Below are 47,882 nucleotides of genomic sequence, written 5' to 3'. Positions count from 1 at the left end.
CTGAAGGCGCTCGTCTTCCAGTTTGCAACGCTGACCGATGTCGGCTGGCAGATGTCGGGTGAAGTCATCTTGATGACACTGCTTGGCGGGATCGGCACGCTGATCGGGCCCATCGTCGGCGCTGCCTTCGTCGTCGCGCTGCAAAACTATCTCGCAACGTCCGACTTCCCCGTCACAATCGTTACCGGCGTCATCTTCATGGCATGCGTCATCCTCTTCCGTAAAGGTATCGTCGGAGAGTTCTATGCCTCGCGTTTGGGAAAGAAACTGTTCGGGTAAACACTACTCAATGAGTCGCTGTATCCGCTGATCGCGGCTCCACATTTTACTGGATATACAATCATGACCGACACCTACGATTACATCGTGGTTGGCGCGGGCACGGCAGGCTGTGCGCTGGCGAACCGACTATCCGAGAACCCGGACCGTTCCGTCCTACTGCTAGAGGCGGGCGGCAAGGACAATTATGCGTGGATTCACATCCCCGTCGGCTATCTCTATTGCATCGGCAATCCGCGCACCGACTGGTGCTTCACCACGGAAGCCGAACCCGGCCTGAACGGTCGCGCGCTCGGCTATCCGCGCGGCAAGGTGCTGGGCGGCTGCTCGTCGATCAACGGCATGATCTATATGCGCGGTCAGGCCCGCGATTACGATCTGTGGCGGCAAGCCGGTTGCGAAGGCTGGGGCTGGGACGACGTGCTGCCTCTCTTCAAGAAATCCGAAGACTATTACGCCGGTGCCAGCGCGTTGCACGGCGCGGGCGGCGAATGGCGCGTCGAAAATGCCCGCCTGCATTGGGATATTCTCGACGCTTTTCGCGATGCCGCCGTTGCGGCGGGCATTCCCGCCACCGACGACTTCAATCGCGGTGACAATGAAGGCGTGTCCTATTTCAAGGTCAACCAGAAGCGTGGCATTCGCTGGAATTCCGCCAAGGCCTTTCTGCGCCCGGCACTGAACCGCAAAAACCTGCGCGTCGAAACCGGCGCGCATGTGCGCCGCATCGAGATTGCGGAAATGCGCGCCAATGGCGTGACCTTCGACCAGAACGGCGCGACCCGTACCGTCAAGGCAAGGCGCGAAGTGATACTGGCCGCCGGTGCCGTCGGCTCGCCGCATGTACTCGAACTGTCGGGCATCGGGCGCGGCGACGTGCTGCAACAGGCAGGCATTCCGGTTGCGCTGGAGCGCAAACAGGTCGGCGAAAACCTGCAGGATCACCTGCAATTGCGCTGCGCCTATAAGGTCACGGGCATTCCGACCCTCAATGAAAAGGCCAACAAGCTTTCTGGCAAGGCGATGATCGGGCTGGAATATCTGCTGCGCCAGTCCGGCCCCATGTCGATGGCGCCGAGTCAGCTTGGCGTGTTCACCCGGTCGGACCCGTCTTATGAAACCGCCAATCTGCAATATCATGTGCAGCCACTCAGCCTCGAAAAATTCGGCGAAAACGTTCACCCCTTCCCCGCCTTCACGGCCAGCGTGTGCAATCTGCGCCCCGACAGTCGCGGCTCGATCCACGTCAAGTCACCGGATCACCGTGCGCAACCCGCCATCCGGCCGAACTATCTGGCGGCGGAAAGCGACCGTCGCGTCGCCGCCGATGCAATCCGCCTCACCCGCCATATCGTAGCGCAGGCACCCTTGCAGCAATATCGCCCGGAGGAGTTCAAGCCCGGCCCTGCTTACGAAACGCAAGAACAGCTGGAAAAGGCCGCAGGAGACATCGGCACCACCATTTTCCACCCCGTCGGCACCTGCCGCATGGGACAGGACGCGGAAGCGATCGTCGATCCGCGCCTGCGGGTCAATGGCATTGCGGGTCTCCGCATTGCCGATGCGTCCATCATGCCGACCATCACCTCCGGCAATACCAATTCACCGACGCTGATGATCGCCGAGAAGGCCGCGCAGATGATTATCGCAGACAACCGTTAGCCATCTCATCTTCCGACAGACAATGATTCATCCGGTGGCGGAAATGGCAATCCGCTACCCTTGAGAGGAATAAAATTCCAGACTTGCCACCATCGGATTTTCAGAAAAAATTTTCCTTGTTTATTCCCATGCAAACGGGAATTATCGGCATCAGGGAGGGCTGGGGAGAAAGATCATCTAATGATCGCAATCCGGGACCGGCTTTCCAAAATGTTCAGCTAAGGAAAACAAAGATGTCGTCAGCCCTTTCCCGTTATGCCTTCAGCCGCCGCGCCGGTCTGAAAGCCCTTCTTTTCACCGCAGCCGCGCTGACCGTTGGCTTCGCCTCGGCTCCGAGCCATGCAGAAGACAAGACCATCAAGGTCGGCATCATGGGCGGCGAAGACGAAGACGTCTGGAAAGTCGTTGCCGAAGAAGGCAAGAAGCACGGCCTCAATATTGAGCGCGTGACCTTCAACGACTATAACCAGCCGAATGAAGCTCTGGAGCGCAAGGAAATCGACGCCAACGCCTTCCAGCACAAGCCTTATCTCGATGAGCAGATCAAGCAGCACGGCTACAAGATCAGCGTTGCTGGCTACACTGCCGTCTGGCCAATCGGCATCTATTCGCGCAAGCACAAGAGCCTCGACGAACTGAAGGAAGGCGCCGTCGTCGGCGTGCCGAACGATCCGTCGAACGAAGGCCGTGCGCTTCGCGTTCTCGAAGAAAAGGGCCTGATCAAGCTGAAGCCGGATGCAGGCATTCTGGCCACCCCGATCGACATTGTCGAAAACCCGAAGAAGCTTGAGATCAAGGAACTCGACGCCGGTGTGGTCGGTCGTTCCATCGACGATCTCGACGCTGCCATCGTCAACAATGACTGGGCTGCCAAGGCGGATCTGAAGAAGGAAGAAGCCATCGGCTGGGAGTCGAAGGAAAACAATCCTTACAACAACTTCATCGCTGTTCGCACTGAAGACGAAAACGCCGAATGGGTGAAGAACCTGGTCGCTTCGTTCCAGAACGACGCCGTGAAGGCCGAACTCGACCGCGCCTATAAGGGCACCGGCATCCCGGCCTGGAACTAAGCTTTTCATTTTCAATACACCGCGCCGGAACATGTTTCCGGCGCGGCTTTTATTGACGTATGGAAAAAAATTGCCCAAAAGCATCGGCAACAGGCCAAGCTTGGCCAGAACAGGCCTTAGCCTGAACAGGCATCATCCGTCATTGACGCCTTATCCGATTGCAGTTTGCCGCTGTTCGCAGCAGCGCATCAAACTATAGAAGAAACGAATGTGACCCCCGTGACCCCCGCCGTGACCATTGAACCGCCCTCCACCGCATCAGCGCCCATCGTCGATATGAAAGACGTGCGCCGAATGTTCGGTAACACGGCAGCCATCAATGGCGTGTCGCTCTCCGTCGCGCGCGGCGAAATCCTTGGCATTATCGGTCGCAGCGGCGCGGGCAAGTCCACGCTGATCCGCTGCGTCAACGGCCTCGAAAAGCCCGACTCCGGTTCGATCCGCATCGAGGGCCGCGAAATCACCGGCCTCGGCGAAACCGAACTGCGCCCGCTGCGCCGTCGCATCGGCATGGTGTTCCAGCATTTCAACTTGCTCTCGGCCAAGACTGTTGCCCAAAACATTGCACTGCCGCTGAAGATCGCAGGTAAGCCCAAAGCCGAGCGCGGCCGCCGCGTCGCCGAACTGCTCGAACTCGTCGGCCTCTCCGACAAAGCGAACCATTATCCGGCGCAGCTTTCCGGCGGCCAGAAGCAGCGCGTCGGCATTGCGCGCGCGCTTGCCGCAGAGCCTGCCGTTCTGCTCTCCGATGAAGCGACCTCGGCGCTCGACCCGGAAACTACCCAGTCCATTCTTGCGCTGCTGAAGGACATCAATACCGAGCTTGGCCTGACCATCCTGCTCATCACCCACGAGATGGAGGTCATCCGCCGCATCGCCGACCGCGTCATCGTGCTCGATCACGGCGCCATTGCCGAAGAGGGTCCGGTCTGGAAAGTTTTCGCCAATCCGCAGTCGCCCGTCACGCAGAGCATGTTGCAGGTGCTGACGCCGGAACTGCCTGCCTCGTGGCGCGCACGCCTGACCGACAAGGCGGGCGATCGGGCCATCCTTCGCGTCAAGCTTTCAGGCGAAGCTGCGCGCGGCGCTTTCTTCAACGATGTGGCAGCGGCCACCGGCCTTGTGCCGCAGCTGATCCATGGCGGCATGGATACGATCCAGGGTGAGCCGGTCGGCACGCTCTTCATCAGCCTGCCCGCTCAGGACAAAGCGAAATTCGAAGCCGCTATCGGCTATCTCAACACCCATGCAGACGCCACGGAGGTACTCGGCTATGTCTCAGGCAATGCTTGATCTTCTCTGGCGCTCCTTCTGGGAGACCATCATCATGACCGGCTTTTCGAGCCTGATTTCGCTCGTCGTCGGTCTGCCGCTTGCCCTCATCATGATCCTGACCGAGCGCGGCGGCCTTGCCCAGAACCTGACGGTCAACACCGTGTTGGGCGCGATCATCAACGGCTTCCGCTCGGTTCCGTTCATCATTCTTCTGGTGGCGCTTATCCCGGTGACCCGCTTCATCGTCGGCACGTCTATCGGCACATGGGCCTCCATCGTGCCGCTGTCGATTGCGGCCATCCCCTATTATGCGCGCATTGCGGAAGTATCGCTGCGCGAGGTGGACAATGGTCTGGTCGAAGCTGCGCGCTCTATGGGCGCAAGTCGCTGGACAATCGTGCGCGAAGTGCTGGTGCCGGAAGCCCTGCCCGGCATCATTGCGGGTTTCACCGTGACGATCATCACGCTGGTGGGCGCTTCGGCCATGGCTGGCGCCATCGGCGCGGGCGGTCTGGGCGATCTTGCCATCCGGTACGGATATCAGCGGTTTGAAACGCAGATCATGATCGCCGTGGTGATCATCCTGATCATCATGGTCTGCGGCATCCAGTGGATCGGCGACCGTCTGGTCGGCCGCCTCGACAAGCGCAACCTGCGCGCCTGATCAAATCAATCTCGCTTATCGCTTCCTCTCACGGAAACCCGCTTCGAGCGTGTTTCCGTCGGGGTCGAAAACCAAAGCGGCAAAATAGCCCATCTCTTCTGGCCCCTGATAAGCGGGGCCGCCGCTGTCGCTGCCACCAGCGTTCAACGCCACGCGATGAAACGCCTCCACCGCATCGCGACTTCCAGCCGTGAACATGAGGTGCAGACGGTCGCCCGGCTTCGTGTCGGCAGCGTCCGTAGCCGCACCGGCTTCCGCGCCATGTATCCAGAGGAAGGGCACGGGCGCCCTCTCCCCCCCGCTGACGAAGAAGCCACTGCCCGAACGCGCAATAACTTCCAGCCCAAGCTCTGGCATGCAGCTTTCATAGAATGAAAGGCTACGGCGAATATCTTTGGCTTTGAAGCCTATGTGATCGAAGAGCGACATAAGCAGTAATATATCGCGGGCTTGTATAAAGAAAAGCGGCGCACCCCATTTTGGGACGCACCGCCTTTCATTTGGAAATGTTTTTGCGAATTATCCGCGTGTGCGTGACAAACCGTCCTTCGCCGGCTGGTATTTCGGATCGAGCTGCACAGCCTTTGCATAGGAGCTGGCAGCCTTCGCCTTCTCGCCGCGATGCTCATAAACGAGCGCCTGATTGGCCCAGCTTTCGGCAACGCCCTGATCCAGCGTAATCGCGGTGTTGAAATCATCGAAAGCATTGTCGAAGTCGTTCAACGCCACATAAGAAAGGCCGCGGCCATTATATGGCTCCGGGGCCGTGGAGTTGAGCGAAATCGCCTTGGAGAAATCCTCGATGGCCTGCTTGTGCTGGCCCTTGGCCTGATAAATCAGGCCGCGATTGTGATAGGCGCGACCGTCGGTCGTCTGCAAGGCGATGGCCTGGTTGAAATCGCTCAGCGCCTGATCGAGACGGCCCGCCTGACGGTAGACATTGCCGCGACCGATATAGGCGGCGTCATATTGTCCATTGAGCTGGATCGCCTTGCTGTAATCCTGCGCAGCCTTGTTGGTATCGCCCATATAGCGATAGACCAGCGCGCGGTTGGAATAGGCCTGATAGAAATTCGGATTGAGCGCAATCGCCTGATCGAAATCGCGGATCGCTTCCTTGTAGCGCCCGGCCTTGCCATAGGCGGAGCCGCGAACATTGTAGCCTTCGGGATCACGCGGATTGGACTGGATCACACTCGTAAGCGAGCTGATATTCTCGCTCGAACCCTGTGCCCGATCAACTGTGCTCAGCGCCGTTGTGGTCGAGCTTTGGCAACCGGCCACAGCCAGAGCCAACAGCGTGGCGGCAATCAAAAAACCGTGACGACCGATTCCAGCCGCGGGGTTTCCACCCAATGTCTCGAAACCCGAAACCTTTGTCCCGGACGATTGCATCACCTTGAAGCGTGTTGGCAACGACAGTGTTCCTTTTAGTTCCATCGAACCGGGCATTGACGTCCCGTTTCTCTCCATCCCGCCCCGGCTCCGGTTTCGGCGCATGAGCGCTTCAACTGTCAGATAAAGACAGCGAAAAGGCGGCAGCAAAAAGTCTGTATCGCCTTTCGATACCCGGCCCGAAAGCTGAATATCCTAATTATATGTTTTTACACATAACTGGCCCGGCAAAGTCTAGAAACTTTTTTGGGGCCGACGCTAAACTTTAATAAAAGGATGAAACCGAGTTGTTTCAGCAACAAAAACTTTGAAATCAAGACGCGCAAAATCCGGCGCAGCCTTAAGCCACACCGGAAAACAAAAAGGCGCCACAAAAGCGGCGCCTGTTTTGAGGTCGATCAGCGAGCGCCGCGGGCGCCGCCAACGAGGCCTTCACGCTGCGCACGCTTGCGAGCGAGCTTGCGAGCGCGACGAACGGCTTCTGCCTTTTCGCGAGCGCGCTTTTCAGATGGCTTTTCGTAGTGGCCGCGCATCTTCATTTCGCGGAAGATACCTTCGCGCTGCATCTTTTTCTTGAGAGCGCGGAGAGCCTGATCAACATTATTATCGCGGACGAGTACCTGCACGTGTATTCCCGTATCGGTTAGAATTTCGGTTAAGCCTGAGGCCGTTCGGGGGTCTTTTAACGATTTCAGCCGGTCTGACCGGCCGAGCAACGCCCTAAGGCTCCCAAGCTTCGCAACGGAAACGCTGCAAATTGGTGCTGGCTAATACCAGAAAGAGCCCCGGCTGTCCACCTCAACATGCAACTTTGCCCACCGCTGTTAGGAAATACCGTCCTTACACCAATTCACTATGGTTCGCGCGGGCCGAATGCGCTAATGGACCCGCTGTTTCCCGCGTAATTCGGCCTCATTAGTCGTCCAGAAGGAGACATTGTACGGCGCTGCCGATCTTTCGGCGGCGTTTCCCTTTTCTGATTCCATTTGTTTGTTTCATGTCCCTCCGCAAGCGACTCGTTATCCAGTTCACAGGCTATGAAGGCCTGCACCCCAAAGCCGTCCGTGTGCGCCACGCGCAAGTGTTGAAAGATTTCGACCGGCTGTGGAACGCCAAGACGAAGCTGCCGCCCATGACGGACGAACCAAACGATAGCGGCACGACAATGGCCGTGACACAAGGCAATGGCTGGCGTACGGAGACCGAGTTCTGCCAGTTCGGCACCGCGGATATTTTCGATGATTATGCCGCGCGCTCGACACCGAAGAGAATGCTGACCGGCTTCTTCGCCTTCATGAACATCCTGTTTACGGGCACGCTCTGGCGCTACCTGACAACGAGCTGGCGCTTCGTGCTGTTCTTCCTGTGGCCCTTCCTGCTGTCGCTTGCCATTTTGGCTGTTGCAGCCCTTATCGCCACTGCGCCGGTGGTGGCTGGCTTTTCGGTACCGCATCTTCTCTGGTCTGCCCCGCTCGCCGCCTTCCTTGCAACGCTTCTGGTGCGCAAGCCCGGCGACAAGTTCTTCATGTCCTATCTGCTCGACGACTGGTCGGCAGCCTATGACCGCATTCACGACCGCAATGCGAAGCTGAACCAGCGTCGGACGGCCTTCGCTGACGCGCTGATGCGCAAGATCGAAGAAAGTCAGGCCGACGAGGTCATCATCGTCGCGCATAGTCTCGGCACCGTGCCAGCTGTCGAGGCGCTTGCCGCCGTTCAGCGCCAGCGTCCCGAGCTTCTGATAAGGCAGCCGGTATCGCTTCTGGCCGTCGGCTCCTGCCTGATGATGATCGCGCTGCATCCACGGGCGAAAGCGCTGCGCGAGGATGTGCGCGTCGTGCTTCAAGATAGCCCGGTCCTGTGGTCGGAATTTCAGGTACTGACGGATATCATCCATTTCTACGGTTCAGACCCGGCCAGCGCCCTGAAGATCAAGACGGCAAACCCGCCGCTCATTCATCGCATCCGCTTCAAGAATGTGCACAGCGAAAACCGCTACAAGCGCTCCAAGGGCAACTTCTTCCTGATGCACCTTCTCTATGTGCGCGGCGCCGAGAAGAAGAATTTTTACGACCTAGGCATGTTCCTGCATGGCCCGTTTTTCTTTCGCGAGCTGATGACCACGCATAAAGGAAAAGCCGCCCCTCTCGATGAAGAAGGACGGCTGCCGGTGCAATATCGCGAAGCGGCCTGATGCTCAGTCTTGCGGCGGCTCCACGACGGCTATCGTCAGCCAGGTGGCCGTCAACGCAGGCTTGAGCGAGTTTTCGATTTCAAGCGTCACGTCGTAATAATTCACGACGCGGCCCGATGGGCGAATATCCGCATCGGCCAGCTTGAAGCGCGCGCGCACCCGTGCGCCGGTCTTGACCGGCGACTGGAAGCGCAGCTTGTCGAAGCCGTAATTGATGCCCATGGTCGCGCCTTCCAGCATCGGCAGCGCTTCATAAGCCAGCGTCGACAAAAGCGACAGCGTCAGAAAGCCATGCGCAATGGTGCCGCCAAAAGGCGTTTCCTTGGCCGCGCGTTCCGGATCGACATGGATGAACTGATGATCGTCGGTCGCATCGGCGAACTGGTTGATCATTTCCTGCGTGACTTCGCGCCACTCGGAACATCCGATTTCCGTGCCGATTGCTTCGCGCAACTGGTCGAGCGTGATTGCGTCTTTCATTGGCTGGCTATTCCTGCTGAACTGATTTGCCCTTTGTTTACCTCATAAACTTCAGGCAGCAACCAGAATTTCCCGGGCGATATCATCCCAATGCGTGAAAACCTGATGCGCACCCTTGGACGACAGACGCTCGGCATGACCGTCATAGGTATGCGCGCCGCCGGTGTAACCAAAGGCGGTCATGCCCGCTGCAATCGCGCCTTCGACACCGAAGGGCGAATCCTCGATCACCACGCAGCGCGCCGGATCGACGCCCATCTTGTCGGCGGCAAACAGGAACAGGTCGGGCGCAGGCTTGCCGCGCTTCACCATGCTGGACGAATAAACCGCATCGCCGAAATAATGGCTGATGCCGGTCTTCTCCAGACTGAACGCAATACGCTCCGGGTGCGATGACGATGCCACGCAACGCTTCTGCGGCAGTTCGCGCAGGAAATTGGCGATACCCACGGTCGGCTCCAGCGATTCCGCAAAAAGTGTGCGCGTTGCTGGCCAGAACTCGCCATCGACGCCATCTGGCAGGCGATGGCCGGTCATATCCTCGATCATCTTCATGATATCCGCCTGTTTCATGCCGATGCCCTTGGCCACCGTACCCTGCGGCAGCTCCATGCCATGGTTGGCATAGACCCGCTCGAAAGCGAGGCAGGACAGAACTTCGCTATCGACGAGAACGCCGTCGCAATCGAAGATCACAAGATCAAAGGGGGATACACTGCTCATTTTGGCTCCAGTGGCCCTATAAAGGGATGCATATTTTGTCGCGCTGATTGGGGGTGCGCGCCTGTCGGTGTTGATATAGAGACTGTTCGTCTATTACGCACCTATATCAACACAAGCGTGACAAATTTATCTCGCCTGTGTGGCTTTGACATTTTGCGGAGAGTTTCATGACGACAAATGTGGCACTGGTTGGACTGGCACGCGATCTTGCAGCGCGGGCTGAAACCGGCAAGCCGATCCGCATCGGTCTGATTGGCGCTGGCGAAATGGGCACCGATATCGTCACGCAGGTGGCGCGGATGCAGGGCATCGAAGTCGGCGCACTTTCCGCCCGCAGGCTGCCCAACACATTCAAGGCCGTGCGCACCGCCTATGGCGATGAAGACAATGCGCAGGAAGCCAACAGCGAAGCCGCGATGACCCGCGCCATTGAGAGCGGCAAGATTGCCGTCACCGGCGACAATGACCTGATCCTCTCCAACCCGCTGATTGATGTCGTCATCGACGCCACCGGCATTCCGGAAGTGGGCGCTGAAACCGGCATCAAGGCCATTCGCAACGGCAAGCATCTCGTGATGATGAATGTCGAGGCCGATGTCACCATCGGCCCCTATCTCAAGGCCGAGGCCGACAAGCAGGGCGTGATTTATTCGCTGGGCGCCGGCGACGAACCCTCTTCCTGCATGGAACTGATCGAATTCGTTTCCGCCATGGGGCACAAGGTTGTCGCGGCTGGCAAGGGCAAGAACAATCCGCTTAATTTCGATGCGATCCCCGACGATTATCAGGAAGAAGCAGACCGCCGGAACATGAATGTCCGCCTGCTGGTCGAATTCGTCGACGGTTCCAAGACCATGGTTGAAATGGCGGCCATCGCCAACGCCACCGGGCTTGTGCCGGACATCGCGGGCATGCACGGCCCCAAGGCCGCAATCGACGAGTTGAATCGCACCCTGATCCCGAAGGAAGACGGCGGCGTTCTCAACAAATCCGGCGTGGTCGATTATTCCATCGGACGCGGCGTGTCGCCCGGCGTCTTCGTCATTGCCAAGATGGAGCATCCGCGCCTTGTCGAGCGTCTGGAAGATTTGAAAATGGGCAAAGGCCCCTATTTCACCTTCCACCGCCCCTTCCACCTCACCTCGCTGGAAGTGCCTCTGACCGTGGCGCGCGTGGTGTTGCACGGCAAAACCGACATGGTGCCGCTGCCGAAGCCGGTGGCGGAAGTCTGCGCGGTTGCCAAGAAGGATTTGCGGCCCGGCGACCGTCTCGATGCCATTGGCCAATATTGCTATCGCTCGTGGATCATGACAACGCCGGAAGCGCGTGCGGCAAAGGCCATTCCCTGCGGCCTGCTCCAGAACGGCTCGGTCATCGCGCCGATCAAGAAGGGCGAACTGATCACCTATGCCAACGCCGCGCCGCAGCCCGGATCGAAGATCGCCGAACTGCGCGCTTTGCAGGATGCGATGTTAAGGGAGTAAGGGAGTAAGGGAGTAAGGGAGTAAGGGAGTAAGGGAGTAAGGGAGTAAGGGAGTAAGGCAATACGGTCCGTATATTTGCAAGTCAAACATACTCCCCTATTCCCCTACTCCCCTATTCCCTTCTTAATGATCCAACGCCTTCACAATACTCTCCACCATCTTCTTCGCATCGGCGAAGAGCATCATGGTGTTGTCGCGGAAGAACAGTTCGTTTTCCACGCCCGCATAGCCGGAGCCCATGCCGCGCTTGATGAACAGAACCGTGCCTGCCTTGTCGACATCGAGGATCGGCATGCCGAAGATCGGTGACTTCGGATCGGTCTTCGCCGCCGGATTGGTGACGTCATTGGCGCCAATCACGAAAGCCACATCGGCCTGCGCGAATTCCGAATTGATGTCTTCCAGCTCGAACACTTCATCGTAAGGCACGTTGGCCTCGGCCAGAAGCACGTTCATATGGCCCGGCATACGACCAGCCACGGGATGGATGGCGTATTTGACTTCCACGCCTTCCGCCTTGAGCTTGTCAGCCATTTCACGCAGCGCGTGCTGGGCCTGCGCCACCGCCATGCCATAGCCCGGCACGATAATGACCTTGGAAGCGTTCTTCATGATGAAGGCCGCATCGTCGGCAGAACCCTGCTTGACCGGACGCTGTTCAACCTCGCCAGCCGGGCCGCCAGACGTATCGCCGCCAAAGCCGCCGAGAATGACCGAGATGAACGAACGGTTCATGCCCTTGCACATGATGTAGGACAGGATCGCGCCCGAAGAGCCGACCAGCGCGCCGGTGATGATCAGCGCCAAGTTGCCAAGCGTGAAACCAATGCCTGCCGCTGCCCAGCCCGAATAGGAATTGAGCATGGAGACCACGACCGGCATATCCGCGCCACCGATTGGCACGATGATCAGCACGCCGAACACCAGCGACAGAAGCACGATCAGCCAGAACACGAAATGGCTTTCGGTATTCACCAGCACAACAACCAGCAGCACGATGGCTGCGGCAAGAGCCGCGTTGATGACATGGCGTCCCGGCAGCATGATCGGCTTGCCCGACATGCGACCGTCAAGCTTGAGGAAGGCGATGATCGAGCCGGTGAAGGTGATCGCGCCAATGGCGACACCCAGCGACATTTCGATCAGCGCCTGACCGTGGATCTGGCCCACTTCGCCGATACCGAAGGAATGCGGCGAGTAAAGTGCGGCAGCGGCCACCAGAACGGCGGCAAGACCGATCAGCGAGTGGAACGCGGCAACAAGCTGCGGCATGGCCGTCATGGCGATACGGCGCGCGATGACCGCACCGATACCGCCGCCAATGGCGATGCCGACGACGATCAGTGCCAGACCGCCGAAGCTTGGACGCGCCAGCAGAAGCGTGGTGACGATGGAAATCGCCATACCGATCATGCCGTACATATTGCCCTGACGGCTGGTCGTCGGATGCGACAGGCCGCGCAGCGCCAGAATGAACAGCACGCCGGAGACGAGATAAAGGAAGGCTGCGAGATTAACGCTCATAATGGTTCAGCCTCACTTTTCTTTTTTCTTGTACATGGCGAGCATGCGCTGGGTGACCAGAAAGCCGCCAAAAATGTTGACGCTCGCCAGAATGAGCGCAATGAAACCGAAGCCGGTTGCCCAGCCCGAAAGAGAAAGGCCAACCGCCAGAAGCGCACCCACCACGATCACCGATGAGATGGCGTTGGTCACGGCCATCAGCGGCGTATGCAGCGCAGGCGTAACCGACCAGACCACGTAATAGCCGACGAAAATCGACAGGATGAAAATCGCAAAGCGGAACACGAACGGATCGATCGCGCCGCCCGATGCGGCATGCGCGGCAGCCGCCGCAGCGTCACCCAGACCACCGGCATTTTCCGCAGCCTGACGGACGGCATCCGCGGCCTGGTTCAAGCTCTCAAGAGCTTTATCGAGACTAGTTTCGGCCATTATGCCTCTCCTCCATCAACTGGAGACTTGGGGGAAGACGAAGACTTTGCAGCAGCCTTCGGTGCTTTTGCAGGCGCTTTTTTCGCCGCTTTCGGTGCAGCAGGTTTCGCTGCATCGCCAACGACTTCTGCCTTTGCGACCTTCGGCTTTGGTGCGGCTTTCGGCTTTGCAGCCGGTTTTTCAGCGACAGCAGCAGGCGCGGCATCGGCCTTGGCGAAGGCCGGGTGCAGGATCTTGCCCTGATGGGTCAGAAGCGTCGCCTTGACCAGTTCTTCTTCCGGATCGATCTTGAGAAGCTTGGTTTCCTTGTCGACCAGCGTTTCCACGAAAGCGATCAGGTTGCGTGCATAAAGCTGCGAGGCACTCGCGGCAATGCGGCCCGAAACGTTGAGATGACCAACAATCCGGACGCCATTGACCTCGGCGATCTGACCGGCGACAGCTCCTTCGACATTGCCGCCGCGCTCGACCGCGAGATCGACCAGCACGGAACCCGGACGCATGGAAGCAACCATTTCCTTGGACACCAGACGCGGGGCCGGACGACCCGGAATGAGCGCCGTGGTGATGACGATATCCTGCTTGGCGATATGGTCGGCGACGAGTGCGGCCTGCTTCGCCTGATATTCCTTCGACATTTCCTTGGCATAACCGCCAGAGGTTTCGGCAGCCTTGAACTCATCATCCTCGACCGCGATGAATTTCGCGCCGAGCGAGGCGACCTGTTCCTTGGCGGCCGGGCGAACGTCAGTTGCCGTCACGACCGCACCGAGACGTCGTGCCGTTGCGATGGCCTGAAGACCCGCAACGCCTGCCCCCATCACGAACACCTTGGCGGCTGGAACCGTACCCGCTGCCGTCATCATCATCGGCATGGCGCGGTCATAGACTTCCGCCGCGTCGATCACCGCCTGATAACCGGCAAGGTTCGCTTGGCTCGATAGCACGTCCATCACCTGCGCACGGGTGATGCGCGGCATGAATTCCATCGTGAAAGCCGAAACGCCAGCCTTGGCAAGTGCTGCCACCGCGTCTTCATGACCATAAGGGTCCAGCATGGCAAAAAGCGCCGCGCCCGATTTATACCCTTTGAGTTCCGTATCCGTAGGACGGCGCACTTTGAGGACAACATCTGCCGTTTTGGCATCCGCCGCCGTGCCGATGCGGGCGCCCGCTGCCGTAAACTCGGCATCGGGGATGCGCGATTTCTCACCGGCGCCTTTTTCCACAACGACATCGAAGCCGAGCGCGATGAATTTCTTCACCGTCTCCGCCGATGCCGCAACGCGTGTCTCGTTGGGGTCACTCTCTAGCGGGATAAATAACGTCTGGGCCAAGCTGGTTTCCCTTTCATGGTCTTGATCCGGGCTTGATCCGGCCTTGCGGTCGGGCAGAATTGCGAGCCTCTCAAATGAGACTCTTTCATAAGAACTGATATTGACACGACAGTTGCAAATTCGTCAGGCCGTGGCGAAACGAGTGATTTTCGAGCATCGGAGCGGAGCGTACTTTTGGGTACGCGAGCACCGGTGCGCAGGAAATTGCGGGTTGCAGCCCGGCATGGCGAAGAATGCGACTGTAGTGCTAAGACATGCATAAAACCTCGGCATGGTAACCCACGCCAAGGCATTCGATCAAATCATGCGGGGTTAATCCCGGTTCGCTCTTAGATCTTGCTGCATTTTCGCAAGGCCGGATGTCGTCATCCAGCCCGCGTCAATGCGCTAGAGGATGAACCAGGCGGCGACGCAGACTAGGACAAATAGAATGGTCGCGGAAAAGAAACCACCAGCGAAAAAGCCGAACGCCATGGCAATCATAAGGGCGACAAGCGCCACCGTGCCCCATTTAACCAGGCCCGTGAAACCGGCATAAGTTTTCTCATGCTCAGCATAGTCCATCGGTGCGCCAAGTTCAGCCGGAGCCGTCGTATGATGTTCTGCCATTTTCGTTCCACCCATTCAGATTTTCCACCCAACATCCATGATGTTAAGCGAAAACACCTGCAATCTTCAACGTGTCCGCAACAAAAGCCCGGCCTATACGGCAAGTCTTTTCGTCGCAGCCAACCCTCTCTCCGCATGAAGCGGTTCCGCAGTGTTGGTAAATCGAATTCGCGCGATGCGCTACATTTAAATGTTTAGAACAGTTTATGCGCCGAGGCCGGTATATTTCGCGGTCGCCATGATGGTCAGCGGCACGGAGCCGCCCCGCATATCGGCAAACATCGCCTGCCGCTCGCGCGGTAATGACTTGAAGAACGGGAAGCGCACCGCAACCGCATCGCGAATATTGCGGATCGGCGCTGCACCCAGCCCGACCTTGATGCCATAGCCCGCATGTTCGCGCGCATCGGCCATCATCGTCGTGCCGAAGATGCGCTTGTAAAAGGCCATATGCTCAGGTTTCACCGAGGCAAGGCATTGATCTGCCACGAAGAATTCTGACGCCATTGCCGCAATGCGCAGTGTGATATAGGGGATGGCCGGATATTCGCTCAGCAATTCGGGATCGGCGGCAAAGCGGGTCGGATCGACAAAATGCATGCCGCTATTGAGCAGCGGATCGAGAATATCGGGAAACAGAGCATAGCTCGTTCCCTTGCGATGATCGGGCGTGATGTGATGAATGCGCAATGTGCTGACAAGCTGCCCGTCGACATGCACGCCATAGACGAAAGCGTGGCTGTCCCGGTCGATATCATCGATGATGGACGGTACTTCGGCCTCGTCCATCACATTGCGGGTACGATAGGAACGATAACGAAGCCGACCGATCTCTTCCAGATCTTCCGCATGGACGATCCGTCGATATTCAACACGATCCAGAAAATGCAGCAGCTGTCGCGCAAAATTGGATAGCGGCGGCTTCTCCCCCGAAACAGCTGAATCAGTCATATAAGCGATTTCCGCACCACCAAATCATGCAAATCATGCACTTCAATTCAGCGCGCAGAATAAGCAGCTTTCCCTTCATGTAAAGGTATAAGTTCAACTGTTTATTGCTTCGGCTCCTCCCCCTTTTGGTGTCATCCACCTCACTGCAAGCCGAGGTGCTGAATTTCCTCCACAGATTGAAAGGAAGTCATCCGAATACCCTTTAAAAGAAACAGGCTGAAACGCGTTTCGATCTGATCTCCGGATCGAAACGCGTCCTATGTTCTGAAAGCACCGTTTGGCGAAACCTTCGCCGCAAGCCGCCTATAATGCGTTGGCGAGAGCTTGGAATGCGTGCATGGACTCGTTCTCTAACTCTTGCCCGTCAATATTATAATTATAGTAAGCCGAAGTCTTTGCGATCACGACTTTCTTGGCCGGGTTCACGTAAATGAACTGACCATATATCCCGATCGCAGCGTAATCGCCCTGATAATCGACCGGCAACCACCACTGATAGCCATAGCCAAACGGGACATCGCGTAACGCTCCGGGACGCCCGGGCAAAAGGTAAGGTGCATCCGGAGTTACCGAATCATGCACCCATTGCGCAGGGACCAGCTCTTCACTGCGAAAGTTCTTCCCTTCATTCAGATAGAGGAGACCAAAACGGGCATAATCACGCAATACCCCATTGAACCCGCCTGCGGCCGCGACTTCGCCGGTTAGGTCCGTCAGCCAATACGCATCAGCCTCTGCGCCAAGCCTAGTCCAGAGCTTGTCAGCAAAGTATTTTTGAAAAGGTACGCCGGTTGCGCCTTCCAGCACCATCGCCAACACCTGCGTATCGGAAGATATATAGTGGTTGACCGTTCCCTGCGGACGCTCACTCACCAGTCCGGCTGTAAACCGGTTAATCGATCCGCGTTTCAGTTCCGTAATGTAACGGACAATATCGGATTTCAGATCGCCATAGTCTTCGCTGAACTTGATGCCCGAAGCCATCTGCAACACATTCTTGACCGTGACCCCCTTATAACCGCCGCTTGCGAGAATTGGTGCGTAGTAATCAACTGATTGATTCAAACTGATCTGGCCATCGCGCACCGCATTTCCAACAAGGAATGAAACAAACGACTTGGACACCGAGAACGCTATGGCCTGCGTCTTTTCCGAATTGCCGCGCCTGTATTCCTCATGAACGATGACACCGTCTTTCAAAACGATGAAACCCGTAGTTTTACTTCGTTCCAGCCATTCAGATAGCTCGCGCATCGCGCCTTTATAAAAGAAACGGTTCGGCAATGGACGCTCCGCCTTCAACAGCGGACTGATTTCGCCTTCACGTGCAACGCGAACCGACGGATACTGCATGTAAAGACTACGGAAATTCGCGTCTATATTCTCGGGCTTGAAGGTCTGGACGTATTGATGAACAATCCAAGCCGTTTGAATTCGTCCCCAGAAAACAGCAACAATGGCACAAATAAATAATAATAAAGCAATAGAAATAAATAGCTTATTGCGAGACGAAATCCTCATCAAAGCCCCCAATAATACAATAATATTATTATAATTAAAATATAATGGAAATAATTATCAGTATAGCAGGCGACGCTGCTTCAGGCAACCGTACGGCCGCCCTCGCGCCATGTGACGGATTTCGTCGTCATCGAGCCGATCGTGTCGGCTGGCAGCGGCATGCCGAGAAGATAACCCTGCACCAGATCTGCACCGGCGGCAACGCGGATCAGCGCCAGCTGTTCTTCGGTCTCCACGCCTTCGACGGTCACGCCGAGACCAAGCTCGTGCGAAAGCTGCGTCACACCGCGCAACAGCATCAGCGACCGGCGGTCGGTGGTGATGTCGCGCACAAAGGAACGGTCCACCTTCACCTTAGTCAGCGGCAGCGTGTTGAGATAGCTCAGGCTGGAATAGCCCGTGCCGAAATCGTCGAGCGCAATGTTGATGCCTGCATTCTTCAGCCGCTGCAAAACCATCGACGTCTTGTTGCGGTCCGCAATGATCGCGCTTTCCGTCACCTCGACTTCCAGCCGATGCGCAGGCAACCCGGATTTCTGCAAGGCTGCGGCGATATCACGAGCAATCTCGCTGCTTTTCAAGTCGATGGCCGACAGATTGACGGAAACACCGATGCGGTCCCCCCAGGTCAGGCAATCCATGCAGGCCTGTTCCAGCATGAAGCGGGTGATATCGGTGATAATCCCCATTTCCTCAGCCAGCGGGATGAATTCCGCAGGCGGCACATTGCCCAGCTCCGGATGCTCCCAGCGCGCCAGTGCTTCACAAGCAACAATGCGCAGAGACTGCGCACTGACGATGGGCTGATAGACGACCTTGATTTCATTATTGCCGATGGCTTGCCGGAGATCGGCCTTGAGCTTCTGGCGGCTGCGATATTTGGTATCCATCGCGCCGACGAAAACTGCCCATTGCCGGTCTTCATGACCTTTTGCTTCGTAAAGCGCCAGATCGGCATTGATATGCATATTTCCGACATCGCAGCTTGCGATATTCTCAATCGCGATACCGGCGCTGATCTCGATATGCACATGATCGCCATCAAGATCATAAACGCCGGACACGACCGAGGTGATATGATCCATCACGCCGGTAATTTCGGCTTGCGTCTGAAGATTGAACACAAACACCACGAACTCGTCGCCGCCGAATCGTGACACCACAAAGCGCTGCTGGTCGAGCGAATAAAGCCGCTCCGCAAACAGCCGCAACAACACATCGCCCGTGTGATGGCCAAGCGTATCGTTGACATGCTTGAAGTGGTTGATGTCGATGACGACCAGAGCGGCAAAACTGTCCGACGGCTGGTGGGCGCGCAGCGTGCGCACCATGGTCTCGAAATAATTACGGTTCGGAAGGCCGGTCAGACCATCGAACCGCGCCATATGCTGAATGCGGGCTTCTGCCTCGACACGCTGCGTCACGTCCTCGAACATGAGAACCGCGCCGTCGCCAACAGTCTGGTTGCCGATACATTCTATATAGCGCTCGCCGGAAAGTTGAAAAATGTCGCGTGTCTTGCGCCCGGCAACGAGATCGGTCATGCGGGCGCGCACATTGGTCATGTCGTTGTGCGGAAACAGCCCTTCCCGCGCGCAATAGCGCAGCAGCACTTCCAGCCTGCGCCCGTGCAGCTTGGTGTGTTCGGCGATCCGCAGCATCGCCTTGGCCTTGTTGTTGATGACCGCAATGCGGCTCTGGCCGTCGAGCATGAGAAGGCCCTGCGGCATATTGTTGAGCGCGGCATCGAACCGACCGGCCACAATCGACAGGCGCCGCTTGCCCATGACGGCAGCGAAGAGAAATTCGCGCAGGCCGTTCGCCATCTCGATATTGGACAGGAAATACGGGATCAGCAGCAGGCCGATAATGATGTGAAAGGGAGTCCCCGCAAGCACGAGCCCGGCCAGAACCGGAATGAGCGTGCAGATCGACATCAGAACGACCGCCTTCGCCGAGGCATAATTGCGCCCGACGATGGAAACGACGGAAGCCAGCAAAATGGTCAGGCTCGCCAGTTCGGCAAAGGGATCGCGCAGCACGAAGATCGAGAAGAAGCACAACATGCCGAGCGTTGCGCAGACCAGCGAAGCGCCTATGAGATAGCGCAATTCCCAGCGGTCGAGATCGGCGGATGTGAGTTGGGTGAGCCTGGCGCGATCGAACTGCCGCATGTCGTAGAGACGACCGAGAGCGACCACAGCAAAAAGCCCGGCAAAGCCGATGAAATGCCAGTCGAGTGTTTTTACATAAATGACGACACAGGCCACCACATGGGCCAGCAAGCCAAACCAGAGCGTAGTGCGATTACCATAAAGTGATCGCATGAAAGAAAGCCGCACGTCTGCAGGTATGTCAGGTTTACGGCTTCGCCACATGTCCTTGCTTGTGTCCCTATCGTGAGGGCGATTATTGCACTAATGACTTAAAAATATCTTTCGCGAAATGAAACCACAAGCTGTTACCACCGCCACCATAAGATGTATCCCAACTATTTTTACGGGAACAACTTATCTGCAAGCTGGAGAACAGCAATACAACCATAAGCTTTTAAAGCGAAGCACCTCAAACAATTTGACCGCGAAAGCAGAGCGCGAAAACGGGCTGTATTTCGCCTTCCCCGGCATCAGCTCTTCACGGGTGATCTACAGCAAAACTAGAGAATATCGCCGGGATTTCACAACCACTGGAGGAAACCCGGATGAAAGCCTGCCAGAGCCGGATAAATCGCTAGCTCGGATGGACACATTCAAAGGCTGTGCCCACCATCCACATTGACGATTGTGCCGGTCATATAGCGGCTGGCATCCGAGGCCAGCATCAGCACCACGCCGTCAAGATCCTGCGGTTCGCCAAGGCGGCGCAGTGGATTACGCCCTTTGAAGTAGCCTGCGGCGGGTCCGCTGAGCTGTTCCTCGTTGATTCGGGTCGGAAACCAGCCCGGAGAGATCGCATTGACGCGGATATCGTGCCCGGCCCATTCAAGCGCGAGCGCGCGCGTCATCTGGGTAATGCAGGCTTTGGACATGGAATAAGCCGCCGCACCCTTCTGCGGCCTGTCGCCCAGAATGCTGGTCGTATTGATAATGCAACCGCCTGCGCCATGAGCGATCATGCGGCGCGCGGCTTCCTGCGCCACGAAGAAAGCGCCAGCCACATTGACCTCGAAAATATGCTCCAGCATATCGCGTGTCGTATCAAGCGCCCGCGCCATATGGGCCACACCGGCATTATTGAACAGGGTCGTAATCGGCCCGAAACGCTGCTCGGCTTCATCGAAGGCGCGTATGATTTCGTCAGGATGGGTTACATCAGCCATGATTTCCAAAACTTCGCCGCCCGACGGACACAGGCTTTCACCGGCATGCGTGCGCGAAATGGAGATCACTTTTGCTCCATGGCCCGCCAGCACATGCACCATGCGCAGGCCCAGACCCGAGGAACCTCCCGTCACGGCAATGACCTTGCCCCGGACGGAAAAAAGCTGATCGTCAGTCATGCATCCCCTCAACTGCCAATCCATTTTCACCCCTATTAGAGCATTTCCAGCAAAAGTGCGTAGCGTCTGCGCGGGGAAATCAATTCGCTGGACTGATTTCTTATCCCGCTTCGATGCGTAGGATAATGCTCAAAAACAAATAGATAGAGCGGTTCCACAAATCGTCTTAACCGGAACCGCTCCAGGACATTCATAACGGCATTTAACCCGTGCATAGAGGCAAAAAACGCTTCAGATCAAGACAATACACAAAAGCCGCGCGAGCGTGATGAAAAGACGACACTTCCTGCCAATTGCAGAAGCCTTCATTCACGCACATCTTATCCGAAAACTGTTTCACAGTTTTGAGGATGTGCTCTATTGCAGAAGGCTGAGAGCCAAATTCATGGATTTGAGTGCTATGTCGAAGTCCCGCCCCCTCATTGCCGTACCGACTGACGTCAAACCTTTCGAGAATTACACCTGGCATGCAGCGCCGGATCAATATCTGGCTGCGGCCATCGATGTCGCGCAAGTGACGCCGCTTCTGGTGCCAAGCTTCGGCGACAAGATGGATCTCGACGCCATTCTCGACGCGGTGGATGGCGTGCTGATCACCGGCTCGAAATCCAACGTCAACCCTGCCCTCTACGGTGTCGAGCCGAGTGCGGCCTTCGAACCCTATGACGATGCGCGTGACGCGACCTCGCTGCCACTGATCCGCGCGGCCATTGAAAAAGGCGTGCCGGTACTGGCGATCTGCCGCGGCATTCAGGAATTGAATGTGGCGCTGGGTGGCACGCTGGCCACCGAAATTCAGGAATTGCAGGGCCGGATGGACCATCGTGCGCCGCAATCCGAAAGTCAGGCCGAGCGTTTCGCGATCCAGCACCCGATCCGGATCAAGCCGGATTCATGCCTTGGCGCAATTTTGAAAGAAGACAGCGTAAAGGTGAACTCAGTGCACCGTCAGGCCATCGACCGGCTTGCGCCGCGCCTTGAAGTGGAAGCCGTGGCCGAAGACGGCACCGTGGAAGCCGTCTCCGTCAAGGACGCCAAGGGTTTTGTCGTCGGCGTCCAATGGCACCCGGAATATTGGGTCCAGTCCGATGCCCCCTCGCGGAAGATATTCGAGGCGTTTGGCGAGGCGGTGCGGGAGCATAGGGGAATAGGGGAATAGGGGAATAGGGGAATAGGGGAATAGGGGAATAGGGGAATAGGGGAATAGGGGAATAGGGTGATTGACGCGGTGGCGTCGATCAAGCTCCTTCTTCACTTACTCCCCTACTACCTTCCCTTGGTCATTTTCTCGTATTGCAATCGATTTTCTTATAGACGTTCGGCGCAACGATAGGGTCTTTTCCTAGCTTTGCAGCCGAATTATTAAACTTCTCAACTTTAAACCCTCCCGCATACCAAGCCTGCTGCATTAAAGGGGATACAACAAGGTATTTAAACTCTTGCCCATCTTCATCAATCGTCTCGTAGGGGACGGTGATTTCGTCTTCTTTGTTACCGACTTCTTCTGCCTTTTTGGGATCGATAGGGAACACCATGTAGCTTGTTGATACACCGTTCGAAAATGTTCGGTCTACCGAAACTCGCCAGGTAATCCCCCCGTCATCCCACCTTTCCAGATAGAGCTTACCTCCCTGATCCTCGTCAGAAGGTTTTCCCCAATCAAGGCCATGCGGTCCATAGATATAATAATCGGTACCTTCATCGTCCGCGGCATGCCATGCCGGTTGTCCAGCGGGACACTGAAAATCAGCATGAGATACTGATACAGACGCGAACAGCGCCAGAGCACTAAAAATAATCGTACGCATAATACACTCCAAATATATAAAATTTACAATTATAATATATTCAATATAGCAGATTTCAGGTAAATTACACCCCATATTTTAGATACATGAGTTCCAAATTGAAAACAATTCTTTTCTTATTTAAATATACATATATTAATTACAGATAACCCATCTAATCCCAAGATATTAATGAAATAAAATTGGAATATATAATTATTATTTGAGCAGAGAATTACCGCAACGTTGCGAGAAATATTCTCGCAACCCGGCAATATTTGGTCGCAAGGCGCGTCGGGAAATCGATCCAGCGCAGAGTACAATCGACACGGAAGTAAAACAGGTTCGAAACACCTATTAAACTGCCATTTCACTTGCTCCCTACCCCCATAACATGCTCCGTCTCCGGCACCGGCGTGATCGCCTTGCCGGTATCGAACCACGCAATGAGATTATCGATCACCAGATCGGCCATGGCCTGACGGGTCTTGTGCGATGCGGATGCGATATGCGGCAGCAAAACCGTGTTGGGCGCATCGAGCAGGCCCTGCGGCACGGATGGTTCGTTGGAGAAAACATCCAGTCCCGCAGCCGCAATCGTGCCGTCATTCAAAGCCTTGGCCAGCGCGTCTTCATCGACCAGCGAGCCGCGACCGACATTGATCAGAACGCCATCGGAACCGAGTGCTTGCAGCACGTCAGCATTGACCGCCTTGGCCGTTTCCGCACCACCCGGCGCAACCAGAATAAGCGTGTCGACCGCCTTGGCCAGCTCAAGCAGGCTTGGATAATAATCGTAAGCGACACCTTCCGCCTTGCGGCGGTTATGGTAGGAAACCGGCAGGCCAAACGCTTCCACACGATGGGCGACCGCCTTGCCGATACGGCCAAGGCCGAAAATGCCGACCTTGCGTCCGCGCAGCGAAAGCTTCGACAGCGGATAGCGGCCTTCCTTTTCCCAGCGGCCCGCACGCAGGAATTCCTGCGACTTCGACAATTCGCGCACCGTATCGATCAAAAGGCCGAGCGCCGTGTCGGCCACTTCGTCGGTCAGTACGTCCGGCGTGTTGGTGACCATCACGTTGCGGGTGGCGGCATGTTTGGCATCGACGGCATCATAACCGACGCCGAAATTGCCGATGATCTTCAGATTGGGCAAAGCGTCGATGAGCGCGGCATCCACGGTGGACATGCTGGCAATGCCCTGCACATCGCCAGCCCAGGCCGCATCAACGAGCGCCGCGTCGCCGCGCGGGATGCGGCGTACCGAAAACTCACCCGACAGGCGTTCGACGGCATAATCGTTGAAGTTACCGAGCACCAGAACGGTTGCGTCGCGCTTGGTCATGACAATATTCCTCTGGGCATTTCGCAGTTCGTGGGAGACCGGTAGCCGGTCAGCTTGAACCGGACCCGGAGCGTGGAAATCAGGGCTGTTTAGGCTTGGACGTCGATTGCCTTATATGCAGTTCCGGCTTGATGAGTTCCTGCGTCGAGGCAACCTCGACACCGTTCAGCTGATCGAGCAAAGCGCGGGCGGCGCGGCGTCCGACCTCGCGCTGGCCGTTCCAGACGGTCGTAAGCGCAGGCGTTGCAATCGCCGCCTCTTCCAGATCGTCATAGCCGGTGACGGATATGTCGTCGCCCGGCACAAGCCCGGCGCGCGCGATGCCATTCATCAGGCCGATTGCGGTCAGGTCGTTCCAGCACACGGCAGCCGTCGGCTTGTCCTTCAAGGCGAGGAACTGCGGCGCGACTTCAAACCCGCCCTGTTTGGTGCGCGGACCCGCGATGCGCCAGTCGTCGCGCACTTCAAGCCCGGCCTTCTCCATCGCCTGAACATAACCGCGATAACGGTCGCGACCGGTCGAGGTCTGGTCAGTGCCGCCGATCATTGCGATGCGCTTGTGACCAAGCGAAATCAGGTGATTGGTGGCAAGGCCGACGCCATAAGCATCGTCGCCCCGAAACACGGGCGCATGCACGCCCTCGACACTGCGCGCGATGAAAACGACCGGCAGGCCGTTATCCTCGGCGATCTGGATATCTTCCGGCGGCGTACCGATGGCGGGCGACATGATCACCCCGTCGGCGCCAAGCTGCAAAAGCGTGTCCATGAAGGTGCGCTGCTTTTCCAGCTGGTCGTAATGGTTGGACAGAATGAAGGTCTGGCGGGACCGGTCGAGTTCCGATTCGATGGATTTCAGAATTTCCGCGAAAAACGGGTTCATGATGTCGTGCACCACGACACCGACAATCCCCGACCGCGACGTGCGCAGGCTCGCTGCCCTGCGGTTGTAGATATAACCGATGGCGCGGGCATGTTCCTTGATCTTCTCACGGGTCTGGTCGGCAACAAGCGGACTGTCGCGCAGCGCAAGCGAAACGGTAGCCGTCGAAACACCCAGCGCATCAGCGATGGTCGAAAGCTTGATTTTCTGGGCCAAGTCGCCTCCCCCAACGGTCCATGCTACGAAAGCCCCGCGTCACATGTCACAAGGGCGTCATCATTAAAACGGTTATGCCATTGCAATTATTGAATTGAAAGTATTTTTGGCATCAAGCTGAAACCGCCGCCGCTTATTCAGCTTCGTCGTCGTCAATGGCATCGGCGGACGGTTCTTCCGCCACACGCGACAGACCGCGCAGCGCCAGATTGCCTTCCATACGACCCAGCATTTTCAGGAACGTCTTGCGCTCTTTCTTGTCGAGGCCCTTCAGCATGTCCTTGTCGGTCTTGCGAATGGATTTCTCGATGGCCTTGATCGTCTCAAGTCCCGCCTGCGTCAGATAAACATGCGACTGGCGCTGGTCGGTATCGGATGCACGCTTGGCGACAAAACCCTGCCCTTGCAGGCGGGCAATCGTCTTGGTGATGGTTGGCGGGCGCACGCCAAGCCGCTGCGCAAGCACGCCGGGTGTGAGACCGTCTTCAGCGGCCAGTTGCAGCATGACCGCATCCTGTCCGGCATAAAGTCCCTGTTCCAGAAGCCGTGTGGCCAGAACTGTTCTTGAAAGACGCGCCACGGATTGCAGCCGATAAAGTACAACCGCTTTATTGTCCTTGTTCATCGCCACCTCACCCTTTGTTGCGACTTCATTCTGTCGCTCGATCGACATTGCCGGAGATGTTTATAGCGTAAAATATTGTCCGACTTATGAAACAACAAGGTTAAAAACATTTCGCTGAAGTGAGGGGCGGTGTTTTTACCGCTTGGGTTGCCCCCCCGGCGAACCGACGTTAGGTTCGACCACCAGAAAAAAACAGTGAGGAAAATATGACGGAACTGCGCGATCAGAACAGCGATATGATTGTCGTCCTGCCCCTTGGCGCACACGAACAGCATGGCCCTCACCTGCCGTTCGAGACGGACACGATCATCGCGGAAGGCATTGCCGCGCGGGTTGGCGAGGCGATACCGGCTGGTCTAAACGTCAATTTCCTGCCGGTGCAGCCAGTCGGCTATTCCATCGAACACATGGATACCGAAGGCACACAGAGCCTTGCCTTTTCGGAAGCGGTCAACCAGTGGATCGGCATCGGCGAAAACCTGCATGCGGGCGGCATCCGCAAGCTGGTCATGCTGAACGCCCATGGCGGCAACTCGCCATTGATGACCATCGTGGCGACCGAATTGCGCGTCCGGCTCGGCATGCTCGCAGTCGCGACGAGCTGGACCCGCTTCGGCCTGCCGGACGGCCTGATCAGGCCGGAAGAAAAGGCGCTCGATATTCATGGCGGCTTTATCGAAACCTCGGTGATGCTGGCGCTGCGGCCCGATCTGGTGGATATGTCGAAAGCACGCAATTTCAGCAACGCCCAGTCACGCTACGCCGAGGAATTCAAGTTCCTGCGCGCCTATGGTCCGCACGCATTTGGCTGGAAGATGCACGATCTCAACCCGGAAGGCGTTGCAGGCAACGCTGCCGCAGCAACGGCGGAAGCAGGCGAAAAGCTGATCGCCAATGCCGTATCCGGCTTTGTCGAACTGCTGCGCGATGTCCATCGCTTCGATCTGGTGCGGTTCAAATCCTAGGGTTCATACCGATGGCGCGAATGTGAAGGGGCATATGTAATAATATAGCATTGCATATGGCATTACTGTCGTCGTTCCCTTATATGAAATGTCCGATCCGAAGTCCCGGCATGCGCCTTTGCGCACCGACCGATCCGGGGCCGCAACGTCTAGAGGCATGATCATGAGCCAGGCTGAAGCCCAAACCACAGCAGAGGCGACCACTGAAGCTGGCCGCATTCCCGTTACCGTTCTGACCGGCTATCTGGGCTCGGGCAAAACCACCCTTCTCAACCGCATTCTGACCGAGAATCACGGCAAGCGTTATGCCGTTATCGTCAATGAATTCGGCGAGATCGGCATCGACAACGACCTGATCGTCGAGTCGGATGAAGAAATCTACGAAATGAACAATGGCTGCATCTGCTGCACCGTGCGCGGCGACCTGATCCGCGTGGTGGAAGGTCTGATGCGCCGTCCGGGCCGTTTCGACGCCATCGTCGTGGAAACCACCGGCCTTGCCGATCCGGTTCCGGTCGCGCAGACCTTCTTCATGGATGACGACGTGCGCGCCAAGACCGGCCTCGACGCCGTTGTCGCCCTCGTGGATGCCAAGCATCTGCCGCTGCGCCTCAAGGACAGCCGCGAAGCCGAAGACCAGATTGCCTTTGCTGATGTCGTGCTGATCAACAAGACCGATCTGGTGACGCCGCAGGAACTGGCCACGATCGAAGCAACGGTCCGCGCCATCAACCCGCATGCCATCATCCATCGCACCGAGCGCGCCTCGATCCCGCTTGAGCGCGTTTTGGACCGTGGCGCCTTCGACCTGAAGCGCGTGCTGGAAAACGATCCGCATTTCCTCGACCATGATCATCCCGATCATGTCTGTGGCCCGGATTGCGACCACGATCACGGGCATGACCACCATCATCATGACCACCACGGGCACCACCACCATGCGCATGATCACGACCATGATCATCATCACCATGACCACGATCATGTCTGCGGCCCGGACTGTGACCACGATCATCACCACCACGATCATGCCTCGCCAATCCACGATGTGACGGTTAAGTCTGTTTCGTTGCGGGCCGGTGATATCGATCCGGCGAAATTCTTCCCGTGGATTCAGAACATCACCCAGACGCAGGGGCCGAACATTCTGCGCCTCAAGGGCATTATCGCTTTCAAGGACGATCCGGACCGCTATGTGGTTCAGGGCGTTCACATGATCATCGAAGGCGATCACCAGCGCGCATGGAAGCCGGAAGAAAAGCGGGAAAGCCGACTTGTCTTCATCGGACGCGAACTCGACCCGGCAGAATTGAAAGCCGGTTTCGAAAACTGCCAAGTCAAATAAGAAATACTGGACACTGATGCCTACAGTTGCCCCGTTTGACCTCGAAGGTCATTGTCTTCATGCGCGCTTCATCGGCGGCGTTCCCTTCTTTGCCATGGCCGATGGGACGATCCATCGGCTGGATAACGGCAACCAGAGTTCGACGGCCCATGACGGACTGTTGAGCGCTGTGGTTGCCGTTGACGGCAAGTCGCTCATCACCGGCGGCGAAGACGGTCGCGTCTGCCGCACCGATGCCAGCGGCACGGTGACCGAACTCGCCAAGGTCCCGCGCAAATGGATGACGGCTGTTGCAGCCGGTCCCGGCGGTACGGTCGGCTTTGCATCGGGCCGTTCGGCATGGGTGCGCAGCTCTGACGGCAAAGTGCAGGAATACACGCAGGAACGCAGCGTTGAAGGCATTGCCTTTGCGCCGAAGGGCCAGCGGCTTGCGATTGCCCGCTACAACGGGGCGACGCTGATTTGGACCGGCACCGCCGCCAAGCCCGTCGAACTGGAATGGAAAGGCGCGCATATCGGCGTCATTTTCTCGCCCGATGGCCGCTTTCTCATCACCTCGATGCAGGAAAATGCCTTGCATGGCTGGCGTCTGGAAGACGCCAAGCACATGCGCATGACCGGCTATCCGGCAAAGGTGAAGGACTGGTCGTGGAGCGTGAAGGCCAAGTGGCTTGCAACATCCGGCGCGCCTGCGGCCATCGTCTGGCCTTTTGCGGGCAAGGACGGCCCGATGGGTAAGGCCCCGCTTGAGCTTGGCCTGCGCGGCGACAGCATGGTAACGGCGGTTGCCTGCCATCCGGTCGAGGATATCGTCGCCATTGGTTATAATGACGGCATGATCATGCTGGTTCGTTTTGCCGATCAAAAGGAAGTTCTGCTGCGCCGCCCCGGCAAGGGCGCCATCTCCAGCATGGGCTGGGACGATCAGGGCCACCGCCTCGCTTTCGGTTCGGAAGTGGGGGATTGTGGCGTCGTCTCTTTAAGGGATTAGGGGAATAAGGGAGTAAGGCAGTAGGGGAATAGGGGAATAGGTTTTAAAAGAGTGTCAGGCGCTTCTCGCCCAACATACTCCCCTATTCCCTTATTCCCCTACTCCCCTAACTCACGGTCTCCTCATTGACACCGCAGGCGCACCGTCTGGTCCAAGCGACGCGACCCACTGGCTGATCGCGGCGGCATCCTTGTCGCCGAGCATGTGATCGGCATCAATCGTGCGCGCATCGACGCGCGCGCCGCTGGAGCGCAGAAGCGCGGAAAGCGCGGGCGCAAAGGGTGAGTAGAGCTTGTCTTCCTCGCCGGTGATCGTCAGCACGCGCGTCTTGCTCAGATTGGCAACCGGCGCATTGTCCAGCACCGGCATCGAGCGCATCAGCACGGCACGCTTCACCAGATCAGGATGCAGCATCATGGTTGCCGCCAGGAGATTGGCGCCGTTCGAATAGCCCACGAAAGTCGCGTGCGTAAGGTCGAGGTCCTTGTCGTCGGCAAGCCGCGTCAGGAACGTCACGAAGGCATTGGCTTCGAGCTTGATATCCTTCTGGTCGAACTTGACAGGCGTGATGCGCTTGTACCAGCGCGTGCCGCCGTCCTGCATGACACGACCACGAATGCCGAGCAGCGTGGCGCGCGGCCAGATTTTCGACGCCAGCGGGACAAGGCTGGTTTCATTGCCGCCCGAACCGTGCAGCAGGATAACCAGTTCGTTGGACGCTTTTTCCGGCGTATAGAAGCGGTGGATGAACTGCCTGCTGCGGGAGAAATTCTGTTCCGGCGTAATTTCCGTATCCATCTTCTTCTCGCGCATGGTGACGCCTTCGCCGAGCTTCGGGGCGCCTTCTTCTTCTTTCATTGAAGCGGCAATACCGCTCAGTGCCTTGCCCTGACCTTTCGTGGAAACAGCCACAGGCTGCCCCTCAGCAAAAGCCGAGCCGGTCGATACCATAAGCGCAGCCGCCAAAGCGGCAATAAACATCTTCTTTACCATGATCTCTACATAGCCAACGAGACGTTAACGAAGGTTTGAAAGCGGCCCCTCAACAAGGCGATTGAGCACGGCCTTCGCGGCGAATGGAACTCTCTTAACAGCAGAGATTTAGCAGGAATGTGGCGAAATGCACGAAAAATTACGACCTGTTACAATTCTGTTACATCTCCATTGCGAGACTTATTCGCCATCACTAAAGCGTGAGCCACACCGAAGCGATGAAAACTCCTTGCTTTTGACGTGTTTGGCGAGAAAATCAGCTATTATGCGGGAGAAAGAGATCGACGCCCATGAGCAGCTTTAAATTCAGCCGTCTTTCGCATGCCCGTCTCACTTATGATGCGGTGACACCGAAGAACCTCTATCTGCACCGCCGGCAGTTTATGGCGGGCCTCGGCGCACTCGCTACCGCAGGTTTTGCGTCGTCGGCATTTGCAGACCCGCTCAAGGCTGTCGCATCCGCCTATAAGGTCGATGAAAAGCTGACCCCGAAGGCCGATGTCACCAGCTACAATAATTTCTATGAATTCGGCACAGACAAGAGCGACCCAGCCGCCAATTCCAGCGATTACAAGCCGCTGCCCTGGAAGCTGACCATCGATGGGCTGGTTAAGCAGCCGAAAGAATTCGACATGCGCGAGTTGATCGACAAGATGCCACTGGAAGAGCGCATCTATCGTATGCGCTGTGTCGAGGCGTGGTCGATGGTAATCCCGTGGATCGGCTTTCCGCTGGCAAGCCTGCTGTCACAGGTGGAGCCACTTGGCTCTGCCAAATATATCGCCTTCACCGGTGTCGTGCGCCCGGAGGAAATGCCCGGCCAGAAGGGACTGTTTCAGGTGCTGGACTGGCCCTATGTCGAAGGGTTACGACTGGACGAAGCCCGGCATCCGCTGACCATCCTGGCGGTCGGCCTTTACGGCGAGACGCTTCCCAACGCCAATGGCGCGCCGATCCGGCTCGTGGTGCCGTGGAAATATGGTTTCAAAGGCATCAAGGCCATTACCCGTATCTCCTTTGTCGAGAAGCAGCCGCCCACCTCGTGGCAGCAGCAGGCCGCCAATGAATATGGCTTCTATGCCAATGTGAACCCGGCGGTCGATCATCCCCGCTGGAGCCAGGCGACAGAACGGCGCATCGGCGAGGACAGTTTCTTCGCTTCCAGCCGCCGCCCGACCCTGCCTTTCAACGGCTATGCGGACGAAGTCGCGTCGCTTTATACCGGCATGGACCTGAAGGCGAATTACTGACATGGCAGCCGAGAGAATGGGTGCAACCGAAGGGGGCGCGAAAAAGCCGACGCGTCGCAAGACTGATGGCTGGAAGGTCTGGCTGCTCTATGCGGCGGGGTTTGTTCCGGCTGTCTGGACCTTCTATCTCGGCGCGACCGGCGGCCTTGGCGCCGATCCGGTCAAGACGTTCGAACATACGCTCGGTCTCTGGGCGCTGCGCTTGCTGATCCTGACATTGCTCGTCACCCCGATCCGCGACCTGACCGGCATCAGCCTGCTGCGCTATCGCCGGGCGCTCGGTCTTCTCGCCTTCTATTATGCGCTTATGCATTTCGCGACCTATATGGTGCTCGATCAGGCGCTGAATTTTCCGGTTATCGTCGCCGATATTCTCCGCCGCCCTTTCATCACCATCGGCATGATCAGTCTCGTGCTGCTTGTGCCTTTGGCGCTGACCTCCAACAACTGGTCGATCCGTCGGCTCGGACGCCGCTGGACCAGCCTGCACAAGCTCGTCTATGTCGCCATTGCAGGCGGTGCGATCCATTTCATCCTATCCGTGAAAAGCTGGCCCGCAGAGCCGATCATCTATGCCGCTATCGTCGCAGCGCTGCTGCTGTGGCGGCTGGTGCGTCCCTACAGGCGCAATCGAAAGACATCCGCGCCGCGCCCGCGTGGAGAGGCTGTCGCCTTAAAGAAGTAACGGCTAATAGAAGAGCTTCTTTTTACAGATTCCAATGTACTGAACTAAATTTATCCATTTTTTGGATAAGCAATGACATTGCGCCGCAAATCATGTCAGTATCGCCGCCAATTCCACATTGATTACCACAACTGGCGAGCACTGAGGCCCATGACGTCTATTTTGAAATCGGCGCCCGTTCGCATCGCAGGCAAGTTTATCTTCATCCTTTTCGCTCTTATCTTTGCGATCTGGGCGAGTTTGGCGATGTGGTATCAGTTGCCCTTCGGCAGCGTTGTTCGCCAGGCGATCATCGCGCTGTGGTTGCTCTTCACCCTCTGGACCATAGCCGGGGAAAGGCGCTTCTCCTGCTGGCGCAAACGGCTGTTCTTCTGCCTCCTCGCGCTCATCATCCTCGGCTGGTGGACGACCATCCGCCCTTCCCTCGACCGCATGTGGGCGCCGGACGTCGCGCGCATCGTTACCGGCAAGGTGGATGGCGATATCGTCACGCTCACCAATGTTCGCGATTTCGAATGGCGCACGACGGAAGACTTTACCGAAAATTGGAAAGACGAAACCTACGATCTCAGCAAGATTACTTCGGTTGATATCTACCTGTCCTACTGGTCGAGCCCGGCCATCGCTCACACGCTGCTTTCATTCGGCTTTGCGGATGGGCGTCATGTGGTCTTCTCCGGCGAAATCCGCCGCGAGCATCATGAGGTCTTCTCGTCTATTGGCGGCTTTTTCCGGGAATTCGAGCTGGCGATGATCGCCGCCGAGGAACGGGACATCATCTATCTGCGCACCAATATCCGCAAGGAAGACGTCTACCGCTATCAGGTCAAACTGCCGCCCGGCCCGGCCAGACAATTGTTCCTGTCCTATGTCGAGCGCGGCAACCAGCTGGCCGCAAAGGCGGAATTCTACAACACGCTGACCACCAACTGCACGACAATGATCTTCGACATGGCGCGGCTGCTCGATCCAACATTCCCGTTCGACTATCGCATTCTGCTGTCAGGCTTTCTGCCCGGCTATCTTTTCGACAATGGCTGGATCGAGAATGGCGGCTCACTGGAAGACGTACGCCAGCGCGCATCCATCGACGCAAAAGCGCAGGCAGGCGGACGCGACGGCTTCTCGCAACGCATCCGCGAATAAAAAACCCCGCTTCGCAGCGGGGCTTTCTCAAGCATTCGCGCTGGGATCAGATCGCAGCGGTGATGATGATTTCGACCTTGTAGTCCGGCGTTGCAAGGGCTGCTTCACCGGTTGCACGAGCTGGCGTGTTGGCCGGATCGACCCAGGCATCCCAGACAGCGTTCATTTCGGCGAAATCCTTCATGTCGGCGAGCCAGATGATCGCCTGAAGAATCTTCGACTTGTCCGAACCGGCTTCCTTGAGCAGGCGGTCCACTTCGGCCAGAACGGCCTTGGTCTGATCGGTCACGCTGGCGCCGGGCTCACCCACTTGACCGGCGAGATAAACGGTGTTGCCGTGGACCACGGCCTGGCTCATGCGTGGACCAACTCCGATGCGACGGATGCTCATGGTGAACTCCTCTGAATGCTGCTGCGGAAAGTGTTCCGCATTGGAAAAAATGTGCGCTCTCTTATGGAAGCCCAAGTGCCGTTTGGCAATGGCGTTGCCATGCGTGATCGCTTAAATTCGAAAACAGGAGGACCGACCATGGAGAAGCCGCTTGCCGACATCTACCGCGATTACATCGCCTGCCTGAACGGACAGGACTGGGAAAATCTCGGCCACTTTGTCCATCAGGCGGTCTCGCATAATGGCAGAGCTTTCGGACTGGCGGGCTATCGCGCCATGTTGGAGCAGGATTTCAAGGCGATCCCCGATCTCCAATTCAGTATAGACCTGCTGGTCTGCGAACCACCGACAGTTGCAGTCCGTCTGGCTTTCGATTGCACGCCCGTTGGCGTCTTTCTCGGCTTGCCGGTCAATGGCCGCAGGATCAGCTTCGCCGAAAACGTCTTTTACACCTTCGAGAAGGGACTGATCAAAGGGGTCTGGTCGATCATCGACAAAGCTTCTATCGAAGCACAGCTTTGATCGCATCTGCGGATTGACTCTTGAGGCCCCTCCCCCTATAAGCCGCGTCACGTTCGCCCGCGCGGGTCTACGGATGGTTTATGCTGTCCGCCGCAGGGAAAAGAACCAGCTCCTGTTCAATAGAGCATGATCCCGAATAAGGGTAACCGGTCTCGGACCAGATCATGTTCCACTGAAAAACAGAATTAAGAAGGGCCGCACACCGCGGTATTAAAAAAATGAAGCGCACTTATCAGCCATCCAAGATCGTCCGCAAGCGTCGTCACGGTTTCCGTGCACGCATGGCTACCACCGGCGGCCGCAAGGTTCTCGCCGCTCGCCGTTCGCGCGGCCGTAAGCGGCTTTCCGCTTAGTCTTTTCCCGCGCAGCTGCGCGGTGAATAAAGATATGAAAAAGCCGAAACAAATACTCCGCCTTCGTAAGAGAGCGGAGTTTTTGGCTTTAAGGAACGGTGAAAAGCGGCGTGGCCCGCTGTTTCTCCTCGAAGTCCGCGAGCGGACGGAAGAGGAATCGGCAGCCGCCAAAATTGGCGACAAGCCCCGCGCCGGCTTCACCGTCACCAAGAAGAACGGCAACGCCGTGATACGAAATCGCATCCGCCGCAGGCTGAGAGAAGCGGTACGTTGTCACGCAGGGCGTGACATGGCGCCTTCGACCGACTATGTGATCGTAGCGCGCGAGCAAGCTCTCACTGCGCCCTTTTCGCGACTGACCGATGAACTCACCCGCCGCATCAAGGCGAAGGGCGAGCGGAAAGGCGAAGGGAAACGCCGAACGGAAAGACCGGAATCAGGACCCGTCAATGGAAAATAAACGCAATTTCTTCATCACCATTGCCCTGTCCATCCTCATACTGACGCTGTGGCAAGTGTTTTATCTGGGTCCGAAAACGGAAGCCCAGCGGGAGCAGGCACGCATTGAGGAGCAGCAGCGGCAGGCCCAGCAGGCAGCCCAGGGTGGCCAGGCAGGCAACGGTGCGGGCGATACGCCACAGGCGCCAGCCGCTTCGGGCACAATTCCCGGCCATGGTGATGTGGCAGCCGCAGGCGGCACGCTGACCCGCGAAGCCGCAATCGCTCAGACTGAGCGCGTTCAGATCGACACGCCTTCGCTGCGCGGTTCGATCAACCTAACCGGCGCGCGTCTCGACGATCTCTTCCTCAAGAATTATCACGAAACCGTCGACAACAATTCTCCGAATATCGAACTGCTCGCGCCATCGGCGCTGAAGCAGGGCTATTTCGTTGAGCTCGGCTTCACCGGCAATGACACGACCGGCCCGGTTCCGGGTCCGAACACGGTCTGGTCCGTGGAAGGCAACAACAAGCTGACTCCATCCACGCCGGTCACGCTGACCTATACCAACGAGAAGAACATCACCTTCAAGCGCGTCATCTCGGTTGACGACGCCTATATGTTCTCCGTTGACGACACGATCACCAACAATACCGGCGCACCGATTTCGCTGGCCTCTTATGGCCGCGTAACCCGCTTCAACCAGCCGGAACATGCCAGCGCTACCTATGTTCTGCATGAAGGCCTGATCGGCGTCATGGGTCAGGACGGCCTGCAGGAAATCAAATATTCCAAGGTCGAAGACGACAAGGACATCTCGTTCAAGGACGTCATGGGCGGCTGGCTCGGCATCACCGACAAGTATTGGGCTGCAACGCTCGTACCGCCGCAAGACGAAAAGTTCACCGGCCGCTTCTCGCACTTCACCAATGATCGCCCGCGCTACCAGACCGATTTCCTCGGCGCGCCGATGACCATTGAGGCCGGCCAGTCGCATTCGCTGAAGAACCAGGTCTTCGCCGGTGCAAAGGTCGTCACCCAGATTCAGGCTTACGAAAAGCAGCTCGGCATCAAGCAGTTCGAACTGCTGATCGACTGGGGCTGGTTCTACTTCATCACCAAGCCGATGTTCTACCTCATCGACTGGATCTACAAGTTCTCGGGCAATTTCGGCGTCGCCATTCTGGTTGTCACCGTTCTGCTCAAGGGCCTGTTCTTCCCGCTCGCCAACAAGTCGTACAAGTCGATGGCGCGCATGAAGCTGGTTCAGCCGAAGATGACGGAAATCCGCGAGAAATACGCGGACGACAAGATGAAGCAGCAGCAGGAAATGATGCGGCTCTACAAGGAAGAGAAGATCAATCCGCTCGCAGGCTGCTGGCCGGTGCTGGTGCAGATTCCGGTGTTCTTCGCCTTGTATAAGGTTCTCTACGTCACCATCGAAATGCGCCATGCGCCGTTCTTTGGCTGGATTCAGGATCTTGCAGCGCCCGATCCGACATCGCTCTTCAACCTGTTCGGCCTTCTGCCATTCGGCGTACCAGCCTTCCTGATGATCGGCGTCTGGCCGCTGCTGATGGGCATCACCATGTTCCTGCAAATGCGCATGAACCCGACGCCGCCAGACCCAACGCAGGCTGCGATCTTCACCTGGATGCCGATTATCTTCACCTTCATGCTGGCTTCGTTCCCGGCTGGTCTCGTGATCTACTGGGCATGGAACAACCTGCTCTCGATCACCCAGCAGGGCATCATCATGAAGCGTCAGGGCGTCAAGATCGAGCTCTTCGATAACCTCAAGGGCATGTTCAAGCGAAAGCCGAACGAGGCGAAGAAATAACTGAAAGAACCCCGCTTAGGCGGGGTTTTTTATGCCGTCATGTTGACAATGCGGCCCATACCATTGATGCGTGTCACTGACAGAATAAAGCGACCAGGATAAGAACATTGAGCGAGCAGGATAAGAAGCAGGCGGCAATCAATGCGGCTCAGGCAGCGGCAGATGCGACCCGCGCGGCGCAGGCGGCACTGGTCGAGCAAGGCCGTGCGCTGTTCAAGAAGTCATGGATCTTCATCCGTGGCGTGCCGTCGATGCAGTTCCTGCCGCCGGAAGGTCCGGTGGAGATCGCCTTTGCCGGACGCTCCAATGTCGGCAAGTCATCGCTGATCAATGCTCTGGTCAACAAGAAGGGCCTTGCGCGCACGTCCAATACGCCGGGCCGCACGCAGGAACTGAACTATTTCGTGCCGGACGGTTATTCCGGCGAAAACGGCGACCTGCCGCCGCTGGCCCTCGTGGATATGCCGGGCTACGGTTTTGCCGAAGCGCCAAAAGCCCATGTCGATGCCTGGACGCGACTTGTTTTCGACTATCTGCGCGGACGTACCACACTGAAGCGCGTCTATGTGCTGATCGATGCGCGCCACGGCATCAAGAAGAACGACGCCGAAGTGCTTGACCTTCTCGACAAGGCCGCCGTGTCCTACCAGATCGTGCTGACCAAGATCGACAAGATCAAACCGGCAGGCGTGCCGCGCCTGATGGCCGATACGCACAAGCTCACCTTCCGCCGTGCAGCCTGCTTCCCGGGCATTATCGCCACCTCATCGGAAAAGGGCCTCGGCCTCGACGATTTGCGCGCAGCTGTGGCTCTGGTGATCAAAGAGGCCTGATTTCAGCCTGACCTGTCCTCAGAGCCTGACTCAAAAAGCGGCCTGTGTGTGCGAAAATGGTGATTTTCGAGTATCGGAGCGGAGCGTACTCAAGGTACGTGAGCACCGGAATGGAGAAAATTGCCATTTGCAGCCACACAGGGCGACTTTTGGAACAGGCTCTCAAAGAGGACAGGTTTCCGGCAGGTTGTTCAGTCCCTGATTGCGGCGCTCGAACTGTACATTGGTCTTTGCCCCGTCGCGGGTAATGCGCAGCACATAAATACTGTCGAAATCGTCGCCCGACCATTTGGGCACGCTATGCTTGTCGCCACCGTTCTCCTTGACGATCTCGCGCACCAGCTTGACGATCTGCTTATGCTCCCAGCCAACCAGAACAGTTGCATTGCGATAGGCAGGCGCTTCCAGCGCTTCTTCCAGCTTGTCGATATCTTCGAAACCGAAGCGCGTATCCACCGGCAGGCCAAGCGAAATCGCGGTCGGTTCGACCGTGGCGAGCGGACGCACATAGGCATAGGTTCCGCCCTTGTCGTTCTTCTCTTCCGACGGATTGGGCGCGAAAATCGCAACCGGTTTGCCGAACTGTTTTGCTATGATCGCGGGCAGTTTCAGCGCGCGATTCAGGCCACGGCAGCTTAGCTGGCCCAACCCGTTTTCCGGCTTTTCGCCGTGTCTAACAAAGACCACGGTTTGAGTGGAGGATGCCGCCATTGCAAAATTCTGGGCGGCATTGAGGGCAAGGAGTGACCCCACAGCGGTCAAAATAAACCGGCGCATCGAAACAACTTTCTTCATGGAACCGTGAAACTATAAAATCATATTTTGCATAGAACATAGGCACATACATAAGAAGCCGTTTCCAGCAAACTATTCGTGAAAAATAAGCAGCGAGACCGTTTTCGCGGATTCCATTTGAATCAAAACCGGTCTAGAAAAGCCTGCCTCTTCTGCCCTGTCGCCAGCCATGGAGCCCGCGATGACGACCCTTGATAATCCCGAAATGCAAGCACAACTCCTCTCCGCCGCCCTGCCCTATATGCAGCGCTACGAGAACAAGCATGTCGTCGTGAAATATGGCGGCCACGCCATGGGCAATCCGGAGCTCGGCAAGGCCTTTGCTCGCGATATCGCGCTTTTGAAGCAATCGGGCATCAACCCGATTGTGGTGCATGGCGGCGGCCCGCAGATTCAGGCCATGCTGACCAAGCTTGGCATCGAATCCCGTTTTGAGGGCGGCCTGCGCGTCACCGACGAAAAGACCGTCGAAGTGGTGGAAATGGTTCTGGCCGGTTCCATCAACAAGGAAATCGTCGCTCTGATCAATGCCGAAGGCGAATGGGCCATCGGCCTGTGCGGCAAGGACGGTAACATGGTCTTCGCGCAGAAGGCGCACAAGACCGTCATCGACCCCGATTCCAATATCGAGAAAGTGCTTGATCTGGGCTTTGTCGGCGAGCCGGCGGAAGTCGACCGCACCCTGCTCGACCTTCTGGCGCGTTCCGAGATGATCCCGGTCATCGCACCGGTCGCTCCGGGCCGTGACGGCCACACCTACAACATCAATGCCGACACTTTTGCAGGCGCTATCGCAGGCGCGCTGGCCGCAACCCGTCTTCTGTTCCTGACCGACGTTCCCGGCGTGCTGGACAAGGACAAGAAGCTGATCAAGGAACTCTCCGTTGCCGATGCGCAGGCGCTCATCAAGGACGGCACGATTTCCGGTGGCATGATCCCGAAGGTCGAAACCTGCATCGAAGCAATCCGCCGTGGCGTGGAAGGCGTTGTCATCCTGAATGGCAAGACGCCGCATTCCGTCCTGCTGGAACTCTTCACCGAACATGGCGCCGGCACGCTCATCGTGCCATAAAGACCCATGACCAATAGTTCCAATCCTTCGGCCTTCACCCCAGCCTTTGAGCACGTCACTGACTGGGTGTTCGACCTCGACAACACGCTCTATCCCCACGCCGCCAATCTGTTCTCGCAGATCGACGTGAAGATGACGAGCTATGTCGAAAACCTGCTGCAATTGCCACGCGAGGAAGCTCGCCGCATCCAGAAACAGTTCTATCTCGACTATGGCACCACGCTGAAAGGCCTAATGGAATGCCACCAGATCGACCCGGACGACTTTCTGCAAAAGGTTCACGATATCGACTATAGCTGGCTGAAGCCCGATCCGGCGCTCGGCGAAGCGATCAAGTCGCTGCCGGGCCGCCGCTTCATCTTCACCAATGGCGATCGCGGCCACGCCGAACGCGCTGCACGCCAGCTCGGTATTCTGGATAATTTCGACGATATCTTCGACATTGTCGCTGCGGGGCTGATGCCAAAACCCGAACGCGTCACCTATGACCGCTTCCTCGGCGCTTTCGGCATCGATGCCAGCAAGGCCGTGATGTTCGAGGATCTCGCGCGCAATCTCGTCGTGCCGAAAGCGCTTGGCATGAAAACCGTCCTGGTGGTGCCGAACAATTTTGAGCCAACCTTCTCGGAAATATGGGAAAGCGACCCGGAATTTACCGATCAGGTCGATTATGTGACGGATAACCTGACCCAGTTTCTGGAACAAATTATTGCTGGCAGATAGGCATTTTACCGGCCTCGAAAAATCAATCGATGCGGTGGCCCACCGCGTCCTCGACCGGCTGCCGCGCAATCGCCTGACCGATGGGCTGATCGAATTTCTGGTCTTCGGGCTGAAACAGGCATGGGCATGCCTGTTCGGCGGTGCCATGCTCGGCCTTATCATCCTCACCCGCTGGCTTTGGCCGGAAAGCGGCATCGGCGGTATCGCCAGTATCGTCACCCGCTATGACTTTCTGTTCCTTTCCGCTGTCACCATCCAGCTTGCCATGCTGGTCTTCAAGCTGGAGGCATGGGAGGAAGCCAAGGTCATCCTGATTTTTCATGTCGTCGGCACGGCGATGGAAGTGTTCAAGACCCATGCGGGTTCATGGGTCTATCCTGAAGAAAACTTCTTCCGTATTGGCGGCGTACCGCTGTTTTCAGGCTTCATGTATGCGGCGGTCGGCTCCTATATGGCGCGCATCAACCGCATCTTCGACATCAGACTGAACCATTATCCGCCGCTCTGGACAACGCTGGTGCTGGCAGCCGCGATCTACGTCAATTTCTTCGCCCATCATTTCATCTGGGATATTCGCTGGCCGCTGTTTGCGCTGACATTCGCCTTGTTCTGGCGCACCAGCATGCATTATCGCGTGTTTCGTTTTCGGCACAAAATGCCTCTGCTCGTCGCCTTCCTGCTGACCTCGCTGTTCATCTGGTTTGCGGAAAATATCGGCACATGGTCGAAGGCCTGGCTCTACCCCAACCAGCACAATGGCTGGGTGCCGGTTTCGCTCGGCAAGCTCGGCTCATGGTATCTTCTGATGATCATCTCGGTGGTGCTGGTCACGCTGGTTCATCGCCCTCGCCCCTATCAGGGAGAGGAGGACACTCGGTCTCCCGTTCCGGAAAAGGCGGAAGCATAGCCCCTGCCTCCCGGTTAGAATCTGCCCGTAACATCGATGCTCGCACCATAGGCCATATCCCGGTTTACGGTGCGCGCGAGATAAGGCGTCACGCCCACACTTAAAACCTCGCTGAACGCATAGGATAAAGTGGTCGACAGGCTGCCACGCGTATGCGCCACATCAGCATCGAAGCTGAGCGCCCCGATATAATCGGCACTTGCCGTCACGCTCGGATCATCATGCGCGATGTCTTGTTCGATCTCTGCATTGATCAGCCACCGCACCTTGTCGCTTAACGGCATGGCATAGTTTGCCCCGAGATAGACCGCAGTGCGGCGCGACTTCACAGCCGAATAGGTGAACGGGAAATAAGCGTTGGTTTCCGTATAACCGTCCATCTTCAGATCGCTGTAACGCAGTCCGGCATAATAGCCGAAGACGGCACCGCTGGAGAGTTCATGCGAGCGCCCGGCTTCCAGCGACGCACCCCAGCCTTTGATCGTGCTCTCGCCCATGCCAGCCTCGGTATAATCCAGCATCTGCCGCGTGCGCTCGACATCGTAGCGACTGGCGGCAACCGAACCTTGCAGATACCAGTGGCCCGTCGTCGTCGGCGCACGCCAGCGGGCATAGAAACCGCCGCCAATATTGTCATTATCCCGGTCGAAACTATCCGGCATATCGCGCCAAAAAGAATGCGCCACGGTGATGCCCGCCAGAAAATTATCGGTAAAGGCATGCGCCATGGAAATCCAGCCGAGTGCATCGGTGGTCTCGCCTGAACGTCCGATATCCGCTGACAACGAGTAGCAGCTCTCTCCCGCCTTCCCGACATTGCAAGAACGCTGCAACCGCCCCAGTTTTCCACGCTGCGATTCCATCACCGAAAATGTATCCCCGGCCAGCGCAGCAACAGTTTTCGCCGTGTTGGTCACATCAACGGCGACCGATTGTATCGGCGGCAGCCCGGTTTCTGCCGCCGGCGCCTCCTGTTCGGAACCTCCCGCGCCGGTCTCTCGCGCAGGCGTTTCGGTAACCGGTGGCGGAGGATTTTGCTCATCGGGTGGCGATCCCGGCTGAGAGCCGGACCCGGTTTCTGACCCCGGGGTTTCAGGCTGGGTTCCGCCCGAACCCGGCTCCGGTGTTGGCGTTCCGGTAACAGGCGGCGGCCCCGTCTCGCCCGGGTCTGGATCGGGCTTTGGTGTCGTCACCGGCGGAGACGAAATCAGCAGTTTCCAGACTGCCGCATGCGACACTCCGGATGCCAGCGTCGAGGTGCCCACCACGACCGTGCCATCAGCCGACATGGCCATGGCCGTCGACGACACACCGCCAAGTGTACCGAGATCGGTTGGTACGGTGGCGCCATTCGCCCAGTAAACCGCGTGGGAATTGCCCTCCCTTGTGGTCGAAGACCCGACGATGATTGAACCGTCAGCCGAGATAGACGCAACGTCGGATGAATACCCGCCGAGCGTGCCAAGATCGGTCGGCGTGGTCGCGCCGTTCCGCCAGGATACGGCACGGAATTCGCCGAACTCATTGTTGGATACGCCCGCAAGCACGGAACCGTCAGCTGACAGGGTGAGAACATCAGAATAGTAGCCGCCAAGCGTGCCGAGATCAGACGGCGACAAGGCACCATCAGTCCATGACGCGGCGTGGAGTTCTCCGTTGCTCGTCTCCGACTGTCCTGCGATGACGCGCCCGTTCGCAGATACGACATTTGCGGTCGACGTTGCACCACCAAGCGTTCCCAAATCGGCCGGCGTCAACGCCCCGTTCATCCAGGAAACGGCATGAGAAACATTGGGCGCATATTCCGCATAACCGACAATCACCATACCATCGGCGGAAACGGCCTTGGCATAGGATGTGTTGTTGTTGAGCGTTCCAAGATCGACTGGAGATGTTACACCGTTCGTCCACTTCACCGCCCGGTTCTTGCCATCCGACGTTGTGGAATTGCCTACAATGATGCTGCCGTCAGCGGACAAGGCAACAGCATCTGAAAAATCGCCCCCCAGCGTTCCAAGGTCGGTGGCCATTGTCGCGCCATTCGCCCACGACACAGCGTGTTGCGCAGCGCCAATCGTCGCCCGCCCGACAATGAATGTGCCATCCGCCGAGACGGCATTGACGACGGAATTGCTGCCGCCCGTCACAGAAAGGACGGTCGGCGTGGCGATCCCCCCGGCCCACGATACCGCCGAAATGCCACCGGATGTCTGCGCTCTGCCCGCTATGACCGCCCCATTCGCAGACACGGCAGTGGCGAAGGCATCGCCAGCAAGCGCACCGAAATCAAGCGGCAGACCCGATTGTTTCACATCAGCGGCATGCGCCGGGCAAACAAAGACCATCATCCCGAGCAGCAACCCGGAAACATTCTTAAGGATCGCTTCCATTGCGACCTCTTAAATACAAATAGGATATGTTACGGGAATAGATCCTTTAATTATAATATTAGAATACATGATACCCCTCACAAAACCATGTATTTTTATTATAAATTTATTTTTAACTCCGGCAATATCAATTGCTCCATATTAGAACATATGATTATTATTTATAATTACTTTTAAATAATATACACATCTACGGCAGCATTCTTTCATTACAAAAAGGCCCAACCTGAAAACAGATCGGGCCTTCTATTTGCCTTAAAACTCTGTCTAACCTTCGATCAGAGCTTGTAAAAATCCTTGATTTGCTCCCAGGCTTCGTCCGCCGTTTCGACAAAATTCAGAAGCTCGATATCGGCTGGCGAGATTGTACCCTGCTCGGCCAGAAATTCGATATTGATCGCCTTGGTCCAGAACTCCTTGCCGAACAGGATCAGCGGCATGCGTTCCATACGGTTGGTCTGGATCAGCGTCATCGCCTCGAATAGTTCGTCCATTGTGCCAAAGCCGCCCGGAAACACGCAGATCGCCTTTGCGCGCATCAGGAAGTGCATCTTGCGGATCGCGAAATAATGGAAGTTGAAGCAGAGCTCCGGCGTCACATAAGGGTTCGGTGCCTGTTCATGCGGCAGCACGATATTGAGGCCGATGGTCGGTGCACCGACATCGGCGGCACCGCGATTGCCTGCTTCCATCACGCCCGGTCCGCCGCCCGTCACCACGATGAATTCGCGATAATAGGTCGTGGCCGAATATTCTGAGCAAATCCGCGCGAATTTACGCGCTTCCTCGTAATAATGAGAATTGGCTTCGAGATTCTTCTTCTGCACCTCGTTCTTCGCCGCCCATGCCTCGCCGCCCGGCTCTGGGATGCGCGCGCCGCCGAACATCACCACCGTCGATTTGATGCCGCGGTCGGCAAGGATCAGCTCCGGCTTGAGCAGTTCAAGTTGCAGGCGCACCGGGCGCAGGTCACGGCGCGTCAAAAAATCGTCGTCCGTGAAAGCAAGGCGATAGGCAGGCGCTTCCGTCTGGGGCGTTTGCGGTACGGTTTTTGCCTGCTTGATCGCTTCCTCGGAATTCGGGAAAGGCGTCCAGCCAGACTTCTCCATCGGGTTCATGCTTCTCACCTGCTCCTTAAAACCTGTTACCAAACTCATTCTCAGGCCAAATGTTTAATCTGTCTCAAACATGTCGGACATTGTTCGAGAATGAGATCAAGAGCGCGCAATTGCGCCGTGATCATGATTGACCCATTTGGCGCCTTCGCTTAATCACTTTCATGACAATCGGCCGGATCACTTACCGGCCTGCCATCCGCTGCCCATTCACGGAGACTGCACCCCATGACCAAGCCAGACCTCGCCTCCCTCGAAAAGACCATCGACAAGGCTTTTGACGAGCGCGACGGTATCAGCACGGCAACCCGTGGCGAAATCCGCGATGCCGTCGAACAGTCGCTTATCCTGCTCGATCGCGGCGAGGCCCGTGTCGCAGAAAAACAGGCGGACGGCAACTGGCAAGTCAACCAATGGCTGAAGAAAGCAGTATTGCTCTCCTTCCGTCTCAACCCGATGGAAGTCATCAAGGGCGGCCCCGGCCAGTCTTCCTGGTGGGACAAGGTGCCGTCCAAGTTCGACGGCTGGACTGCCAACGAATTCGAGAAGGCCGGTTTCCGCGCCGTGCCGAACTGCGTCGTGCGCCACTCGGCCTATATCGCGCCGAACGCCATCCTGATGCCGTCTTTCGTCAATCTCGGCGCTTATGTCGATGAAGGCACCATGGTCGACACCTGGGCGACCGTCGGCTCCTGTGCGCAGATCGGCAAGAATGTGCATCTTTCCGGCGGCGTCGGCATTGGCGGCGTTCTGGAACCGATGCAGGCCGGACCGACCATCATCGAAGACAATTGCTTCATCGGCGCGCGTTCGGAAGTCGTGGAAGGCTGCATCGTGCGCGAAGGTTCGGTGCTCGGCATGGGCGTCTTCATCGGCAAATCGACCAAGATCGTTGACCGCGCCAGCGGCGAAGTCTTCTATGGCGAGGTTCCGCCTTATTCGGTCGTCGTCGCAGGCACCATGCCCGGCAAGAACGTACCCGGTGAAAACTGGGGCCCGAGCCTCTATTGCGCTGTGATCGTCAAGCGCGTCGATGAAAAGACCCGCTCCAAGACCTCAATCAACGAATTGCTGCGCGACTGATACGCTGAACGATACAAAGCAAAAAGGCGAAGCTGGTGCTTCGCCTTTTTCATTATCGTGCAGCCTTTGTAATTTGGCCGCAACGCTCCAAGATCATTGGCCAGCTTATTTGCGATGGCTGGACGGAGAAGCGTCTCCGAACCGATTGGCTGAACCGTCTCTTTGTGTTGACGATCCACGGCGGATGGTCGCCGTTGCAGTGTTATCAACATTGCGACCGATGCCGAAAACTGGTCCGGCAGAAGGCGCTTTGAAAGCCTTCTCCTGAGCAATATGGTCTTGCGGCATTCCCACATAGGGGTTTTCTGCATAAGCGGCCCCCGCGCTAAAAGCGACAGCGAGGGCAGCAAAGATTAATTTCTTCATACTCGTACTCCTTACAATTTGTCCCGTTACCGGCATCCAGCCGCGGCCCGCCATGGGCTAATAGGGACACTTCAAAAGAGCGCAGCGCTTCCCGCAATCACTCCGCTGTCGCCCAAATGAGACACAATTAGAAGAAATACCAGTCACAAAAATGCGATATTGGTAACGGAGAAATGCTAGAAATTTGTTGATGAAATTCCTGATGCAAAAAATTATCTAACTATTTTATATAGTTAGATAAGAACTATGCGATCACGCTTCTGTGAAACACCCTCGACAACCCAAACCTTGCACATTGAACATTGTATTATAAATATGAACAATAAGAAGTTTCTTATAATTCGCCATCACCTATAAAAGGCGAAGCTGGTGCTTCGCCTTTTTTTATTTCAGCATTTGCGCTTCGAGATGGGTCGCCCCTTCGGATGGCGCAAAGCCTCTGGTCCGGGCCGTGGTCCGGGGAGGCCTCGCAGCCATCCTCCGGGGAGATTGCTAAGCTACCGGGGCATTAATTTTCATAGCTGGAAGGCGAAGCATCACCGAAGCGGTTGGCCGAACCATCATGATAAACCGGGGTCGACTGGCGAATGGTCGCCGTTGCGGTGTAATCGACATCACCCTTCGTGCCGAAGAGCGGACCCGTATTCGGGGTCTTGAAGGCCTTCTCCTGAATAACCTGTGATTCCGGCATGCCGACATAAGGATTTTCGGCATAGGCTGCACCAGCGCTTAGAGCGACAGCAAGGGCGGCAAGAGCGAGCTTTTTCATTTTCCTATTCCTTCGCATCATGTTGTCCCATCATCGGCATCTGGCCGTTCGAAGCCTTGTTTCAGGCAACAGGGACTTTCAAGTTGGACTAAGCCTTCGCGGCTTTCCCTTCCGGTGTCCGGCAGATCTTCAAAACCTGCACCGGCGACACCTTTGGGACGACATGCAAAGCGGGTGTTTGGAAATATCCCGCTCCATCAGAACCGGGCGGGCTATAGCTCCGGAGAGCCATTAGCCCTGGTTCGCATCGCCAAAACGATTGGCAGAACCATCGCGATAAACCGGAGCGCTGATCGCTGCGGGCGCGGTATAATCAACGGACTGCGATGCGACCGGGGTACGGTCATTTGCATAGAGATTTTCAGGTTCGCCTACGCGTGGATTTTCAGCGAAAGCAGCACCGGCACTCAGGGCAAGGGCAGCAGCGGTAAGAACAAGCTTCTTCATTTTCTATCTCCTAACAAAATGGAGCGGCGTATGAATTCGTCGTTCCGATACATCTCAAATGGGTAACAATGGGGAAAAGTTCCAGTCACGAAAATTTTAAAAACTTCACAGATTTGTGCACATCGCCTGCCACAATCGTTGCAATTAATACAAAAAAAATAATTAAAAACAAAATGGTGGATTACGATTTCTCCATCACGGCCGTGTTACAGCCCTTAATTTGTTCACCAATCTCGAACAGTGTGTTTGAGCTTATTGTATAATAAACGTGAACAATGAGCGATTTTTAATGAAGCAAGGCATTATCCTTCTGCATCAGACCGGTTCGTACGAATGCTCCCAATCTTCAACGGGGCCGGTAAAAGACGCCTTTGATCCACCGCAAACCCCGCAAACAAAAAGCCGCATCAAAGATGCGGCTCAACCTGCTGACAAACCCCTGGCTATGCCGGGGGTTTTGTGATTCTCTGGGTCATGTTGAAGAAACCAGCCGCAGAACAG

47 protein-coding genes and 1 pseudogene are annotated in these 47,882 nt (G+C 56.9%); 23 read left to right on the top strand and 25 right to left on the bottom strand.

Going from position 1 to position 47,882, the window contains the following annotated elements; all coding sequences use genetic code 11:
* The 5 genes and pseudogenes from FIC94_RS21320 to FIC94_RS21300 form a co-directional block, all read left to right on the top strand.
* A pseudogene (locus FIC94_RS21320) lies at positions 1-279 on the top strand (branched-chain amino acid ABC transporter permease); the annotation flags it as partial.
* Positions 280-342: 63 nt separating this feature from the next.
* Complete coding sequence (locus tag FIC94_RS21315) at positions 343-1,941, top strand: GMC family oxidoreductase (RefSeq protein WP_140026339.1); 1,599 nt, start codon at positions 343-345, stop codon at positions 1,939-1,941.
* A 233-nt stretch (positions 1,942-2,174) separates the two neighbouring features.
* A complete protein-coding gene (locus FIC94_RS21310; protein ID WP_140026338.1) occupies positions 2,175-3,011 on the top strand; it encodes a MetQ/NlpA family ABC transporter substrate-binding protein in 837 nt (278 codons plus the stop codon).
* Between the two features lie 231 nt (positions 3,012-3,242).
* Positions 3,243-4,304, top strand: a complete 1,062-nt coding sequence (locus FIC94_RS21305; RefSeq protein WP_140026343.1) for a methionine ABC transporter ATP-binding protein — start codon at positions 3,243-3,245, stop codon at positions 4,302-4,304.
* Entirely contained in the window at positions 4,285-4,950 is a 666-nt protein-coding gene (locus tag FIC94_RS21300; RefSeq protein WP_140026337.1) for a methionine ABC transporter permease, read from the top strand. The genes FIC94_RS21305 and FIC94_RS21300 overlap by 20 nt, the downstream gene beginning before the upstream one ends.
* A 15-nt stretch (positions 4,951-4,965) precedes the next feature.
* Here FIC94_RS21300 and FIC94_RS21295 read toward each other — a convergent pair whose 3' ends face one another.
* The 3 genes from FIC94_RS21295 to rpsU form a co-directional block, all read right to left on the bottom strand.
* Positions 4,966-5,379 (bottom strand): VOC family protein, encoded by a 414-nt coding sequence (locus FIC94_RS21295; RefSeq protein WP_140026336.1) that lies wholly within the window; start codon positions 5,377-5,379, stop codon positions 4,966-4,968.
* A gap of 90 nt (positions 5,380-5,469) precedes the next feature.
* The gene (locus FIC94_RS21290) at positions 5,470-6,390 is read right to left on the bottom strand and encodes a tetratricopeptide repeat protein (RefSeq protein WP_109370288.1); all 921 of its coding nucleotides are present in this window, start codon (positions 6,388-6,390) and stop codon (positions 5,470-5,472) included.
* Between the two features lie 353 nt (positions 6,391-6,743).
* A complete protein-coding gene (gene rpsU / locus FIC94_RS21285) occupies positions 6,744-6,971 on the bottom strand; it encodes a 30S ribosomal protein S21 (protein WP_078341232.1) in 228 nt (75 codons plus the stop codon).
* Positions 6,972-7,342: 371 nt separating this feature from the next.
* Between rpsU and FIC94_RS21280 the strand changes: the two genes are divergently transcribed.
* Complete coding sequence (locus tag FIC94_RS21280; RefSeq protein ID WP_140026335.1) at positions 7,343-8,539, top strand: alpha/beta hydrolase; 1,197 nt, start codon at positions 7,343-7,345, stop codon at positions 8,537-8,539.
* Between the two features lie 3 nt (positions 8,540-8,542).
* Here the strand turns inward: FIC94_RS21280 and FIC94_RS21275 are convergent, their stop codons facing one another.
* The gene (locus FIC94_RS21275) at positions 8,543-9,019 is read right to left on the bottom strand and encodes a MaoC family dehydratase (RefSeq protein WP_109369614.1); all 477 of its coding nucleotides are present in this window, start codon (positions 9,017-9,019) and stop codon (positions 8,543-8,545) included.
* A gap of 51 nt (positions 9,020-9,070) precedes the next feature.
* Entirely contained in the window at positions 9,071-9,742 is a 672-nt protein-coding gene (locus tag FIC94_RS21270; protein WP_140026334.1) for an HAD family hydrolase, read from the bottom strand.
* Between the two features lie 167 nt (positions 9,743-9,909).
* Here FIC94_RS21270 and FIC94_RS21265 point away from each other — a divergent pair, with 167 nt between their 5' ends.
* Positions 9,910-11,226, top strand: a complete 1,317-nt coding sequence (locus FIC94_RS21265) for a 1-deoxy-D-ribulose 5-phosphate reductoisomerase (protein WP_140026333.1) — start codon at positions 9,910-9,912, stop codon at positions 11,224-11,226.
* Positions 11,227-11,349: 123 nt separating this feature from the next.
* Here the strand turns inward: FIC94_RS21265 and FIC94_RS21260 are convergent, their stop codons facing one another.
* The 8 genes from FIC94_RS21260 to FIC94_RS21225 form a co-directional block, all read right to left on the bottom strand.
* A complete protein-coding gene (locus FIC94_RS21260; protein ID WP_109369617.1) occupies positions 11,350-12,750 on the bottom strand; it encodes an NAD(P)(+) transhydrogenase (Re/Si-specific) subunit beta in 1,401 nt (466 codons plus the stop codon).
* 12 nt (positions 12,751-12,762) lie between these two features.
* Positions 12,763-13,182, bottom strand: coding sequence for a proton-translocating transhydrogenase family protein (locus tag FIC94_RS21255; protein ID WP_021587083.1), 420 nt, complete (start codon positions 13,180-13,182; stop codon positions 12,763-12,765).
* Positions 13,182-14,519 (bottom strand): Re/Si-specific NAD(P)(+) transhydrogenase subunit alpha, encoded by a 1,338-nt coding sequence (locus tag FIC94_RS21250; RefSeq protein ID WP_140026332.1) that lies wholly within the window; start codon positions 14,517-14,519, stop codon positions 13,182-13,184. Before FIC94_RS21250 ends, FIC94_RS21255 begins: the two co-directional genes overlap by 1 nt.
* Positions 14,520-14,906: 387 nt before the next feature.
* Positions 14,907-15,128, bottom strand: a complete 222-nt coding sequence (locus tag FIC94_RS21245; RefSeq protein WP_109370289.1) for an aa3-type cytochrome c oxidase subunit IV — start codon at positions 15,126-15,128, stop codon at positions 14,907-14,909.
* A 204-nt stretch (positions 15,129-15,332) separates the two neighbouring features.
* A complete protein-coding gene (locus tag FIC94_RS21240; RefSeq protein ID WP_109369619.1) occupies positions 15,333-16,079 on the bottom strand; it encodes an N-acyl amino acid synthase FeeM domain-containing protein in 747 nt (248 codons plus the stop codon).
* Positions 16,080-16,382: 303 nt separating this feature from the next.
* The gene (locus FIC94_RS21235; RefSeq protein WP_140026331.1) at positions 16,383-17,600 is read right to left on the bottom strand and encodes a serine hydrolase domain-containing protein; all 1,218 of its coding nucleotides are present in this window, start codon (positions 17,598-17,600) and stop codon (positions 16,383-16,385) included.
* An 80-nt stretch (positions 17,601-17,680) separates the two neighbouring features.
* Positions 17,681-19,978, bottom strand: coding sequence for a putative bifunctional diguanylate cyclase/phosphodiesterase (locus FIC94_RS21230; protein WP_109369620.1), 2,298 nt, complete (start codon positions 19,976-19,978; stop codon positions 17,681-17,683).
* A gap of 371 nt (positions 19,979-20,349) precedes the next feature.
* Positions 20,350-21,099 (bottom strand): SDR family NAD(P)-dependent oxidoreductase, encoded by a 750-nt coding sequence (locus tag FIC94_RS21225; RefSeq protein ID WP_109369621.1) that lies wholly within the window; start codon positions 21,097-21,099, stop codon positions 20,350-20,352.
* Positions 21,100-21,499: 400 nt separating this feature from the next.
* Here FIC94_RS21225 and FIC94_RS21220 point away from each other — a divergent pair, with 400 nt between their 5' ends.
* Entirely contained in the window at positions 21,500-22,258 is a 759-nt protein-coding gene (locus tag FIC94_RS21220; protein ID WP_140026330.1) for a gamma-glutamyl-gamma-aminobutyrate hydrolase family protein, read from the top strand.
* A 121-nt stretch (positions 22,259-22,379) separates the two neighbouring features.
* On the opposite strand, the gene FIC94_RS21215 is transcribed toward FIC94_RS21220, so the two are convergent.
* From FIC94_RS21215 to FIC94_RS21200, 4 genes are all read right to left on the bottom strand, one after another.
* Complete coding sequence (locus FIC94_RS21215; RefSeq protein WP_140026329.1) at positions 22,380-22,907, bottom strand: hypothetical protein; 528 nt, start codon at positions 22,905-22,907, stop codon at positions 22,380-22,382.
* A 349-nt stretch (positions 22,908-23,256) separates the two neighbouring features.
* Complete coding sequence (locus FIC94_RS21210; protein ID WP_140026328.1) at positions 23,257-24,234, bottom strand: 2-hydroxyacid dehydrogenase; 978 nt, start codon at positions 24,232-24,234, stop codon at positions 23,257-23,259.
* Between the two features lie 79 nt (positions 24,235-24,313).
* A complete protein-coding gene (locus FIC94_RS21205) occupies positions 24,314-25,333 on the bottom strand; it encodes a LacI family DNA-binding transcriptional regulator (RefSeq protein ID WP_109369625.1) in 1,020 nt (339 codons plus the stop codon).
* A gap of 133 nt (positions 25,334-25,466) precedes the next feature.
* Positions 25,467-25,958: a MarR family winged helix-turn-helix transcriptional regulator gene (locus FIC94_RS21200; RefSeq protein WP_140026327.1), complete on the bottom strand. Its 492-nt coding sequence runs from the start codon at positions 25,956-25,958 to the stop codon at positions 25,467-25,469.
* 206 nt (positions 25,959-26,164) lie between these two features.
* Here FIC94_RS21200 and FIC94_RS21195 point away from each other — a divergent pair, with 206 nt between their 5' ends.
* From FIC94_RS21195 to FIC94_RS21185, 3 genes are all read left to right on the top strand, one after another.
* Entirely contained in the window at positions 26,165-26,923 is a 759-nt protein-coding gene (locus tag FIC94_RS21195; protein WP_140026326.1) for a creatininase family protein, read from the top strand.
* Between the two features lie 163 nt (positions 26,924-27,086).
* The gene (locus tag FIC94_RS21190; protein ID WP_180918096.1) at positions 27,087-28,268 is read left to right on the top strand and encodes a CobW family GTP-binding protein; all 1,182 of its coding nucleotides are present in this window, start codon (positions 27,087-27,089) and stop codon (positions 28,266-28,268) included.
* 16 nt (positions 28,269-28,284) lie between these two features.
* Positions 28,285-29,259, top strand: coding sequence for a WD40 repeat domain-containing protein (locus tag FIC94_RS21185; protein WP_140026324.1), 975 nt, complete (start codon positions 28,285-28,287; stop codon positions 29,257-29,259).
* A gap of 111 nt (positions 29,260-29,370) precedes the next feature.
* Here FIC94_RS21185 and FIC94_RS21180 read toward each other — a convergent pair whose 3' ends face one another.
* Positions 29,371-30,252, bottom strand: coding sequence for an alpha/beta hydrolase (locus tag FIC94_RS21180; RefSeq protein WP_109369629.1), 882 nt, complete (start codon positions 30,250-30,252; stop codon positions 29,371-29,373).
* A gap of 290 nt (positions 30,253-30,542) precedes the next feature.
* On the opposite strand from FIC94_RS21180, the gene msrP reads away from it, so the two are divergent.
* The 3 genes from msrP (at position 30,543) to FIC94_RS21165 (ending at position 33,333) form a co-directional block, all read left to right on the top strand.
* A complete protein-coding gene (gene msrP / locus FIC94_RS21175; RefSeq protein ID WP_121538853.1) occupies positions 30,543-31,502 on the top strand; it encodes a protein-methionine-sulfoxide reductase catalytic subunit MsrP in 960 nt (319 codons plus the stop codon).
* Between the two features lie 16 nt (positions 31,503-31,518).
* Complete coding sequence (msrQ, locus tag FIC94_RS21170) at positions 31,519-32,187, top strand: protein-methionine-sulfoxide reductase heme-binding subunit MsrQ (RefSeq protein ID WP_140026342.1); 669 nt, start codon at positions 31,519-31,521, stop codon at positions 32,185-32,187.
* A gap of 150 nt (positions 32,188-32,337) precedes the next feature.
* Positions 32,338-33,333: an Lnb N-terminal periplasmic domain-containing protein gene (locus FIC94_RS21165; protein ID WP_140026323.1), complete on the top strand. Its 996-nt coding sequence runs from the start codon at positions 32,338-32,340 to the stop codon at positions 33,331-33,333.
* Between the two features lie 46 nt (positions 33,334-33,379).
* Here the strand turns inward: FIC94_RS21165 and FIC94_RS21160 are convergent, their stop codons facing one another.
* Entirely contained in the window at positions 33,380-33,724 is a 345-nt protein-coding gene (locus FIC94_RS21160) for a RidA family protein (RefSeq protein WP_140026322.1), read from the bottom strand.
* A 138-nt stretch (positions 33,725-33,862) separates the two neighbouring features.
* Here FIC94_RS21160 and FIC94_RS21155 point away from each other — a divergent pair, with 138 nt between their 5' ends.
* The 5 genes from FIC94_RS21155 to yihA all read left to right on the top strand — a co-directional run bounded on the left by FIC94_RS21155 (position 33,863) and on the right by yihA (position 37,714).
* The gene (locus FIC94_RS21155; protein ID WP_140026321.1) at positions 33,863-34,246 is read left to right on the top strand and encodes an ester cyclase; all 384 of its coding nucleotides are present in this window, start codon (positions 33,863-33,865) and stop codon (positions 34,244-34,246) included.
* A gap of 218 nt (positions 34,247-34,464) precedes the next feature.
* Positions 34,465-34,599: a 50S ribosomal protein L34 gene (gene rpmH / locus FIC94_RS21150; RefSeq protein ID WP_006467565.1), complete on the top strand. Its 135-nt coding sequence runs from the start codon at positions 34,465-34,467 to the stop codon at positions 34,597-34,599.
* A gap of 34 nt (positions 34,600-34,633) precedes the next feature.
* On the top strand, positions 34,634-35,059 hold the full coding sequence (rnpA, locus tag FIC94_RS21145; RefSeq protein ID WP_140026320.1) for a ribonuclease P protein component: 426 nt from the start codon (positions 34,634-34,636) through the stop codon (positions 35,057-35,059).
* On the top strand, positions 35,049-36,881 hold the full coding sequence (gene yidC, locus FIC94_RS21140) for a membrane protein insertase YidC (protein WP_140026319.1): 1,833 nt from the start codon (positions 35,049-35,051) through the stop codon (positions 36,879-36,881). Before rnpA ends, yidC begins: the two co-directional genes overlap by 11 nt.
* 188 nt (positions 36,882-37,069) lie before the next feature.
* Positions 37,070-37,714 carry a ribosome biogenesis GTP-binding protein YihA/YsxC gene (gene yihA, locus FIC94_RS21135; RefSeq protein WP_235892089.1) on the top strand — a complete coding sequence of 215 codons (645 nt, stop codon included), beginning with the start codon at positions 37,070-37,072 and terminating at the stop codon, positions 37,712-37,714.
* A 162-nt stretch (positions 37,715-37,876) separates the two neighbouring features.
* Here the strand turns inward: yihA and FIC94_RS21125 are convergent, their stop codons facing one another.
* On the bottom strand, positions 37,877-38,509 hold the full coding sequence (locus tag FIC94_RS21125) for a hypothetical protein (protein ID WP_235892088.1): 633 nt from the start codon (positions 38,507-38,509) through the stop codon (positions 37,877-37,879).
* Between the two features lie 181 nt (positions 38,510-38,690).
* On the opposite strand from FIC94_RS21125, the gene argB reads away from it, so the two are divergent.
* The 3 genes from argB to FIC94_RS21110 are packed head-to-tail and all read left to right on the top strand — an operon-like array spanning position 38,691 to position 41,211.
* On the top strand, positions 38,691-39,581 hold the full coding sequence (gene argB / locus FIC94_RS21120) for an acetylglutamate kinase (protein WP_109369636.1): 891 nt from the start codon (positions 38,691-38,693) through the stop codon (positions 39,579-39,581).
* 6 nt (positions 39,582-39,587) lie between these two features.
* Positions 39,588-40,304 carry a pyrimidine 5'-nucleotidase gene (locus FIC94_RS21115; protein ID WP_140026316.1) on the top strand — a complete coding sequence of 239 codons (717 nt, stop codon included), beginning with the start codon at positions 39,588-39,590 and terminating at the stop codon, positions 40,302-40,304.
* A complete protein-coding gene (locus FIC94_RS21110; protein WP_140026315.1) occupies positions 40,291-41,211 on the top strand; it encodes a DUF817 domain-containing protein in 921 nt (306 codons plus the stop codon). Before FIC94_RS21115 ends, FIC94_RS21110 begins: the two co-directional genes overlap by 14 nt.
* A gap of 14 nt (positions 41,212-41,225) precedes the next feature.
* On the opposite strand, the gene FIC94_RS21105 is transcribed toward FIC94_RS21110, so the two are convergent.
* Positions 41,226-43,601 (bottom strand): autotransporter domain-containing protein, encoded by a 2,376-nt coding sequence (locus tag FIC94_RS21105; RefSeq protein WP_140026314.1) that lies wholly within the window; start codon positions 43,599-43,601, stop codon positions 41,226-41,228.
* A 278-nt stretch (positions 43,602-43,879) separates the two neighbouring features.
* A complete protein-coding gene (locus FIC94_RS21100) occupies positions 43,880-44,719 on the bottom strand; it encodes an LOG family protein (protein ID WP_109369641.1) in 840 nt (279 codons plus the stop codon).
* A 225-nt stretch (positions 44,720-44,944) separates the two neighbouring features.
* On the opposite strand from FIC94_RS21100, the gene dapD reads away from it, so the two are divergent.
* Positions 44,945-45,799 (top strand): 2,3,4,5-tetrahydropyridine-2,6-dicarboxylate N-succinyltransferase, encoded by an 855-nt coding sequence (dapD, locus tag FIC94_RS21095; RefSeq protein ID WP_140026313.1) that lies wholly within the window; start codon positions 44,945-44,947, stop codon positions 45,797-45,799.
* Between the two features lie 105 nt (positions 45,800-45,904).
* Here dapD and FIC94_RS21090 read toward each other — a convergent pair whose 3' ends face one another.
* The 3 genes from FIC94_RS21090 to FIC94_RS21080 form a co-directional block, all read right to left on the bottom strand.
* Positions 45,905-46,165, bottom strand: coding sequence for a hypothetical protein (locus FIC94_RS21090; RefSeq protein ID WP_140026312.1), 261 nt, complete (start codon positions 46,163-46,165; stop codon positions 45,905-45,907).
* A gap of 508 nt (positions 46,166-46,673) precedes the next feature.
* Positions 46,674-46,934 (bottom strand): hypothetical protein, encoded by a 261-nt coding sequence (locus FIC94_RS21085; RefSeq protein ID WP_109369643.1) that lies wholly within the window; start codon positions 46,932-46,934, stop codon positions 46,674-46,676.
* Between the two features lie 231 nt (positions 46,935-47,165).
* Positions 47,166-47,381, bottom strand: a complete 216-nt coding sequence (locus FIC94_RS21080; protein ID WP_109369644.1) for a hypothetical protein — start codon at positions 47,379-47,381, stop codon at positions 47,166-47,168.
* Positions 47,382-47,882 lie beyond the last annotated feature (501 nt).

This window comes from Ochrobactrum teleogrylli (assembly GCF_006376685.1).
Classification (GTDB): domain Bacteria; phylum Pseudomonadota; class Alphaproteobacteria; order Rhizobiales; family Rhizobiaceae; genus Brucella; species Brucella teleogrylli.
The sequence above is the reverse complement of the archived record's forward strand: the minus strand, read 5'-3'. Positions and strand labels throughout refer to the sequence as shown.

Bases quoted from the DNA above. Each gene is read 5' to 3' on its own strand.
- FIC94_RS21315 (WP_140026339.1), top strand. From the start codon at position 343: ATGACCGACACCTACGATTACATCGTGGTTGGCGCGGGCACGGCAGGC.
- FIC94_RS21310 (WP_140026338.1), top strand. From the start codon at position 2,175: ATGTCGTCAGCCCTTTCCCGTTATGCCTTCAGCCGCCGCGCCGGTCTG.
- FIC94_RS21300 (WP_140026337.1), top strand. From the start codon at position 4,285: ATGTCTCAGGCAATGCTTGATCTTCTCTGGCGCTCCTTCTGGGAGACC.
- FIC94_RS21295 (WP_140026336.1), bottom strand. From the start codon at position 5,379: ATGTCGCTCTTCGATCACATAGGCTTCAAAGCCAAAGATATTCGCCGT.
- FIC94_RS21290 (WP_109370288.1), bottom strand. From the start codon at position 6,390: ATGGAACTAAAAGGAACACTGTCGTTGCCAACACGCTTCAAGGTGATG.
- FIC94_RS21280 (WP_140026335.1), top strand. From the start codon at position 7,343: ATGTCCCTCCGCAAGCGACTCGTTATCCAGTTCACAGGCTATGAAGGC.
- FIC94_RS21275 (WP_109369614.1), bottom strand. From the start codon at position 9,019: ATGAAAGACGCAATCACGCTCGACCAGTTGCGCGAAGCAATCGGCACG.
- FIC94_RS21270 (WP_140026334.1), bottom strand. From the start codon at position 9,742: ATGAGCAGTGTATCCCCCTTTGATCTTGTGATCTTCGATTGCGACGGC.
- FIC94_RS21265 (WP_140026333.1), top strand. From the start codon at position 9,910: ATGACGACAAATGTGGCACTGGTTGGACTGGCACGCGATCTTGCAGCG.
- FIC94_RS21260 (WP_109369617.1), bottom strand. From the start codon at position 12,750: ATGAGCGTTAATCTCGCAGCCTTCCTTTATCTCGTCTCCGGCGTGCTG.
- FIC94_RS21255 (WP_021587083.1), bottom strand. From the start codon at position 13,182: ATGGCCGAAACTAGTCTCGATAAAGCTCTTGAGAGCTTGAACCAGGCC.
- FIC94_RS21245 (WP_109370289.1), bottom strand. From the start codon at position 15,128: ATGGCAGAACATCATACGACGGCTCCGGCTGAACTTGGCGCACCGATG.
- FIC94_RS21240 (WP_109369619.1), bottom strand. From the start codon at position 16,079: ATGACTGATTCAGCTGTTTCGGGGGAGAAGCCGCCGCTATCCAATTTT.
- FIC94_RS21235 (WP_140026331.1), bottom strand. From the start codon at position 17,600: ATGAGGATTTCGTCTCGCAATAAGCTATTTATTTCTATTGCTTTATTA.
- FIC94_RS21230 (WP_109369620.1), bottom strand. From the start codon at position 19,978: ATGTGGCGAAGCCGTAAACCTGACATACCTGCAGACGTGCGGCTTTCT.
- FIC94_RS21225 (WP_109369621.1), bottom strand. From the start codon at position 21,099: ATGACTGACGATCAGCTTTTTTCCGTCCGGGGCAAGGTCATTGCCGTG.
- FIC94_RS21220 (WP_140026330.1), top strand. From the start codon at position 21,500: ATGTCGAAGTCCCGCCCCCTCATTGCCGTACCGACTGACGTCAAACCT.
- FIC94_RS21215 (WP_140026329.1), bottom strand. From the start codon at position 22,907: ATGCGTACGATTATTTTTAGTGCTCTGGCGCTGTTCGCGTCTGTATCA.
- FIC94_RS21210 (WP_140026328.1), bottom strand. From the start codon at position 24,234: ATGACCAAGCGCGACGCAACCGTTCTGGTGCTCGGTAACTTCAACGAT.
- FIC94_RS21200 (WP_140026327.1), bottom strand. From the start codon at position 25,958: ATGAACAAGGACAATAAAGCGGTTGTACTTTATCGGCTGCAATCCGTG.
- FIC94_RS21195 (WP_140026326.1), top strand. From the start codon at position 26,165: ATGACGGAACTGCGCGATCAGAACAGCGATATGATTGTCGTCCTGCCC.
- FIC94_RS21190 (WP_180918096.1), top strand. From the start codon at position 27,087: ATGAGCCAGGCTGAAGCCCAAACCACAGCAGAGGCGACCACTGAAGCT.
- FIC94_RS21185 (WP_140026324.1), top strand. From the start codon at position 28,285: ATGCCTACAGTTGCCCCGTTTGACCTCGAAGGTCATTGTCTTCATGCG.
- FIC94_RS21180 (WP_109369629.1), bottom strand. From the start codon at position 30,252: ATGGTAAAGAAGATGTTTATTGCCGCTTTGGCGGCTGCGCTTATGGTA.
- msrP (WP_121538853.1), top strand. From the start codon at position 30,543: ATGAGCAGCTTTAAATTCAGCCGTCTTTCGCATGCCCGTCTCACTTAT.
- msrQ (WP_140026342.1), top strand. From the start codon at position 31,519: ATGGGTGCAACCGAAGGGGGCGCGAAAAAGCCGACGCGTCGCAAGACT.
- FIC94_RS21165 (WP_140026323.1), top strand. From the start codon at position 32,338: ATGACGTCTATTTTGAAATCGGCGCCCGTTCGCATCGCAGGCAAGTTT.
- FIC94_RS21160 (WP_140026322.1), bottom strand. From the start codon at position 33,724: ATGAGCATCCGTCGCATCGGAGTTGGTCCACGCATGAGCCAGGCCGTG.
- FIC94_RS21155 (WP_140026321.1), top strand. From the start codon at position 33,863: ATGGAGAAGCCGCTTGCCGACATCTACCGCGATTACATCGCCTGCCTG.
- rpmH (WP_006467565.1), top strand. From the start codon at position 34,465: ATGAAGCGCACTTATCAGCCATCCAAGATCGTCCGCAAGCGTCGTCAC.
- rnpA (WP_140026320.1), top strand. From the start codon at position 34,634: ATGAAAAAGCCGAAACAAATACTCCGCCTTCGTAAGAGAGCGGAGTTT.
- yidC (WP_140026319.1), top strand. From the start codon at position 35,049: ATGGAAAATAAACGCAATTTCTTCATCACCATTGCCCTGTCCATCCTC.
- FIC94_RS21125 (WP_235892088.1), bottom strand. From the start codon at position 38,509: ATGAAGAAAGTTGTTTCGATGCGCCGGTTTATTTTGACCGCTGTGGGG.
- argB (WP_109369636.1), top strand. From the start codon at position 38,691: ATGACGACCCTTGATAATCCCGAAATGCAAGCACAACTCCTCTCCGCC.
- FIC94_RS21115 (WP_140026316.1), top strand. From the start codon at position 39,588: ATGACCAATAGTTCCAATCCTTCGGCCTTCACCCCAGCCTTTGAGCAC.
- FIC94_RS21105 (WP_140026314.1), bottom strand. From the start codon at position 43,601: ATGGAAGCGATCCTTAAGAATGTTTCCGGGTTGCTGCTCGGGATGATG.
- FIC94_RS21100 (WP_109369641.1), bottom strand. From the start codon at position 44,719: ATGAACCCGATGGAGAAGTCTGGCTGGACGCCTTTCCCGAATTCCGAG.
- dapD (WP_140026313.1), top strand. From the start codon at position 44,945: ATGACCAAGCCAGACCTCGCCTCCCTCGAAAAGACCATCGACAAGGCT.
- FIC94_RS21090 (WP_140026312.1), bottom strand. From the start codon at position 46,165: ATGAAGAAATTAATCTTTGCTGCCCTCGCTGTCGCTTTTAGCGCGGGG.
- FIC94_RS21085 (WP_109369643.1), bottom strand. From the start codon at position 46,934: ATGAAAAAGCTCGCTCTTGCCGCCCTTGCTGTCGCTCTAAGCGCTGGT.
- FIC94_RS21080 (WP_109369644.1), bottom strand. From the start codon at position 47,381: ATGAAGAAGCTTGTTCTTACCGCTGCTGCCCTTGCCCTGAGTGCCGGT.